53 protein-coding genes and 1 tRNA gene are annotated in these 56,456 nt (G+C 75.0%); 37 read left to right on the plus strand and 17 right to left on the minus strand.

Features of this window, described 5'->3' with window-relative positions:
* Positions 1-21: 21 nt before the first annotated feature.
* Positions 22-1,314 (minus strand): NDMA-dependent methanol dehydrogenase, encoded by a 1,293-nt coding sequence (gene mdo / locus ABD158_RS09275; RefSeq protein WP_344006384.1) that lies wholly within the window; start codon positions 1,312-1,314, stop codon positions 22-24.
* Positions 1,315-1,558: 244 nt separating this feature from the next.
* Between mdo and mftA the strand changes: the two genes are divergently transcribed.
* From mftA to ABD158_RS09305, 6 genes are read left to right on the plus strand one after another with little or no spacing between them, the layout of a single operon-like run.
* Positions 1,559-1,654, plus strand: coding sequence for a mycofactocin precursor MftA (mftA, locus tag ABD158_RS09280; RefSeq protein ID WP_344006386.1), 96 nt, complete (start codon positions 1,559-1,561; stop codon positions 1,652-1,654).
* Position 1,655: 1 nt separating this feature from the next.
* A complete protein-coding gene (gene mftB / locus ABD158_RS09285) occupies positions 1,656-1,958 on the plus strand; it encodes a mycofactocin biosynthesis chaperone MftB (RefSeq protein WP_344006388.1) in 303 nt (100 codons plus the stop codon).
* Positions 1,955-3,250, plus strand: coding sequence for a mycofactocin radical SAM maturase (gene mftC / locus ABD158_RS09290; protein ID WP_344006390.1), 1,296 nt, complete (start codon positions 1,955-1,957; stop codon positions 3,248-3,250). Before mftB ends, mftC begins: the two co-directional genes overlap by 4 nt.
* Positions 3,247-4,011: a mycofactocin biosynthesis peptidyl-dipeptidase MftE gene (gene mftE, locus ABD158_RS09295; protein ID WP_344006392.1), complete on the plus strand. Its 765-nt coding sequence runs from the start codon at positions 3,247-3,249 to the stop codon at positions 4,009-4,011. The genes mftC and mftE overlap by 4 nt, the downstream gene beginning before the upstream one ends.
* Positions 4,008-5,492, plus strand: coding sequence for a mycofactocin biosynthesis glycosyltransferase MftF (mftF, locus tag ABD158_RS09300; protein WP_344006394.1), 1,485 nt, complete (start codon positions 4,008-4,010; stop codon positions 5,490-5,492). The genes mftE and mftF overlap by 4 nt, the downstream gene beginning before the upstream one ends.
* Before the next feature lie 54 nt (positions 5,493-5,546).
* Entirely contained in the window at positions 5,547-6,065 is a 519-nt protein-coding gene (locus tag ABD158_RS09305) for a hypothetical protein (protein WP_344006395.1), read from the plus strand.
* 7 nt (positions 6,066-6,072) lie between these two features.
* On the opposite strand, the gene ABD158_RS09310 is transcribed toward ABD158_RS09305, so the two are convergent.
* Both ABD158_RS09310 and ABD158_RS09315 read right to left on the minus strand, forming a co-directional pair.
* On the minus strand, positions 6,073-6,444 hold the full coding sequence (locus ABD158_RS09310) for a YidH family protein (RefSeq protein ID WP_344006397.1): 372 nt from the start codon (positions 6,442-6,444) through the stop codon (positions 6,073-6,075).
* Between the two features lie 96 nt (positions 6,445-6,540).
* Positions 6,541-9,231: an esterase-like activity of phytase family protein gene (locus ABD158_RS09315; RefSeq protein ID WP_344006399.1), complete on the minus strand. Its 2,691-nt coding sequence runs from the start codon at positions 9,229-9,231 to the stop codon at positions 6,541-6,543.
* Between the two features lie 163 nt (positions 9,232-9,394).
* On the opposite strand from ABD158_RS09315, the gene ABD158_RS09320 reads away from it, so the two are divergent.
* The 12 genes from ABD158_RS09320 to ABD158_RS09375 all read left to right on the plus strand — a co-directional run bounded on the left by ABD158_RS09320 (position 9,395) and on the right by ABD158_RS09375 (position 20,725).
* Positions 9,395-12,349, plus strand: a complete 2,955-nt coding sequence (locus ABD158_RS09320; RefSeq protein ID WP_344006401.1) for a M14 family zinc carboxypeptidase — start codon at positions 9,395-9,397, stop codon at positions 12,347-12,349.
* A 328-nt stretch (positions 12,350-12,677) separates the two neighbouring features.
* Positions 12,678-13,955, plus strand: a complete 1,278-nt coding sequence (gene eno / locus ABD158_RS09325) for a phosphopyruvate hydratase (protein ID WP_344006403.1) — start codon at positions 12,678-12,680, stop codon at positions 13,953-13,955.
* Positions 13,956-14,043: 88 nt separating this feature from the next.
* Complete coding sequence (locus ABD158_RS09330; RefSeq protein WP_344006405.1) at positions 14,044-14,490, plus strand: FtsB family cell division protein; 447 nt, start codon at positions 14,044-14,046, stop codon at positions 14,488-14,490.
* Positions 14,487-15,020 carry a DUF501 domain-containing protein gene (locus ABD158_RS09335; RefSeq protein WP_344006407.1) on the plus strand — a complete coding sequence of 178 codons (534 nt, stop codon included), beginning with the start codon at positions 14,487-14,489 and terminating at the stop codon, positions 15,018-15,020. The genes ABD158_RS09330 and ABD158_RS09335 overlap by 4 nt, the downstream gene beginning before the upstream one ends.
* Positions 15,017-15,994 carry a Ppx/GppA phosphatase family protein gene (locus ABD158_RS09340; protein ID WP_344006409.1) on the plus strand — a complete coding sequence of 326 codons (978 nt, stop codon included), beginning with the start codon at positions 15,017-15,019 and terminating at the stop codon, positions 15,992-15,994. The genes ABD158_RS09335 and ABD158_RS09340 overlap by 4 nt, the downstream gene beginning before the upstream one ends.
* Positions 15,991-16,428 (plus strand): hypothetical protein, encoded by a 438-nt coding sequence (locus ABD158_RS09345; RefSeq protein ID WP_344006410.1) that lies wholly within the window; start codon positions 15,991-15,993, stop codon positions 16,426-16,428. The genes ABD158_RS09340 and ABD158_RS09345 overlap by 4 nt, the downstream gene beginning before the upstream one ends.
* Positions 16,425-17,285: a uracil-DNA glycosylase gene (locus ABD158_RS09350; protein WP_344007010.1), complete on the plus strand. Its 861-nt coding sequence runs from the start codon at positions 16,425-16,427 to the stop codon at positions 17,283-17,285. The genes ABD158_RS09345 and ABD158_RS09350 overlap by 4 nt, the downstream gene beginning before the upstream one ends.
* A gap of 36 nt (positions 17,286-17,321) precedes the next feature.
* Positions 17,322-18,260, plus strand: coding sequence for an ABC transporter ATP-binding protein (locus ABD158_RS09355; protein WP_344006412.1), 939 nt, complete (start codon positions 17,322-17,324; stop codon positions 18,258-18,260).
* Positions 18,257-19,021 (plus strand): ABC transporter permease, encoded by a 765-nt coding sequence (locus ABD158_RS09360; RefSeq protein WP_344006414.1) that lies wholly within the window; start codon positions 18,257-18,259, stop codon positions 19,019-19,021. The genes ABD158_RS09355 and ABD158_RS09360 overlap by 4 nt, the downstream gene beginning before the upstream one ends.
* Positions 19,022-19,105: 84 nt before the next feature.
* Positions 19,106-19,179: transfer RNA gene (locus tag ABD158_RS09365), tRNA-Leu, on the plus strand.
* 72 nt (positions 19,180-19,251) lie between these two features.
* On the plus strand, positions 19,252-19,752 hold the full coding sequence (locus tag ABD158_RS09370) for a MarR family winged helix-turn-helix transcriptional regulator (protein WP_344006416.1): 501 nt from the start codon (positions 19,252-19,254) through the stop codon (positions 19,750-19,752).
* A 124-nt stretch (positions 19,753-19,876) separates the two neighbouring features.
* Positions 19,877-20,725, plus strand: coding sequence for a Bax inhibitor-1/YccA family protein (locus tag ABD158_RS09375; RefSeq protein ID WP_344006418.1), 849 nt, complete (start codon positions 19,877-19,879; stop codon positions 20,723-20,725).
* 88 nt (positions 20,726-20,813) lie between these two features.
* Here ABD158_RS09375 and ABD158_RS09380 read toward each other — a convergent pair whose 3' ends face one another.
* Complete coding sequence (locus tag ABD158_RS09380) at positions 20,814-21,830, minus strand: SGNH/GDSL hydrolase family protein (RefSeq protein ID WP_344006420.1); 1,017 nt, start codon at positions 21,828-21,830, stop codon at positions 20,814-20,816.
* Positions 21,831-21,874: 44 nt separating this feature from the next.
* On the opposite strand from ABD158_RS09380, the gene ABD158_RS09385 reads away from it, so the two are divergent.
* Positions 21,875-23,296, plus strand: coding sequence for a cystathionine beta-synthase (locus tag ABD158_RS09385; protein ID WP_344006422.1), 1,422 nt, complete (start codon positions 21,875-21,877; stop codon positions 23,294-23,296).
* Positions 23,297-23,312: 16 nt separating this feature from the next.
* On the opposite strand, the gene ABD158_RS09390 is transcribed toward ABD158_RS09385, so the two are convergent.
* The gene (locus ABD158_RS09390) at positions 23,313-24,158 is read right to left on the minus strand and encodes an ABC transporter substrate-binding protein (RefSeq protein WP_344006424.1); all 846 of its coding nucleotides are present in this window, start codon (positions 24,156-24,158) and stop codon (positions 23,313-23,315) included.
* 70 nt (positions 24,159-24,228) lie between these two features.
* On the opposite strand from ABD158_RS09390, the gene ABD158_RS09395 reads away from it, so the two are divergent.
* Together ABD158_RS09395 and ABD158_RS09400 are read left to right on the plus strand one after the other, a co-directional pair.
* A complete protein-coding gene (locus ABD158_RS09395) occupies positions 24,229-25,023 on the plus strand; it encodes a TSUP family transporter (RefSeq protein ID WP_344006426.1) in 795 nt (264 codons plus the stop codon).
* A gap of 41 nt (positions 25,024-25,064) precedes the next feature.
* Positions 25,065-26,120 (plus strand): YihY/virulence factor BrkB family protein, encoded by a 1,056-nt coding sequence (locus tag ABD158_RS09400; protein WP_344006428.1) that lies wholly within the window; start codon positions 25,065-25,067, stop codon positions 26,118-26,120.
* Here the strand turns inward: ABD158_RS09400 and ABD158_RS09405 are convergent.
* From ABD158_RS09405 to ABD158_RS09420, 4 genes are read right to left on the minus strand one after another with little or no spacing between them, the layout of a single operon-like run.
* Positions 26,117-26,530: a YchJ family protein gene (locus ABD158_RS09405; protein WP_344006430.1), complete on the minus strand. Its 414-nt coding sequence runs from the start codon at positions 26,528-26,530 to the stop codon at positions 26,117-26,119. The genes ABD158_RS09400 and ABD158_RS09405 overlap by 4 nt on opposite strands.
* Before the next feature lie 17 nt (positions 26,531-26,547).
* Entirely contained in the window at positions 26,548-27,228 is a 681-nt protein-coding gene (locus ABD158_RS09410; RefSeq protein WP_344006432.1) for a VTT domain-containing protein, read from the minus strand.
* A complete protein-coding gene (locus ABD158_RS09415; protein WP_344006434.1) occupies positions 27,225-28,001 on the minus strand; it encodes an MBL fold metallo-hydrolase in 777 nt (258 codons plus the stop codon). The genes ABD158_RS09410 and ABD158_RS09415 overlap by 4 nt, the downstream gene beginning before the upstream one ends.
* On the minus strand, positions 27,998-30,139 hold the full coding sequence (locus tag ABD158_RS09420; protein WP_344006436.1) for a phage holin family protein: 2,142 nt from the start codon (positions 30,137-30,139) through the stop codon (positions 27,998-28,000). The genes ABD158_RS09415 and ABD158_RS09420 overlap by 4 nt, the downstream gene beginning before the upstream one ends.
* 179 nt (positions 30,140-30,318) lie before the next feature.
* Here ABD158_RS09420 and ABD158_RS09425 point away from each other — a divergent pair, with 179 nt between their 5' ends.
* The 6 genes from ABD158_RS09425 (at position 30,319) to ABD158_RS09450 (ending at position 36,959) form a co-directional block, all read left to right on the plus strand.
* On the plus strand, positions 30,319-31,737 hold the full coding sequence (locus tag ABD158_RS09425) for an MFS transporter (protein ID WP_344007012.1): 1,419 nt from the start codon (positions 30,319-30,321) through the stop codon (positions 31,735-31,737).
* A gap of 76 nt (positions 31,738-31,813) precedes the next feature.
* Positions 31,814-33,220 carry a MoxR family ATPase gene (locus ABD158_RS09430; RefSeq protein WP_344006438.1) on the plus strand — a complete coding sequence of 469 codons (1,407 nt, stop codon included), beginning with the start codon at positions 31,814-31,816 and terminating at the stop codon, positions 33,218-33,220.
* An 18-nt stretch (positions 33,221-33,238) separates the two neighbouring features.
* The gene (locus tag ABD158_RS09435; protein WP_344006440.1) at positions 33,239-35,281 is read left to right on the plus strand and encodes a vWA domain-containing protein; all 2,043 of its coding nucleotides are present in this window, start codon (positions 33,239-33,241) and stop codon (positions 35,279-35,281) included.
* Positions 35,282-35,326: 45 nt separating this feature from the next.
* A complete protein-coding gene (locus ABD158_RS09440; RefSeq protein WP_344006442.1) occupies positions 35,327-36,004 on the plus strand; it encodes an AzlC family ABC transporter permease in 678 nt (225 codons plus the stop codon).
* A complete protein-coding gene (locus tag ABD158_RS09445; RefSeq protein WP_344006444.1) occupies positions 36,001-36,321 on the plus strand; it encodes an AzlD domain-containing protein in 321 nt (106 codons plus the stop codon). Before ABD158_RS09440 ends, ABD158_RS09445 begins: the two co-directional genes overlap by 4 nt.
* Positions 36,318-36,959 (plus strand): IMPACT family protein, encoded by a 642-nt coding sequence (locus ABD158_RS09450; RefSeq protein WP_344006446.1) that lies wholly within the window; start codon positions 36,318-36,320, stop codon positions 36,957-36,959. Before ABD158_RS09445 ends, ABD158_RS09450 begins: the two co-directional genes overlap by 4 nt.
* Before the next feature lie 361 nt (positions 36,960-37,320).
* Here the strand turns inward: ABD158_RS09450 and ABD158_RS09455 are convergent, their stop codons facing one another.
* On the minus strand, positions 37,321-38,352 hold the full coding sequence (locus ABD158_RS09455) for an NAD(P)-dependent alcohol dehydrogenase (RefSeq protein ID WP_344006448.1): 1,032 nt from the start codon (positions 38,350-38,352) through the stop codon (positions 37,321-37,323).
* Positions 38,353-38,443: 91 nt separating this feature from the next.
* On the opposite strand from ABD158_RS09455, the gene ABD158_RS09460 reads away from it, so the two are divergent.
* Together ABD158_RS09460 and ABD158_RS09465 are read left to right on the plus strand one after the other, a co-directional pair.
* Positions 38,444-39,040: a TetR/AcrR family transcriptional regulator gene (locus ABD158_RS09460; protein ID WP_344006451.1), complete on the plus strand. Its 597-nt coding sequence runs from the start codon at positions 38,444-38,446 to the stop codon at positions 39,038-39,040.
* A 4-nt stretch (positions 39,041-39,044) separates the two neighbouring features.
* A complete protein-coding gene (locus ABD158_RS09465) occupies positions 39,045-39,440 on the plus strand; it encodes a pyridoxamine 5'-phosphate oxidase family protein (RefSeq protein ID WP_344006453.1) in 396 nt (131 codons plus the stop codon).
* A 9-nt stretch (positions 39,441-39,449) separates the two neighbouring features.
* On the opposite strand, the gene ABD158_RS09470 is transcribed toward ABD158_RS09465, so the two are convergent.
* Both ABD158_RS09470 and ABD158_RS09475 read right to left on the minus strand, forming a co-directional pair.
* Positions 39,450-40,802 carry an ABC1 kinase family protein gene (locus ABD158_RS09470; protein ID WP_344006455.1) on the minus strand — a complete coding sequence of 451 codons (1,353 nt, stop codon included), beginning with the start codon at positions 40,800-40,802 and terminating at the stop codon, positions 39,450-39,452.
* 75 nt (positions 40,803-40,877) lie between these two features.
* On the minus strand, positions 40,878-42,365 hold the full coding sequence (locus tag ABD158_RS09475) for a GAF domain-containing protein (RefSeq protein WP_344006457.1): 1,488 nt from the start codon (positions 42,363-42,365) through the stop codon (positions 40,878-40,880).
* A 157-nt stretch (positions 42,366-42,522) separates the two neighbouring features.
* On the opposite strand from ABD158_RS09475, the gene ABD158_RS09480 reads away from it, so the two are divergent.
* From ABD158_RS09480 to ABD158_RS09495, 4 genes are all read left to right on the plus strand, one after another.
* Complete coding sequence (locus ABD158_RS09480) at positions 42,523-43,572, plus strand: amidohydrolase family protein (protein WP_344006459.1); 1,050 nt, start codon at positions 42,523-42,525, stop codon at positions 43,570-43,572.
* A gap of 10 nt (positions 43,573-43,582) precedes the next feature.
* Positions 43,583-44,371: an iron-sulfur cluster assembly protein gene (locus ABD158_RS09485; protein ID WP_344006461.1), complete on the plus strand. Its 789-nt coding sequence runs from the start codon at positions 43,583-43,585 to the stop codon at positions 44,369-44,371.
* Entirely contained in the window at positions 44,368-45,402 is a 1,035-nt protein-coding gene (locus tag ABD158_RS09490) for an NAD(P)-dependent alcohol dehydrogenase (RefSeq protein WP_344006464.1), read from the plus strand. Before ABD158_RS09485 ends, ABD158_RS09490 begins: the two co-directional genes overlap by 4 nt.
* A 128-nt stretch (positions 45,403-45,530) precedes the next feature.
* Complete coding sequence (locus tag ABD158_RS09495; protein ID WP_344006466.1) at positions 45,531-46,229, plus strand: hypothetical protein; 699 nt, start codon at positions 45,531-45,533, stop codon at positions 46,227-46,229.
* A gap of 41 nt (positions 46,230-46,270) precedes the next feature.
* Here ABD158_RS09495 and msrA read toward each other — a convergent pair whose 3' ends face one another.
* The 3 genes from msrA to ABD158_RS09510 form a co-directional block, all read right to left on the minus strand.
* Complete coding sequence (gene msrA / locus ABD158_RS09500) at positions 46,271-46,918, minus strand: peptide-methionine (S)-S-oxide reductase MsrA (protein ID WP_344006468.1); 648 nt, start codon at positions 46,916-46,918, stop codon at positions 46,271-46,273.
* 67 nt (positions 46,919-46,985) lie between these two features.
* On the minus strand, positions 46,986-48,581 hold the full coding sequence (locus ABD158_RS09505) for an AbgT family transporter (RefSeq protein ID WP_344006470.1): 1,596 nt from the start codon (positions 48,579-48,581) through the stop codon (positions 46,986-46,988).
* A complete protein-coding gene (locus ABD158_RS09510) occupies positions 48,578-49,915 on the minus strand; it encodes an amidohydrolase (protein WP_344006472.1) in 1,338 nt (445 codons plus the stop codon). The genes ABD158_RS09505 and ABD158_RS09510 overlap by 4 nt, the downstream gene beginning before the upstream one ends.
* A 48-nt stretch (positions 49,916-49,963) precedes the next feature.
* Between ABD158_RS09510 and ABD158_RS09515 the strand changes: the two genes are divergently transcribed.
* From ABD158_RS09515 to ilvA, 4 genes are read left to right on the plus strand one after another with little or no spacing between them, the layout of a single operon-like run.
* Complete coding sequence (locus ABD158_RS09515) at positions 49,964-51,148, plus strand: cystathionine gamma-synthase (protein ID WP_344006473.1); 1,185 nt, start codon at positions 49,964-49,966, stop codon at positions 51,146-51,148.
* On the plus strand, positions 51,135-52,619 hold the full coding sequence (locus tag ABD158_RS09520; RefSeq protein WP_344006475.1) for a glutamate mutase L: 1,485 nt from the start codon (positions 51,135-51,137) through the stop codon (positions 52,617-52,619). The genes ABD158_RS09515 and ABD158_RS09520 overlap by 14 nt, the downstream gene beginning before the upstream one ends.
* Positions 52,620-52,628: 9 nt before the next feature.
* On the plus strand, positions 52,629-54,002 hold the full coding sequence (locus tag ABD158_RS09525) for an AI-2E family transporter (protein ID WP_344006477.1): 1,374 nt from the start codon (positions 52,629-52,631) through the stop codon (positions 54,000-54,002).
* Positions 53,999-55,246 (plus strand): threonine ammonia-lyase, encoded by a 1,248-nt coding sequence (ilvA, locus tag ABD158_RS09530; protein WP_344006479.1) that lies wholly within the window; start codon positions 53,999-54,001, stop codon positions 55,244-55,246. The genes ABD158_RS09525 and ilvA overlap by 4 nt, the downstream gene beginning before the upstream one ends.
* A gap of 41 nt (positions 55,247-55,287) precedes the next feature.
* Here the strand turns inward: ilvA and greA are convergent, their stop codons facing one another.
* Together greA and ABD158_RS09540 are read right to left on the minus strand one after the other, a co-directional pair.
* Positions 55,288-55,782, minus strand: coding sequence for a transcription elongation factor GreA (greA, locus tag ABD158_RS09535; protein ID WP_344006481.1), 495 nt, complete (start codon positions 55,780-55,782; stop codon positions 55,288-55,290).
* A gap of 173 nt (positions 55,783-55,955) precedes the next feature.
* Positions 55,956-56,372 carry a DUF4307 domain-containing protein gene (locus tag ABD158_RS09540; RefSeq protein ID WP_344006483.1) on the minus strand — a complete coding sequence of 139 codons (417 nt, stop codon included), beginning with the start codon at positions 56,370-56,372 and terminating at the stop codon, positions 55,956-55,958.
* Between the last annotated feature and the right edge of the window lie 84 nt (positions 56,373-56,456).

Genomic DNA, 56,456 nt, shown 5'->3' on the forward strand with positions numbered 1-56,456 from the left:
CCCCCGGCGGCGCGGTGAGGCTCAGGTGAGGAGGTCGTCCAGGTCGCCGTTCATGCAGTGGTCGACCACGGGGCGGACGGTCTCGAAGGTGCACTCCTTGGCGTTGCCCGGCGTGCAGGCGTCGCCGAGGACGTGGTGGGTGATGCGGTCCACGTCGGCGTCGTCGCCGGTGATCACCTTCTGGTCCTCGTAGAACTTCGTCGGACCCTCGCCGAGACGGTTCTTGGAGTAGGTGTCCTTCGTGACGTCCACGAAGCGCTCCGTGATCCCGACGTCGCGCAGCAGGCGGATCGACGCGGCCAGGGCGGCGTCCGCGGCCTGCACGGTCGTCATGCCGCCGACGTCGACGCCCATCGCCACGGCGATCTCCGCGAAGGCCTTGTAGCGGGCCGGCATGTTGAACGCCCAGACCCGCGGCAGCGCGATCGCGTTGTTGAGTCCGTGGTGGGTGTCGTAGAACGCCGAGACCGCGTGGCTGATGGAGTGGATGATCCCGAGCCCGCCGGAGTTGAAGGCCTGCGCGGCGATGTACTGGGCGTACATCATCCCCTCGCGGCCCTTCAGGTCCTGGCCGTTCCAGACGGCCTCGCGCAGGTTCTCGCTGGTCAGCTTGATGGCGCGGATCGCGTTGCCGAGGCTGGGCTCGAAGTTGAGTCGCGAGACGTACGGCTCGGAGGCGTGCGCGAGCACGTCGAAGCCGCACTGGGCGGTGTAGTCGACCGGGCAGTCGTAGTAGAGCACCGGGTCGTCGATCGCCAGGGTGGTCACCGAGGCGTCGTCGAAGGCGACGTACTTGTGGGGGTTGTCGGGGTCGGTGGTGGTGTCGGTGATGACGTAGGCCCACGAGGTCTCCGACCCGGTGCCGGCCGTCGTGGAGACCGCGATGTGGGGCGGGTTCTTCGGGTTCTCGGACATGTTGAAGCCCTCGAACTCGTTGACGTTGCGGCCGTCGTGGGCCACCGAGACGCGGGCGCCCTTGCACGCGTCGTGGGAGGAGCCGCCGCCGATGGAGACGAAGGAGTCGCACTGGTTCTCGGTGTACATCGCCACCGAGTCCATGACGTTGTAGTCCTTGGGGTTGGACTCGACCTTGTCGTACACGACGACCTCGAGGCCGTGGTACTTCATCGACTCCACGATCTTGTGGACGATGTCGGTCCCGCGCAGGCCCGAGGTCATGACCAGCGTCTTGCGGAACCCCAGCTTGAGGGCCTCGGGGCCGATCATCTCGTGGGCGCCGGGGCCCATCAGGGCCCGCGGGAACGGGTGGAACTCCTTGATCGGGAACGGCTTGAGCAGCTCGTCGACTTGCATGGGTGGGTCTCCTCCTGGGCTGCGCGACTCTGCGCGGTGGGGGCTGGTGGTGCTGCTCACGGACGCTAGGAGCGGCGGCGTCGTGGCAGTAGGAGGGGATCGACAAACGCACCCCACAGCCAGGCACGCACCTGCCCGACCGGGCAGGTACGGCCCTCGCGGCGGACGGTGCCGGCGGTGCCGGGGCTTCCTAGCGTGGTCGGTGAGCGGGGCCGACGGGGCGCCGCCGAGGCGAGGAGGGCACATGGAGCCGGAGCACACCGCGACCGACGGCGAGGCGCTGACCAGCGAGGAGCTGGTCGAGGAGGTCTCCATCGACGGCATGTGCGGGGTCTACTGAGATGACCGCGGGGACGCAGCTCGGCCGGGACCGACGCATCGGGGAGGCCGAGGCCTGGAGCCTGAGCGACTCGGTCGCGCTGCGTCCCGAGCCCTTCGGGGCCCTGCTGTACGACTTCCACACCCGCCAGCTGAGCTTCCTCAAGACGCCCACCCTCGTCGCCGTCGTGCGCGGCCTGGCCGGGGCGGGCTCGGTGGGCGACGCCCTCGACGCCGCCGCGGTCGTCCCGGCCGAGCGCCCGGCGTACCTCTCGGCCCTGGCCACCCTCGCCCGCACGGGCATCATCAAGGAGCGCGCCGCATGACCCTCGCCCCCGAACGCCCGGACGCCCTCGCCGACCCGGCGGCCCTCGAGCCGGTCCTGCCGGTGCGACCGGTGCCGGCGCGCAACCGGCTGGTCGACCAGTTCGAGCTCGGCCTGGACGCCCCGATCTGCCTGACCTGGGAGCTCACCTACGCCTGCAACCTCTCGTGCGTGCACTGCCTGTCGAGCTCCGGCCGTCGCGACCCCGACGAGCTGAGCACCGAGGAGTGCAAGGCGCTGATCGACACCTTCGAGCGGATGCAGATCTTCTACGTCAACATCGGCGGCGGCGAGCCGACCGTGCGCAGCGACTTCTGGGAGCTGCTCGACTACGCCGTCGAGCACCACGTCGGCGTGAAGTTCTCCACCAACGGCTTCCGGATCACCCCCGAGCGGGCGGCGAAGCTGGCGGCGACCGACTACGTCGACGTGCAGATCTCGATGGACGGCGCCACCGCGGAGGTCAACGACGCCGTGCGCGGCGCCGGCACCTACGACGCCGCGCTGCGGGCGATGGCCAACATGCAGGCCGCCGGCATGACGGACTTCAAGCTCTCGGTCGTGTGCACCCGCCACAACATCGGCCAGCTCGACGAGTTCAAGGCCATCGCCGACACCTACGGCGCCCAGCTGCGGCTGACGCGGCTGCGGCCCTCGGGCCGCGGCGCGGACGTATGGGACGAGCTGCACCCGCTGCCGGAGCAGCAGCGCGAGCTGTACGACTGGCTGGTCGCCAACGGCGACCGGGTGCTGACCGGGGACTCGTTCTTCCACCTGGCGGCCTACGGTGACGCGCTGCCCGGGCTCAACCTGTGCGGCGCGGGTCGCGTGGTCTGCCTGGTCGACCCGGTCGGCGACGTCTACGCCTGCCCGTTCGCGATCCACGACCGCTTCAAGGCCGGCAACGTCCGCCGCGGTCACGCCGACGCCCGCGGCACGCAGGTCGACGGGTTCCAGGGCGTCTGGCAGCACTCCGAGCTGTTCGCCGACCTGCGCAACCCGCAGACCGGGGGAGCCTGCACGCAGTGCTCGGCGTACGACGCGTGCCGGGGCGGGTGCATGGCCGCGAAGTTCTTCACGGGCCTGCCGCTGGACGGGCCGGACCCCGAGTGCGTCAAGGGCAACAGCACCGAGGCCCTGGCCGCCGTCGACCGCAGCGTGCTCCCGGGGCAGTCGCAGGACCACTCCCACACCGGCACGGTCCGCAACGCCCCCACCGGGGTGGTGCCGCTGACGCTGATGCGGCGCAAGCCCGCGAGCGCCTGCGACGAGAGTCCCGTGGCGGGGATGTGACGACCCCGCGCCACGTGCACCACGCGCTGGCGCAGCGACGGTGGCCGGGCCTGGAGCCGGACGGCGCCGGGACCCTGGTCCTGGTGCCGGTCGGCTCCACCGAGCAGCACGGCCCGCACCTGCCGCTCGGCACCGACACGATGATCGCCTCGGCGGTCTCCCGGGTCGTCGCCGAGCGGCTCGCGGCCGCGGGGCGGGCGGTGACGGTGGCGCCCGCGCTGTCCTACGGGGCGTCGGGGGAGCACGAGGACTTCCCCGGGACGGTCTCGATCGGTCACGAGGCGCTGTACGCCGTGCTGGTGGAGATCGGCCGCTCGGCCTGCCGGTGGGCGCAGGGCCTGGTGCTGGTCAACGGCCACGGTGGCAACGTCGCGGCCGTCCGCCGGGCCGTCGAGCTGCTCCGCCACGAGGGGCGACCGGTCGCCTGGACGGGGTGCGGCGTCCCGGGCGGCGACGCCCACGCCGGGCGGACCGAGACGTCCCTGCTGCGCCACCTCGCCCCCTGGTCGGTGCAGCTCGGCCTGGCCGAGCCGGGCGTGACGACGCCGGCCGCGGAGCTGATGCCGGAGCTGCGGGCGCGCGGGGTGCGGGCGGTCTCGCCCAACGGCGTGCTCGGCGACCCGACGGGGTCGAGCGCGGTGGAGGGTCGGGAGGCGTTCGACGCCGTCGTGGAGCGGGTCCTGGGCGAGCTGGTCGACGTCGACGTGGGCGACGACGGGCGGCTCCGGGCCCCGGCGGTCCGTGCGGGGACCGCGTCGTGACCCTGGCACCGGAGCGGGGGACCGAGCGGGCGGCGGGCGGGCCCGCGCCGGCGCCGCTGCCCGCCGGGTTCGCGGTCCGCGCGTCCCGCCGGACCCGGGTCGCGGCGACCGACGACGGCGGGCTGCTGCTGCTCGGGGGGACCGCGGGCACCGTGCTGCGCCTGTCCGCCGCCGCGGCCCGCCGGCTGCCCGACGGTCCTCGCCCGGGGCTGGTGGTGCGGGACCCGACCGACGCCCGGCTGGCCCGCGCCCTGCTCGACGCCGGGATGGCCGACCCCGACCTCCCCCCGATCCCGCGCGACCTGGCCGGGGTCACGGTGGTGGTCCCCGTGCACGAGGACGCCGCCGGGCTCGCGACGCTCCTCGCGGCGCTGCCCACTGCGGTGGCGGTCGTCGTGGTCGACGACGCCTCGGCCGACCCGGTGCGCGTCGCCGCGGTGGTCGCGGGCCGGCCGGGAGCGGTGCTGCTGCGCCACGAGGTCAACGCCGGACCCGCCGCGGCACGCAACACCGGCCTGCTCGCGGTGGGCACCCCGGTGGTCTGCTTCTGCGACGCCGACGTCGTGCCGGGTCCCGGCGCACAGTGGCTCGAGCGGCTGCTCGGTCACCTCGACGACCCGCAGGTCGGCCTCGTCGCGCCGCGCGTCACCGCGCTGCCACCCGCCCACCCGGCGCCGGAGCCGTGGGTCGCGGCGTACGAGCGGGCGCGGTCGTCGCTGGACCTCGGTGACCTGCCGGCCGCGGTGCGGCCCGGCGGGGCGGTGTCGTACCTGCCCAGCGCCTGCCTGCTGGCCCGCACCGCGGCCGTCGCCGACGGGTTCGCCACGGCGATGCGGGTGGCCGAGGACGTCGACCTGGTCTGGCGCTGCGTGGGCGCCGGCTGGCGCGCCCGCTACGAGCCCGCCGCCTCCGTCGGCCACCGGCACCGCACCGACCCGGTGGCGTGGCTGCGGCGCAAGGCCTTCTACGGCTCCGGCGCGGCGCTGCTCGCCGCCCGCCACGGCGACGCCGTCGCGCCCGCCGTCCTCGCGCCGTGGACGGCCGCGACGGCCGTCGCGGTCCTCGCGCAGCGTCGCTGGTCCGCCCCGGTCGCCCTCGGCGTCGCGGCCCTGACCACGCACCGCCTGGCCGGCCGGGTCCCGCACGCCGTCCACCCCCACCGCGTCGCGGCCCGCCTGGTGGGCTCCGGTCTGCTGGCCACCGCCCAGCAGACGGCCGGCCTGGCCCTGCGCCACCACTGGCCCCTCGCGCTCACCGCCTGCGTCGTGTCGCGTCGCGCGCGCCGGGCCCTCGTGGTGGCCGCGGTCGCGGAGGGCCTGGCCGACCGGCACCGGGTGGGCGCGACGACGGACCGCGTCGGCTACGTGGCGGCCCACCGCCTCGACGACCTGGCGTACGGCGCGGGCCTGTGGTGGGGCGCCGTCCGGGCGCGCTCGCCCCGGGCCCTGCTGCCGCGGTGGACCACGACCCGCCGGCGCTGACCGGCGGCCGGACGCCGATCGACGGACCGGGTCGCGCGGGGTGAGGATGGGCGTGTGATCGACGACGAGCTCGCGCGACGCGGGGAGCAGCTGCGCACCCAGGCGCCCGTGGTGGTCACCGACGGCGGGCTCCTCCTCGACGAGCCCGGTGCGCTGGCGTGGGTCGAGGTGCGTCTGCACGACCCGGGTGCCCTGGTCGTCGTGCACCTCGCGCACCGGCGTGGACCGGCCGACGACCGGCACGACCTGGTGGCGCTGTCGCGCTGGTACCCGGAGGACGAGGTCGACGTGGAGGTCGACTTCGTCGTCGACTTCGAGGCGGCCGGGCACGGACCCCAGACCCGCCCCGACACCGACACCACCGGTCGGGGGCTGCCGGTCCGCCTGCTGCACACGGGGGGCGGGTCGTCGGGCGGCAGGACCGAGGACAGCTGGTGGCTCCCGCGCCACCCGGAGCACGAGCTCCTCGTCCGGCTGCGCTGGGTCGACGGCTCCCGGGCCGGCGAGGTGCGTCTCGACACCACCGGGTGGCCGGCTCTCGCGACCCGGGTCCGGCGCCTCCGCACCGGCTGAGGTCGGCTCAGAGCGAGAGCAGGACGGTCACGGTGACGCCGACGATCAGCGACGCCACCCCGATGCCGAACGCGAGCCCCCCGCCGAACCCCGGCAGGTGGCCCGTCGTCCGCAGGGCCCGCTCGGTGCGGTGCCAGCGCCACCAGCCCTGGGCGACGCACGTCGCGGCGAGCACCAGGAGCCACAGCGAGAGCAGGGTGCCCGTCACCCGACCGAGCTCGAGCACGGGGGAGTGGACCGCGACGGCGCCGGCGATCAGCGCCATGCCCGTGCGGACCCACGCCAGGTAGGTCCGCTCGTTGGCCAGCGAGAACCGGACGTCGGGGTCGACCCCGTCGTCGTACACGCGGTGCGGCAGCCGCCGCGGTGCCTCGCTCACGGTCCCATCCTCGCGCACGCGGAGAGGGCCGCCGGACCCGAGCCGCCGGACCCGAGCCGGTGGACTCCCCGGCTCGGGCCCGGCGGCCCGGTGACGTCAGCCGCGCGGACGGAAGACGGTCACGGTGACGGGCTCGCTGGCGGAGCGCGGTGCGGCGTCGCCGCCCTGGAACACGGCGCGGTACGTCGTGGTGCCGGGACGCTGGCCGGGGAGGCGGAAGATCGCGGTCCCGTCGACGACCTCACCGCGACGCACCACGCGCCCGCCGGAGCGGAGGACGACCGGGCCGTCCACGTCGCCCGGGCCGACGACGACCCGCAGGGTGAGCGTGTTGCCGGCCCGCACCCGCCGCGCCGAGGGGCGCAGGACGGTGGTGGTCGCGAGCTCGTCGGCGAAGACGTCGCGGGCGGCGCCCAGGTCGCTGAGCACGGTCTCGCCGGTGGCGTCGTCGAGCCCGTCGTTGTCGGTCACCGCGAGCACGCGGCCGTCGACGACGGCGAGGCCCTCGAGCTTCTCCTGGGTCCAGCCGCGCGGCTCCTGCAGCACGGGGAGCACGTCCGCGGCGAGTCGCTTGGTCAGCGTGGCCGTGACGGCGTCGGACCCGTCGCCGGCGCCCGCGGGGACGTCGACGGCGTAGACCCGCTTGACGGCGGGGGCGTCGTCGGCGGCGGCGCCGACCAGGTCGTCGCGCTCGATGACGGCGAGGCTGTCGTCGTCGAGGGCGACCACCTCGCTGAGGCCGACGCGGGAGCCCTCGGCGGCGGGGGCCTCGAGGTCGTAGCCGTACCAGGTCCAGCTCCGCGCGGCGACGTCGTAGCGGCCGATCCGGGCCTGCGTCTCACCGGTCAGCGGGCTCTGCAGCGCGACGTACAGGGTCTCCTCGTCGCCGGTCCCGACGACCGTCACGCCCTCGAGGCCCCGGCTGCCGAGGCGGGCGCCGATCGTGGCGGGCAGGGAGACACGCTCCTGCACGACGCCGTCGTCGTCGACCCGGAGCAGCTGGTTCCCGGGCCCGGTCGCGCCCTCCGAGGCCAGCCAGAAGCCGCCCCGCGGCCGGGCCGCGATGCCCTCCAGGTCGAGCGCGGGCGCCTGACCGTCCTCGGTGACGACGTCGAGGTCGGTGATCAGCGCGGGGGACACGTCGGTGCGGACCGTGTAGATCCGCCCCTCGGTGTAGGCCGAGTCGCTGATCGCGTAGGCCGTCCCCGGCTCGTCGGGGTCGGCGGTGAGGCCGCTCAGGGCGCCCCAGCCGACGGGCGGGTCCGCGGGGGCGGGACCGGTGAACCCGGACACGATGCTCGGGAAGCGCGAGGGGCCCTCCCCACGCTCGTAGACCCCGACGGTGGCGCGGACGCCGGCCTCGGCGTCGTCGGTCTCGGAGGAGACGACCATCAGGTCGCGGTCGGGCACCGGCAGCAGGCCCTCGGGACCGTTGGTGGTGGGCAGCACCGCGACGAGGCGCGGGGTCCGGGGGTCCGTCATGTCGTAGGTCGCGACGACGTTGGACCGCTCGGAGCCGACGAACACGTAGGGGACCCCGTCGTAGACGTCGAAGGCCATGCCCTCGGGCTCGCTGCCCTTGTTGTCGGCGCGGGCCTCGTTGTGCAGGCCGTAGCGCACGGCGATCCGCTCGAAGGAGTTGCCCGCGTCCCAGACGACGTCGCCGGTGGCGGCGTCGAAGACGGTCCAGCCGCGCGACCCGCCGCGCAGGTCGCCCTCGTTGGCGGTGGCGAGCAGGCCGTCGCCGACCCACTGGACGGCGTCGGGCTCGCGCTCCTCGGTGATCGAGCCGGTCTGGTCGATCACGCCGTCGTCGGCGACGTCGATGCCGGGGACGGTCGCCTCGCCCGTGGAGAAGGCGCCGGTGACCTCGCGGGTGGCGAGGTCGAGCAGGACGACGCCGTTGTTCTCCTGCAGGCTGACGGCGGCGACGCCGTCGGCGATGTCGACGTACTCGGGCTCGGGGTCGCTCGGCGCGTACAGCCCGGCCTCGGCGATCACCGGCAGCGGGGCGCCGGTGCCGTCGACGAGGGGCACGTCGGTCGCGGTCCAGTCGGCGGGGTCGGCGGCGGAGAGGTCGATGGTCTGGATCGACCCGGGCGGGGCCTGGGGCAGGTCGCCCTCCTCCCCGCCACCGTCGGGCGTGCCCTCCTCGTCGCGCTGGTTCTCCATCGCGACGACGGCGGTGTCAGACGCCTCGTCGACGGCGATCGAGTCGGGCTGGCCGCCGAGGTCGAGGCTCGCGACCCGCTCGCGGCCCTCCAGCGCGACGACGTCGAGCCGTCCGGAGGGGGCGTCGAGGTCGGTCGTGGTGTCGACGACGACGAGCACGTGGTCGCCGACGACGGCCACCGAGGTGGGGGAGTCGGTGTCGGCGCCGAGACCGGTGAGGTCGATGCTGCCGTCGCCGACGGGGGCGGCGGGGTCGGTGATGTCGAGGAACCCGATCCGCTGCCCGGCGGCGTCGGTGTAGACCACCGTGGTGCCGTCGTCGGTCACGTCGGAGATCTCCGCGACGGTCTCGGCGTCCGGGTCGACGCCCTCCGGCACGTTGCGGAACACCGGGTACGTCGCGGTGCGCTCGAAGCCGACCTGCCCGGCGGCGCGCGCGTCGGCCCGCTGCTCGGCGGTGCGGGGGACGTCGCCCGGGCCGGGGTCGGGGTACGACGGGGCGGAGCCGGCCGTGGCGGTCGTGCTCAGGACGAGCGCGAGACCGGCGACGGCCGCCGCGGCCGGGCCACCGCGTCGGCGGCTCGGGAGGGAGGGGAGGGCTCGGGGCGTGGGCATGGCCGGGATCGTGTCGGCGCGAGGTGTCGACGGCCCCCCGCGGGCGATGACCGCTCGGTGAACAGGCGCGGTCGGGACCCGGACGAAAGCGTTATCGAACTGCGACCCGCCACGGCACAGGTTCCGCAAAGATCCACTCACCCACCCGAGAGGAACCAACCCTGTGAGCCGTATCAAGCCACTGGCGGGCGGCAGCCTCGCGCTGCTCCTCACCGGCACCCTCATCGCCGGCGCCACCAGCGCCGGCGCAGCCCCGGAGGACGGCGTCCGCGCGCCCGACGCCCGCAGCGCCGCGCCCGCCCCCGCGCGCGCCGTGCAGACCTCGCCGGAGGTGACCGCACGCAAGCTCGCCGCCGAGTCCGCCGTGCCGGCGCCGCCCGCGAGCTACCCCTTCCAGCCCCGGCTGAAGGTGTTCCCCGACAACCCGGCCGACGCCTCGATCGCGCGCGGCGCCTTCCCCTACGACGAGATCGCGCCGCGCCTGCAGCGGGTCATGCGCCGCACGGACGCGGTGTCGACCCAGGTCGTGGGCCAGTCGACCCAGGGCCGCGACATCTACCTGGTGACGCTCACCGCGCCGGAGACCGAGGAGCAGACCGCGCAGCAGACGGCGTGGCGCGAGGCGATCAAGGACGACGCCGCCGCGGCGGCCACGGACACGGCGCTCCAGGCCGGCTACAAGATGCCGATCTGGTTCAACGGCAACATCCACGGCAACGAGTGGGAGGGCGCCGACATGACGCTCGACTACATCGACCGGGTGGTCGCCGACTACGAGGCCGGCGACTCCGCGGCGCTCGACATGCTGCGCGGCAGCCGCATGTACTTCACGGTCACCAACAACCCCGACGGTCGCGTCAACGGCGTGCGCGCCACCGCGCTGGGTCTCGACCCCAACCGTGACTTCATCACCAACACCACGCCCGAGACGACGATCATCCGGGACCTCACCGACGACATCCAGCCGCTGTTCTTCTCGGACCTCCACGGCTACACCGGCAACCTCCAGGTCGAGCCCACGGGCCCGCCGCACGGGGAGAACTACGACTACGACCTCTTCATCCCGCACGCCTACGAGTCGGCGCTCGCGATCGAGGACGCCGTGGTCGACGCGAACATTGCGGGCAACCCGCTGACGCCGGCCGGCGGCATCCTGATCCCCTACCGCGACATCCCGTCCGGCTGGGACGACTGGCCGCCGATCTTCACCGCGCAGTACGTCGCCTTCCAGGGCGCCGTCTCCAGCACCGTCGAGCTGCCCCTGGGCCGCGGCACGGCGCCGGTGGGCGTCAGCCAGCCCGAGCGCACGCGCATCAACAAGGAGGTCGGCGCGGTGGTCATGGACACCACCGTCGACTACTTCGAGGCCAACGCCGACGCGCTGCTCGACAACCAGATCGAGACCTTCCGCCGCGGGGCGGCGGGCGAGCCGATCGAGCCGATCCTCGACCCCACGACCGTGCCCGGGCCCACGCAGTGGCAGTCCGAGTGGGACGCCGACGGGGGCGAGGCCTACGCCGCGGACCTGCCGCGCGCCTACGTCATCGGCACGGGCGCCACGCAGCGCTCGGAGTCCGACGCGGCCGCGCTGGTCGACTTCCTCCTCGCCCACGACGTCGAGGTGTCGCGCGCGACCTCGGAGTTCACCGTCGACGGCACGACGTACGCCGCCGGCTCCTACGTGGTCGACATGCACCAGCCGATGCGGGGGCTCGCGAACGCGCTGCTCGACGCCGGCACGGACATCTCCGACCGCGTCGCCGACATGTACGACGTCTCCGCCTGGGCGCCGGGCCTGATCTGGGGCGCCACCACCGCCCCGGTCGGCTCGACGACCGACGCCGACCTCCCGGTGGCCGTCGAGGCCGTCACGGAGTCCGCGCCGGTGGGGTCGACCCCGCCGACCGGCGAGTACCTGGGCCTCGAGCTGCTCGGCGGCGCCGAGCTGCGGGCGCTCAACGACGTGCTGGCCGCCGACGTCCCCGTGACCTGGCTGCCCAGCGGGGTCGCGGTGCTCGGTGACGACGCCGCGTCCTACGCCGCCGCCTCGGCCGCGGCCGCCGAGCACGACGTCGCCTTCACCGCCGTCGACCCGGCCGTCCTCGACACCGAGGGCGCGAAGGGTCTCGACGACCTGACGGTCGGCTACACCGGCACCGCCGACGACCGCCTGGCGCTCGGCGAGATGGGCTTCGACAGCCTGACGCTGCTCACGACGGCCGGCATCACGGACGGGTCCATCGACCTCGACACCATCGACGTGATGTACCTGGGCGGGTCGCTCTCCTTCAACCCCGCGACCCAGCAGGCCGGGATCGACGCCGTGCGGGCCTACCTGGCCGACGGCAAGGGCATGGCGGGCCGCGGCACCAACGCCGTGAACTTCGCCAACACCTTCGGGCTGCTCAGCGCGACGCCGGTCGCCGGCAGCGGCGCCGGCACGGGCATCGTCGACATCGACACCCCCGAGGGCAGCCTCCTCGAGCCCGTGGCCCAGCCCTACGCGTTCGTCGCGCCGGCCACGTGGTTCACGGCCCTCGGTGAGGGCACCACCGCCGAGGCCCGGTACGCCGAGGGCAACCCCCTCGTCGCCGGTCACTGGAACGCCACCCGTGGCCGCCCGGCCGCGGAGGCCGGTGGCCAGGCGTCGGTCGTCTCGGGCAGCACGGCCGAGGGCGCGAACGCGCTGGTGTTCGGCACCCTGCCGACCTACCGCACCTACACCAAGGGCGCGTACAGCCAGCTCGGCCACGGCCTGCTCTGGGGTGCCGACTCGGTCGAGGGCGTCCAGCCCCCGACCGACCCGGAGCCCCCGGTCGAGCCGACCACGCCGGAGATCGACATGACCCTGGCGCGCAACCCGATCGTCGTGGGCCAGCAGCCGCGGGCCCGCGTCGAGCTCGACCTCGGTGACGCCGACGTCGAGCAGGTCACGCTGCAGATCCGCAAGGCCGGCAAGGTCGTCACGACCCGCACGGTCAACCGGGACGGCTCGTTCCTGATCGGCTTCCCGAAGCAGCCGGCCGGCCAGCACCGCATCCGTGCGGTGGTCCTGCCCACCGAGACCACCACCCGCGCCGCGAGCGACGTGGAGGTCCTCCGGGTCCGTCGCGGCTGACCCGGCACCACCCGGCACCACCTGGCACCACCCGGACCGGGGCGGTCCGGTGCGCACCCCGCGCACCGGCCCGCCCCGTTCCACGTCCCGCGACGGACGCGGCCGACCAGCCCCCGTGGTCACGCTCCGGTGGTCGAGCAGTGACGAGCCCCTGGGCGAGGAGCGTCGGTCGAGACCTCCGTCGGTGTGTGGGGTGGTCTCGACGACGGGGGACGTCGTCGGCGCCCGGGCGCGGGGTGCGCCGTGGTGGGTGCGGACGCCGTTAGGCTGACGGCGCCCGTCCGGGCCCCCGGACGTCGGCGCCCATCCCGACCCCCAGGAGCAGCACGTGGCCTCGATCGCAGCCGTCGGAGCCCGCGAGATCCTCGACTCGCGCGGCAACCCCACCGTCGAGGTCGAGGTGCAGCTCGACGACGGCGCGTTCGGCCGCGCGGCGGTCCCGAGCGGCGCGTCGACCGGGGCGTTCGAGGCGGTGGAGCTGCGCGACGGCGGCGACCGCTACCTCGGCAAGGGCGTCCGTCAGGCCGTCGAGGGCGTCAACGAGACCCTCGCCGCCGCGGTCGAGGGCCTCGAGGCCGACGACCAGCGCCTGGTCGACCAGGCGATGATCCAGCTCGACGCGACGCCCAACAAGGCGACGTACGGCGCGAACGCCATCCTCGGCGTCTCGCTCGCCGTCGCGAAGGCGGCCGCCGAGTCGGCGCAGCTGCCCCTCTACCGCTACGTCGGCGGGCCCAACGCCCACGTGCTGCCGGTGCCGATGATGAACATCCTCAACGGCGGCGCCCACGCCGACACCAACGTCGACGTCCAGGAGTTCATGATCGCGCCCGTCGGCGCCGCGTCGTTCTCCGAGGCCGTCCAGCAGGGCGCCGAGGTGTACCACGCCCTGAAGTCGGTGCTGAAGAAGAAGGGCCTCGCCACCGGCGTCGGCGACGAGGGCGGCTTCGCCCCCGACCTGAAGTCCAACCGCGCCGCGCTCGACCTGATCGCCGACGCCGTGAAGGCCGCGGGCCTCACGCTCGGCACCGACGTCGCGCTGGCGCTCGACGTCGCCGCGACCGAGTTCTGCGAGAAGGGCAAGTACACCTTCGAGGGCAAGAAGCGCTCCGCGGACCAGATGACCGAGTACTACGCCGAGCTCGCCGCGGCCTACCCCATCGTCTCCATCGAGGACCCGCTCGACGAGGACGACTGGGAGGGCTGGAAGGCCATCACCGACCTCCTGGGCTCGAAGGTCCAGATCGTCGGTGACGACCTCTTCGTCACCAACCCCGAGCGCCTGCGCCGCGGCATCGAGGGCGGACAGGCCAACGCGCTGCTGGTGAAGGTCAACCAGATCGGCTCGCTCAGCGAGACCCTCGACGCGGTCGACCTCGCCCACCGGTCCGGCTACCGCTGCATGATGAGCCACCGCTCCGGCGAGACCGAGGACACCACCATCGCCGACCTCGCGGTGGCCACGAACTGCGGCCAGATCAAGTCCGGGGCGCCCGCCCGCTCCGACCGGGTCGCGAAGTACAACCAGCTGCTCCGCATCGAGGCCGAGCTCGACGACGCCGCGCGGTACGCCGGCGCCGCGGCGTTCCCGCGCGCGACGGCCTGAGCGACCCGTGGCCGGCACCCCGCGCCCCGCGACCCCCGGGAGGACCCCCCGGGGGTCCGCGCCGCGCCCGCGGCTCACCGGGCGCGGGATGATCCTGGTGCTGGTCCTCGCGGTGCTCCTCGTGTCCTACGCCAGCTCGCTGCGGGCCTACCTCGTGCAGCGCGAGCACATCGGTGACGTGAAGGCCGAGATCGTGGAGCGTCGCGAGTCCATCGACGCCCTCGAGCGCGAGCAGCGCCGCTGGGACGACCCGGCGTACCTGCGCAGCCAGGCCCGCGAGCGCCTCGGCTACCTGCTGCCCGGCGAGACGGGCTACCAGGTCCTCGACGAGGACGGCGAGCCGCTCGGCGCAGGCGGCACGCTGCCCGCGCAGGACGTGCCGCGCGAGCAGCCCACCGCCTGGTGGGAGTCGACCTGGGAGTCCGTCGAGCTCGCCGCCCGGCCGCCGCAGGTCGCCGAGAAGGAGCAGCCCGCCGAGCGGATCGGCCCGGCGCCGTCCGCCGGCCGGAAGGGCTCCGGGGGCTCGGGCCGGTGACCGCTCCCGACCCCGCCGACCTGGCCGCCGTCCGCCGCCAGCTCGGCCGGCCGCCGCGCGGCGTGCACGCCGTGGGGCACCGCTGCGGCTGCGGGCTGCCCGACGTCGTCACCACCGAGCCCCGCCTCGGCGACGGCACGCCCTTCCCCACGACGTACTACCTGACCTGCCCGCGCGTGGCGTCCCTCATCGGCACGCTGGAGGGCACCGGGGTGATGGCCGGGATGCAGCAGCGCCTCGGCGAGGACCCGGAGCTCGCCGCGGCGTACGCCTCCGCGCACGAGCGCTACCTCGCCGCGCGGGCCGAGATCGAGGCCGAGGTCGGCGAGGTCCCCGAGATCGCCGGCGTCTCGGCGGGGGGCATGCCCAGCCGGGTGAAGTGCCTGCACGCGTTGGCCGCGCAGTCGCTGGCGCAGGGACCGGGCGTGAACCCGCTGGGCGACGAGACCGTGGAGCGGCTGGGGGAGTGGTGGGCCGCCGGCCCCTGCGTCGCCGTCGACGACGCGGCCGGCGAGGCCGCCGGCGCGTGAGCGTCGCGGCGATCGACTGCGGCACCAACACGCTGCGGTTGCTGGTCCTCGCCGACGACGGCCGGGTGCTGCGGCGCGAGAGTCGCATCGTCCGCCTCGGTGAGGGCGTCGACGCCTCGGGGCACCTCGCGCCGGCGGCGCTCGAGCGGGCGTTCGCCGCCCTCGACGCGTACGCCGGGATGCTGGCGGGGCTCGACGTGCGGGCGGTCCGCTGCTGCGCGACGTCCGCGGTGCGGGACTCGGCGGACCGCGAGGCCTTCGCCGTCGGCGTCCGAGCCCGGGTCGGGACGGACCCCGAGGTGCTGACCGGCGCCCAGGAGGCGGCCCTCACCTACGCCGGCGCGGTGCGGGGGCTGCGGGCCGACGTCGGGGCACCGCTGCTCGTCGTCGACGTCGGCGGCGGCTCCACCGAGCTGGCGCTCGGCGCCCCCGGGGACCCCGCGCCGGGCGCCGCGCACAGCATGGACGTGGGCGCCGTGCGCCTCACCGAGCGCCACCTGCACGGGGACCCGCCCGGGCCGGACGAGGTCGCCGCGGCCACCGCCGACGTCGACGCCGCGCTGGACGGCGCCGTCGCCGCCGGGGTCGACCTGGCCGCGGTCGCGACCGTCGTCGGGGTCGCCGGGACCGCCCTGACCCTGGCGGCCGGCCTCACCGGCGCCCGCGAGCTCGCCGCCGTCGACCAGGCGGTGCTGGCACCCGCCGACGTGACGCGCCTGGTCGGCGAGCTGACCGCGATGCCCACCGCGGCCCGGGTGGCGACCGGATGGGTCGACCCCGGCCGGGCCGACGTGCTGCCCGCGGGCGGGCTGGTCCTCTCCCGGGTGCTGGCGCGGACCGGGGCCGCGAGGTTCGTGGCCTCGGTGGCCGATGTCCTCGACGGCATCGGGTACTCGCTCCTCACCGCCCCAGCGGCACCGGCACCACCCATCCCCTACTCTCCAGAGCACCACGACGAGAGGTACGACGAATGAGCAAGCTGACCCTGCTGGCCGCCTTCGGCGCCGGCTACGTGCTGGGCGCCAAGGCCGGCCGCGACCGCTACGACGAGATCGTGGCCGCGGCCGGGAAGGTCCGCAACAACCCGCAGGTGCAGCGCGCCGCGGAGCAGGCCACCGAGGCCGTCAAGGAGCACGCCCCGGTCGTCGCGGACACGGTGAAGGACGCCGCGGCCCAGGCCGCCGGGGCCGCGCAGTCGGCGGCCTCCGAGGCCGCCGACGCCACCCGCCGCAGCGACTCCTCGCTGTCCGACAAGGTCGAGGGCCACGTGGCCCAGGCCGCCGACGCCGTCTCCGACGCCGCCGGCACGGCCGCGGACAAGACCGCGGAGGCCGCCGACGCCGCGAAGGACAAGGCCCAGGAGACCGCCGAGCAGCAGCCTCCGGCCGGGCCCCCGCCGGTCTCCTGAGCGCCACCGCGGACGAGCCGCTCCCGCACCCGCTCACGGGGGAGCGGTTCGTCTCGCCGGTCCCGCCCGGCACCGGCTGGCCCGGTGACGGCGCCGGGCCCGACACCCCCGTGGCCCGCACCCCCGCCGCCGTGCGGCGGGTGGCCGCGGCCGCCCAGCGGGCCGGCGACCTCGCGGCCCTCGACGCCGCGTCCACCGTGTGCCGCGCCTGTCCGCGCCTCGTCGCCTGGCGCGAGGAGGTCGCCGTCACCAAGCGGGCGTCGTACGCGCAGGAGCCGTACTGGGGCCGACCGGCCAGCGGGATGGGCCCCGTCGACGCCCGGGTCGTCGTCGTCGGGCTGGCCCCGGCCGCCCAGGGCGGCAACCGGACCGGCCGGATCTTCACCGGCGACCGCTCCGCCGACTGGCTGCACGCCTCGATGCACCGCGTCGGGCTGGCCCGCCGGTCCACCAGCGTCCACGCCGGCGACGGCCAGGAGCTGCTCGGCGCCCGGATGACGATGGGCGTGCGCTGTGCGCCGCCGGCCAACAAGCCCACCCCCGCCGAGCGCGACACGTGCGCGCCGTGGATCGCGGCGGAGATGCGGCTGCTCACGTCGGTGCGCGCCGTCGTCGCGCTCGGGGCGTTCGGGTGGGGCGTCGCCCTGCGCACCCTCGCCGACCTCGGCCACGACGTGCCCCGCCCCCGACCCCGCTTCGGCCACGGGGCGGAGGTCGTCCTGGCGGCCCCCGCCGGCTCCGGCCGCAGCGACGTCACGCTCCTCGGCTGCTTCCACCCCAGCCAGCAGAACACCTTCACCGGCCGCCTCACCGAGCCGATGCTCGACGCGGTCCTGACCCGCGCCGCCTCGCTGTAGGCGACGCGTCGGGCGCGGAGGGTGCAGCATCGGGGGATGGACGGGGCAGCGGGAGCCGCGATCGAGCTGGTCGGGCTGGAGAAGACATTCCGCACGAAGGACGGTGAGGTCCGGGCCGTGCGCGGCGTCGACCTGCGCGTCGACGCCGGGGAGGTGGTGGCCCTGCTCGGCCCCAACGGCGCCGGCAAGACCACCACCCTGGACGTCGTGCTCGGGCTGACCGAGCCCAGTGCCGGCACCGCCCGGGTCTTCGGGCGGCGCCCGCGGGAGGCGGTGACGGCCGGCCGGGTCGCCGCGGTGCTGCAGACCGGCGGCCTGCTGCGCGACCTCACCGTCGCCGAGACGGTGCGGCTGGTCGCCTCGACGTACGACGGGCGGGGCGGGGCCGACGTCGTCGACGACGTCCTCGTCCGCGCGGGCGTCGCCCACCTCGCGGGCCGGCTGGTCTCGAGGTGCTCGGGCGGCGAGCAGCAGCGGCTGCGCTTCGCGCTGGCGCTCGTGCCGGACCCCGACCTGCTGGTCCTCGACGAGCCGACGGCCGGCATGGACGTGACGGCGCGCCGCGACTTCTGGGCCGCCATGCACGCCGAGGCGGCGCGCGGACGCACGGTCGTGTTCGCCACCCACTACCTCGCCGAGGCCGGCACGTCCGCGGACCGGATCGTCGTGGTGGCGGGAGGTCGGGTCGTCGCCGACGGCTCCGTCGACGAGGTCCGCAGCCGCGTCGCCGGCCGGAGCGTCAGCGTCGACCTCCCCGCGGACACCGGCCGGGGCGACCGCCTGGTCACGGCGGTCCGACGGCTGCCCGGGGTCGTCGGCGTCGTCGTCGAGGGCAGCCGGCTGCGGGTCAGCGCCCCCGACTCCGACGCCGTCGCCCGGGCCCTGCTCGTCGACCTCGGGGCCACCGGCCTCGAGGTCGTCGCGGGCTCCCTCGACGACGCGTTCGCGACCCTGACCGAGGGGGAGGCGCGGTGAACACGACGTACCTGCGCCTGGAGCTGCGGCGCTTCGCCCGCGACCGCGTGAACCTGTTCTTCGTGGCCGTCCTCCCGGCGTTCTTCTACCTGATCTTCGGGGCCACCCAGGACGTCGGCGACCGGTCCGCCGGCGACGGCAACGTGTCCCTGCTGATCCTCGTGTCCATGGCGGCGTACGGCGCGGTGACCGCCACGACGGGCGTGGGCGGGTCCGCGGCGGTCGAGCGGATGCAGGGCTGGGGCCGACAGCTCGGGCTCACCCCGCTGCGCGACAGCGGGTTCGTGGCGGTCAAGGCGACCCTGGCGGTGCTGGTCGCCGTCGTTCCGGTCGGCCTCATCACCGTGCTCGGCCTGCTCACCGGGGCCGAGGGGACGCCCCGGGCGTGGGTGCTCAGCCTCCTCGGAGTGCTGGCCGGCGCCTGGGTGTTCGCGCTCCTGGGCCTGGTGGTCGGCCTGGCCCTGCGCACCGAGGGCGCGGTGGGCGCCACCGGCGGGATCGTCGTGGTGCTCGGCTTCCTCGGCAACATCTTCGTGCCGCTGTCGGGGGTCCTCCTGGACATCGCCCGCTTCACCCCCCTCTACGGCTACGTCGCGCTCGCGCGCTACCCGATCACCGGCGGCGCCGTCCCGGACACCGGCGGCGCCGGCAGCAGCACGGGGGACCCGCTGTGGCTGCCGCTGGCCAACCTGGGCGCCTGGACGCTGGTCCTCGCCGTCCTCGCGGTCTGCCTCGTCCGGCGGGGCCGCGGTCGTCAGTGAGACCGTGGAGCCCCACCGTCCCGGGCCGCCCTGCGGTGCGGCCCTCCGGTGCAGCCCTACCGTGCAGCCCTACCGTGCAGCCACGCCCCCGTGCCCCAACCGGCAGAGGGAGTCGCCTTAAAAGCGACCAGTTCTGGGTTCGAGTCCCAGCGGGGGCACCCGTCCGGTCCCGTCCCGCTCCGTGGCCGACCGCTCCGCCGGAGACGGGTGGCGGCCCTACACTCCGCCGCGTGACGACCGGAGCCCACGACGACCCCGAGACCCTCGGGCGCGACGGCCTCGGCCTGCTGCTCCAGGTGACCACCCTGCTGAGCGCGGACATGGCCCGCGGCCTGCCCGCCCGCGGCCTCACCCAGGCGCGCGCCAGCCTGCTGTGGATCCTCGGCGAGCAGGGCCCGCAGACGCAGCGGGCCCTGGCCGACGAGCTCGGCGTGAGCGCGCGCAACGTCACCGGCCTCGTCGACGCCCTGGTCGAGACGGGCTTCGTGACCCGCGAGGCGCACCCGGCCGACGGCCGGGCGGTGCTGGTCACCCCCACCGCCCGTGGCACCTCGGAGCTCGCCGCCATGGCCGCCGAGTACGACGGGCTGGCCGCGCGCCTGTTCGGCGGCATGTCGCCGACCCGGCTCGCGGGGCTGGTCGAGGGTCTGGCGGACGTCGTCGGCGAGCTCCACGAGGCCCTCGACGTCGACATGCCGTTCCCGCCGGAGCCGCCCCGCGGCGACGCCTGACGACGCCCGCCACCGGGAACACCGGGCCCCCGTTCCTCGTTGTTTCCTGTGAAGCCCCGATACGATGGGGCCCAGGCGTGCCGCCACCGCAGGCGGCCACCATTTCGGCCTCGAGGAGAGACTGATGCGAAGCAACAACCCGGTGTTCAACCGTTCGCCCGAGTTCAACGGACAGCGCGGTGGACAGGGCGCCGGCGCCCCCTACGCCGCCTACGGGCAGCAGGGCTACTCCGACCCGTCCTCGTGGGACGTCGCCCAGGGCGGCGGCTACGGCGCCCCGCAGGCACCCATCTCCCGGATGACCGTCGACTCCGTCGTGCAGAAGACCGCGTTCACCGTCGGTCTCGCCGTCGTGGTCGCGTTCCTCACCTACGCCCTCACGCCCTCGCTGGAGGAGCCCAGCGGGTTCGCGCTCGCCGGCGCGGCCGCCACGATCGGCGGTCTGACCGCGTTCGGCCTGTCGATGGTCAACTCGTTCAAGCGCGAGGTCAGCCCCGCCCTGGTGCTGGCGTTCGCCGCGGTCGAGGGCCTGTTCCTCGGCGGCTTCACCAAGCTGATGACGGCGGTCGCGGACGGCATCATCGTCCCGGCCGTGTTCGGCACCTTCGCGGCCTTCGCCGCGACGCTGACCGTCTACCGCGTCTTCGACATCAAGGTCGGTGACAAGTTCCGCAAGGGCGTCATAGCGGTGATGTTCGGCATGGTCGCGCTGTCGCTGATGGAGTTCGTCCTCAGTTTCTTCGGCGCCCAGATCGGCCTGTTCGGCCTCGGCGGCCTCGGCTTGGTCACCGCCGTCGTCGGCCTGGTGCTCGGCGTGTTCATGCTGATCCTCGACTTCGACTTCGTGGAGAAGGGCATCGCCGCCGGCCTCCCGGAGCGCGAGTCGTGGCGCGCCGCGTTCGCGATGACCGTGAGCCTGGTGTGGATCTACACCAACCTGCTCCGCCTCCTGGCGATCCTCAACCAGGACTGAGCGACCCGCTCGACACGACGAGGCCCCGACCGCACCGCGGTCGGGGCCTCGTCGCACGTCCGGGTCCGCCCGGGGCGGGGGTGCGGCCTCAGGCCGACGCGTCCTCGCTCGGCTGGGGACCCTCGGCCTCGCCGTGGGGGTGGCGCCGCCGGTGGCGCAGCTCGACCCAGCGGCCCCGCACCCCGAGGCGGTGGCCGCGCACCTCGGTGCCGCCCAGCTCGGTGCCCGGCTGGCGCACGGCGGCGACCGCGGCGCGGGCGACCGGCATGACGCCCTCGCCGCGCAGGCCGTCGGCGTGCACCTCCGCCTCCGGGATCAGGCCCAGGGCCGCGAGCACCGAGGGCAGCAGCACCCCGACGAGCGAGCGGTAGCCGTCGGCGGAGGGGTGGAACTGGTCCGGGCCGAACAGCACCGCGGGCGCGGCCTCGAACTCGGGGCCCAGGATCGAGCCCAGGGACACCGTCCGCCCGCCCGCCTCGACCACCGCGATCGTCTGCGCCGCGGCGAGGCGGCGGGACCACGCCCGCGCCACCTGCTTCAGCGGGGGAGCGATCGGCTTGATGGTGCCGAGGTCGGGGCACGTGCCGACGACGACCTCGACGCCCGCGTCGCGCAGCCGTCGTACCTGCTCGACGAGGTGGCGCACCGACTGCGACGGCGGCACGGTGTGGGTGACGTCGTTGGCGCCGACGAGGATGACGGCGAGGTCCGGCTCGATCAGCAGCGCCGCGTCGACCTGGGCCGCGATCTGGCTGGTCTGGGCGCCGACCCGGGCGAAGGAGCGCAGGTAGACGCGGCGGTCGGCCTCCCGTGAGAGCCCGGAGGCCAGGAGGGCCCCCGGGGTGTCCTCGACCCGGTCGACGCCGTAGCCCGCCGCGCTGGAGTCGCCGATCACGGCCACGCGGTGCGCCGGGCCGGGCCTTGTGCGGCCGTACCAGCCGGTCGCGTCGGGCGGCGGCTCGTCGCGCGGGGTGCCGATCGTGCGGCGCGCGAGCGAGGCCTCGGCCTTCAGCACGCCCCACAGCCCGGCGCCGACGACGGACACGCCGCCGCCGCCGAACGCGGCGGCCGACGCGAGCTTCCGGGCGGCAGCGGCTTTCCCCACGGGCCACAGACTAGTGATGGCCCCGGAGCCCCTAGTCTCGCCTCATGCAGTACGTCGACTCCGTCCTCGACCTCATCGGCGACACCCCGCTGGTCCGGCTGCGCCACGTGCTGCACGACCCGGACGCCCCAGGCGCCGCGGACCCGACCGGGGGTCCCGCGCTGCCCCTGGTGCTGGCCAAGGTCGAGTACCTCAACCCGGGCGGCTCGGTGAAGGACCGCATCGCGACCCGCATGGTCGAGGCCGCCGAGGCGGAGGGCCTGCTCCGGCCCGGCGGGACGATCGTCGAGCCGACGTCCGGCAACACCGGCGTCGGCCTCGCGATGGTCGCCCAGGAGAAGGGCTACTCCTGCGTCTTCGTGTGCCCCGACAAGGTCAGCGAGGACAAGCGCAACGTGCTCCGCGCGTACGGCGCCGAGGTCGTGGTGTGCCCGACCGCGGTGGCCCCCGAGCACCCCGACTCCTACTACAACGTCTCCGACCGCCTCGCGGCCGAGCCGGGGGCCTGGAAGCCCGACCAGTACTCCAACCCCCACAACCCGCGCTCCCACTACGAGACCACGGGCCCGGAGATCTGGGCGCAGACCGAGGGCCGGATCACCCACTTCGTCGCGGGCGTCGGCACGGGCGGCACCATCTCGGGCGTCGGGCGCTACCTCAAGGAGCAGAACCCCGACGTCCAGGTCGTCGGCGCCGACCCCGTCGGGTCGGTCTACTCCGGCGGCAGCGGGCGCCCCTACCTGGTCGAGGGCGTCGGCGAGGACTTCTGGCCCGACACCTACGACCGCACCGTGGCCGACCGGATCATCGCGGTCTCCGACGCCGACTCCTTCGCGTTCACCCGCCGCATGGCCCGCGAGGAGGCGCTGCTGGTCGGCGGCTCGTGCGGGATGGCGGCGTACGCGGCGGTGCAGCTCGCCCACGAGCTGGCGGCGGAGGGCCGCGACGACGCGGTCGTCGTGGTGCTGCTGCCCGACTCCGGCAAGGGCTACCTCGGCAAGGTCTTCGACGAGGAGTGGCTGAGCCGCTACGGCTTCGCGACGGGCTCCGACGAGACCGCCGGTCGCACGGTCGAGGACGTGCTGCGCGGCAAGGACGGCCGCCTGCCCGACCTGGTCCACACCCACCCGGGGGAGACGATCGCGGAGGCCGTCGCGATCCTGCGCGAGTACGGCGTCTCGCAGATGCCGGTCGTGCGCGCCGAGCCGCCCGTGGTCGCCGCCGAGGTGGCGGGGTCGGTCTCGGACCGCGATCTGCTCGACGCCCTGTTCGCCGGCACCGCACGTCTCGCGGACCGGGTCGAGGACCACATGTCGCCGCCGCTGCCGACGATCGGGTCGACCGCCTCGGCCGACGAGGCCGTGGCCATGCTCGAGAGCGCCGACGCGTTGCTGGTGCAGGCCGACGGCAGCCCGATCGGCGTGCTCACCCGCCAGGACCTGCTGGGCCAGCTCGGCCTCTCCTGACCCGCCTCGGGGCGGCTCAGGGGTGCAGGGCCGCCGCCAGCTCCTCGACGCCGTCGACGAGCCGGGGGCCGGGGCGCACCCAGTGGGCGTCCGCGTCGACCGGGTGCAGCCGCGCGCCGGCGGGCACGAGCCCGGCGTCGCGCAGGTCCGCGGCCATCGCCGTGGTCGCCTCGAGCCCGTAGCCGCAGGCCGCGACGACGACCACCTCGGGCTCGCACGCGGCCAGCGCCTCCCACGTCGTCCGGCCCGAGCGGGCGCCGGCGGTGCCGAGCACGCTCAGCCCGCCGGCGGCGGTGACCATGTCGGGCACCCAGTGGCCCGGCGCGTACGGCGGGTCGGTCCACTCCAGCACCGCCACCCGGGGCCGGCGTCGGCCGGCGACCCGGGCGGCGACGGCGTCGAGCCGGGCCCGGAGCCCGGCGAGGACGGCGTCCGCCTCGGTCCGACGACCCAGCGCGGCGCCGACGGCGACGACGGAGGCGAGCACCTCCTCGAGGGTGTGGGGGTCCACGGTCAGCACGTCGGCGCGGCAGCCGAGGTGGCTCAGCGCGTCGTCGACGGTGCCGACGTCGACGGCGCACACGGCGCACAGGTCCTGGGTCAGCACCAGGTCCGCGTCCAGCCCGGCGAGCGCGTCGGCGTCGAGCCGGTAGAGGTCCTCGCCGCGCCCCGCGGCGGCCGCGACCCAGGCGTCGATCCCGGCCGGGTCGAGGCCCGCGGGCATCGTGGAGGTCGACACCACCCGCCGGTCGCGCGCCTCGGGCGGGAAGTCGCACTCGAAGGTGACGCCGACGAGGTCGTCGCCGGCGCCGAGGGCGAAGACGACCTCGGTCGTCGAGGGGAGCAGGGAGACGACGCGCACCCGCCCATCATGGCCGCCCGCGGGTGAGGCGGCGCCGGGCGCCTCCTCGCGGGGTGAGACCCTGCGGCACGTGACGTTGCTGGCCGGACCCGAGGTGCCGCTGTCGGTCCTGGGGCTGCTGGTCCTGGCCGCCGTGACCGCCGGCTTCATCGACTCCGTGGTCGGCGGCGGCGGGCTCGTGCAGCTGCCCGCGCTGCTCGTCGCGCTGCCGGGGGTCAGCCCGGTCGAGATCCTCGCCACCAACAAGCTGGCCTCCGCGATGGGCGTCACGGTCAGCTCGGCGACCTACTACCGCCGGGTCCGGCCCGACCCGCGGGTCTTCGGGCCCATGATGCTGATGGCCTTCGCGGGGGCGGCGGGCGGCGCGCTGGTGGCGTTCTGGATCCCGCGCTCGGCGTTCGACCCGATCGTGCTCGTGGTCCTGGTGCTCGTCGGCGCCTGGGTGCTGCTGAAGCCGTCGGTCGGCGTCGAGACCGAGCTGCGCCTCGAGGGTCGCCGCCACACCACGGCCGCGATGCTCGTCGGCCTCGTCATCGGCTTCTACGACGGGGTGCTGGGGCCGGGCACCGGGTCGTTCCTGGTGGTGGCGCTGGTCAGCCTGGGCTACAGCTTCCTCGACGCCTCGGCCAACGCGCGCCTGGCCAACTGGGCGACCAACGTCGCCGCGCTGGTGGTCTTCGTGCCGCAGGGCGCGGTGCTGTGGGGCGTCGGGCTGCTGATGGGGCTCGGCAACGTCCTCGGCGCCTACGTCGGGGCGCGGCTCGCGGTCTCGCGGGGGGCGGGCTTCGTGCGGGCGTTCTTCGTGGCGGTGGTGGCGGCGTTCGTCGTCCGCATCGGCGGCGACGTCCTCGGCGTCTGGGGCTGAGTCCGGCCGCGGCGGGGCGAGTGGGGCAGTACCGTTCTGCCGTGGCCAAGGTGGTGGACGTCCTGGACCGGGGACAGCGACGGTTCCCGCCCGTCTCCATGCCCCTGGCGACGGTCTACAAGTACTTCGACGACCAGGGCAGCTACCTCGCGGCCGTCATCACCTTCTACGCCTTCATCGCGATCTTCCCGATGCTGCTGCTGGCCACCTCGATCCTCGGCTTCGTGCTGCAGGGCAACCCCGGCCTCCAGGCCACGATCCTCGACTCGGCGCTCAGCAACTTCCCGATCGTCGGCGAGCAGCTCGGGCGCCCCGAGGGTCTCCAGGGGTCGTGGACCGCGGTGGTCGTGGGTCTGCTCGGCGCCCTCTACGGTGCGCTCGGGCTGGGCCAGGCCATCCAGAACGCGATGAACGTCGCGTGGTCGGTGCCGCGCAACAGCCGCCCCAACCCGTTCCTGCTGCGGCTCAAGAGCCTCGTGCTGCTCCTCACCGCCGGGATCGCGGTCCTGGCCGTCACCGTCGTCTCCGCGATCGGCAGCTCGACCGAGGTGTTCGGCGGCGCCGTCGACGGCGGGCTGGCCGTCCTGATCCGGGTCGCCACGGTGGTGGTGATCGGCCTGATGCTCACCGTGCTGTTCCGCCTCGCCGCCGCCCGCCAGCACAGCTTCCGCGCGGCCATGCCCGGGGCGTTCACGGTCGCCGTGCTCTGGCTCGGCCTGCAGTACGTCGGCACGGTCTACGCCACCCGCGTGCTCGGCGAGACCAGCAACATGAACCAGACGTTCGGCCTGGTGCTCGGTCTCTTCGGCATCATCTACATCGCCTCGATCGCCGCCGTGCTGGGCATCGAGGTCAACGTCGTGCTGGCCCGCCGGCTCTACCCCCGGGCACTGCTCACGCCGTTCACCGACGCCGTCGACCTCACCGAGGCCGACCGCCGCGCCTACACCGGCTACGCCCGCGCGCAGCGGCACAAGGGCTTCGAGCGGGTCGAGGTCGTCTTCGACGACGACGTCGAGACCGAGGTGCTCCCGACGCAGGAGGCCCGGCCGCCGCGCCTCTCCGCGGTGCCCGACCCCGGGCAGGACACGGCCTAGTCGGGCGGGGTGCCGTCGAGGTACACCCAGCGGCCGCCGCGCCGTACGAAGCGGCTGTGCTCGCGCAGCACCTCGGGCCCGGTCGGCCCGTCGTAGCGGGCGGTGAAGGTGACCGTGCCCTCGGTGTCCTCCGGGCCGTCGCCGCCGGTCGTGGCGTGGACCTCCAGCCCGCGCCAGGACAGCGCGTCGTGCGCGGTGACCCGCGCGGGGCGGGTGCGGGGGTGCCAGGTGCGCCAGAGGTGGTCGGTCTCGCCGAGCGCGTACGCCGAGTAGCGCGACCGCATCAGGGCCTCCGCCGTCGCCGCGGGCGCGCCGTGGTGCAGCGGACGGCAGCAGCCGCCGTACGTCGGGCCCCCGCAGGGGCAGGGGTCCTCGGCGCCCCGCGCGACCCGACCCAGTGCTCCCGACACGCCGACGATCCTGCCGCTCAGGCCGGGGTGCGGACCAGGCGGGTCCGGACCCGGTCGACGACGAGCCGCACGCCGCGCACGACCACCGTCAGCGCCAGGGCGCCGACGAGGGCGACCACGAGCGCGACGCGGTCGTCGGGCACGACGGCGCTGCCGAGCACGCCGACCGCGGCGTACACCGCCGACCACAGCGCGGCCGCGGCCACCGCGGCGCCGACGAACCGCTGCCACGGGTAGCCGGTGAGCGCGGCGACCATGAGCACGGGGATCCGGCCCCCGGGGACCAGTCGCGACACGAGCAGCGTGCGGACCTCGTGGCGCTCGATGCCCTCGCGCAGGCGCAGCAGCACGCCCTCGTCGTCCTCGTCAGCCTGGTCGTCCCCGTCGTCCCCCTCGTGGTCGGTCCCGGCCCGGTCCCCGCGTCCCGTCCCGTCCGCGACCTGGCGCCACCAGCCCATCCGGCGCGCGAAGGGCACGCCCGCCGTGGCGAGCACCCGGTAGACGACGACGTCGCCGGTCCAGGCCGCGACCGCCCCGACCGCGACCACCACCAGCACGAGCAGCGCCTGCTCGTGGCCGGCGAGGACGGCGGCGCTGCTCACCGCGGCGCCGGTGGGCAGGACGGGCACGACCGCCCCGAACGCGACGACGCCGTAGAGCACGAGCAGGGTGACCGGCGTGATCTCGGCGCTGCTCACGCCCGCACCGCCCGGGTCTCGCCGGGGGTCAGGAGCAGGCCGCGGGCACGGTCGCCCAGCGCGGCGACGAACCGCTCCCCGGGCGTGACGAACAGCCGGTGGTGGACGCCGGGGGCGACCCGCTCGAGCCCGGTGGGCCAGAACGTGCCCCAGTGCACGGGGACGGCGGCCGCGGCCAGGGCCGCGGCGACCGCGTCGGCGGCCTGGGCGGGGTCGAGGTGCTCGGGGCCGAGGCTGGGCCCCCAGCCGCCGACCGGCACCAGCGCCAGGTCGACGGGTCCGGCGGCGGCGAAGTCGGGCCCGGGCCCGGTGTCGCCGGGGAACCAGAACGACCGCCCGGCCCGGTCCACCCGGAACCCGAGGGCGGGGCCGCGCCGTCGCGACCACGGCAGGCGCCTCCCGTCGTGGTGGGCCTCCAGCACGCGCACGACGCAGCCGGCGACCTCGAGCACGTCGCCCGGGTCCACCTCGTGGACCTCGCGCCGCGGCGCGCCGGGTCCGCGCACGAGCGGGCCGGCGCCCCGGGGCACGACGACGGGCGCGGCGGCGTCGACACGGGCCAGCGAGGGCAGGTGGAGGTGGTCGGCGTGGAGGTGCGAGACCAGGACCAGGTCGGCCTCGCGGGCCGCCGGGGCCGGGGTGGGGGTGTGGCGGCGCAGGTGCGCCAGCCGGCCGACCAGCAGCGGGTCGGTGAGGACGCGGACGCCGGCGAGGTCGACGCTCGCGGTCGCGTGGCCCCACCACGTGACGCGCAGGCCGTCGGGTGCGCTCACGCGGGCAGCCTCGCGGACCGCTCGTCCCGGTCGTCACCGGTGCCTCCGGTCTCACCGGTGCCGCCGCCCGGGTCGGTGCGGCGCAGGCCGTGCTGCTCGAGGCGGGCGACCATCGCGCGGTGCACCTCCAGGCCGGTGAGCGCGCGACCGAGGGGCAGCGGCCAGCCGGTCGGGTGGACCACGAAGGCGGAGGTCTGCCAGCCCCCGAGCCCGCCGTGGGAGCCGACGAGCTCCTCGAAGGCGACGACCTCGTCGAGCGACGGGTCGCAGCGGCCGAGGAGCACCAGGTCGCCGACGTGGTGCTTCGTCTCCAGCTCCCGCAGGTCCGCGGCCGGGTCGCCGGCGTACGGCGCCAGCGGGTCGGCGCCGGCCCCGGCCGGCTCCTCGCCCGGGGTCAGGACGCGCCAGCCGTGGGGGCCGTCGACCCGCAGCACACCGGCGGCGTCACGGGTCAGGACGACGCCGACGCCGGGGTGCTCGGCGAGGGAGCGCACCAGGCCCGGGCACGCGCCCTCGACGGCGTCGCGGTCGAGGCGGCCGGGCAGGTCGGTGAGGTAGACGTGGGCCAGGCAGCCGGACGCCGCGACGACCAGCGACGCGGGGTCGGTCTCGGTGGCCGCCGGCGTCGCGAGGCGCGGCACCCCGCCGCTGCCGGAGGCGACCGTGCGCGCCGCCCGGCTCATCAGCCGCCCGTGGCCCCGGCCGCTCTCGAGCAGCAGCGTGGCGGGCCCCCACGGCTCGACGGGCCGCACGTCGGAGGTCGCGGAGGTGCTGCGGACCGCCAGCTCCTGCACGACCTCGGTCAGGGTGCGCCCGACCACCTGGGCGAAGGTCGGCCCCTGCGCCTGCCCGTGGTCGGAGACCACCGCGATCTCGTAGCGCCGCCCGACACGGGAGGCGACCTCCTCGAAGAACGCGAGCACCCGGTCGAGGCTCTCGAGGGTCCGCATCGACTCCGGGCGCGAGGGCCCGGCGTGGTGGGCGACCTCGTCGTAGTCGACGAAGTCCACGTAGACGACCGGGGCGCCGCGGGTCATCTGCTCGGCGACGACGCTGACGTTGAGGTCGCGCAGCACGACGGTGGTCAGGCCGCGCAGCAGCACGAAGGTGCCGCCGCGCCGCACCCGCGGCACCACGTCGCGGCGGCGCTGGCGCCGGCCCTGGTGGATCTCGGTCAGCATCTGGCCGGCGAAGAGCGTCAGCGAGCGCAGGAAGCCGGTCCGGGCGGTCGCGAAGCGGGCCATGCCGGGCTCGGAGCCCGGCAACCGGGCGCGGCTCATCGTCAGGTGGCAGGTGGGGGCGTCGCCGGAGAACAGGTTGGACACGCTGACCCCGCCGTCGGCGAGCAGGCCGCGTCCGTCGGTGAAGCCGCGCTCGACCTCCGCGGCGTCGGCGGGACGGTTGCAGACCAGCATCCGGCCCGCCTCCTTGTCCCACCAGCGGAACGACGGGACCGCCGCGACCTCCCCGTGCAGCAGCACCGCCTGCCCGGCCGGGGTCGTCGACGGCACACCGGTGTGCCAGCCGCGCAGCCGGTGGTCGCCGGAGCGCAGCCAGCGCGACAGGGTCGGCATCGCGCCGGAGGTGACGGCCTGGCGCAGCAGCGGCTCGCTGACGCCGTCGAGCTGCACCACCAGCAGGCCCGTGCCCTCGGAGCCCGGGGTGCGGGTCGAGCGGGCGGCGCGGCGCAGCAGCTGGCCGAGGAAGGCCTCGTCGCTGCTGGCGTCCACGAGCCAGTTGACCCCGGCGGCCGCGACCGCGGCGCCCCAGGACACGACCACGACCTCGAGCACGCTGAACGGCTGCACGGTCGGCACCAGCTCGAGGGCGAGCCACAGCACGAGGGCCTGGGCGAGCACGCCGGCCAGCAGCAGCCCGAAGACGCCGGTCAGCACCGTCAGCCGGGTCAGGAACGGACGCAGCAGCGCCCCCAGCGCGAGCACGCCCACGGCGAGGGCCGCGACCGACTCGGCGCCGCGGGTGACCTGCGTGCCGGGCAGCGCCCACAGCGCCACGGTCAGCGCGAGGAACGACACGGCGAAGGACCGCAGCACGCCCAGCGCCCACGACCAGGTCGACCTCAGGCCCCCCAGGGTGCGGCGCGCGGGACGCGGTCGGCGAGACGGCGTCGTACCCATCGCCACATCGTAGGAGCCCCCGGCGACGCCCGCCCCCGGGGAATACCGCGCGCGCCCGGCGCCTTGGACGCTAGGGCCCGCTCGCGTGTCCGTCCCGTCCGAGCACCACCCCCGTACGACGAGAAGGAGCCGATCCCATCCACGCGCGCGGAGACCACCGGATCACGTTCGCGGTGCTGATGGTGGCGGTGGCCTCGTTCACGCTGCTGCAGTCGATGGTGATCCCGGTGCTCGGCCAGCTGCAGGTCAGCTACGACACCGACCAGGCGACGGTCTCGTGGGTGCTCACGTCGTACCTGCTCGCGGCGTCGGTCGCGACCCCGCTGCTCGGCCGCCTCGGTGACGTGGTCGGCAAGCAGCGGATGATGGTCGTCACGCTCGCCGCGCTGTCGGTCGGCTCGCTGCTGGCGGCGCTCGCCCCGAGCGTCGGGTGGCTGATCGCCGCCCGGGTCGTGCAGGGCGCCGGCGGCGGGGTGCTCCCGCTGTCGTTCGGCATCATCCGCGACGAGTTCCCCCGCGCGAAGGTCAACGGGGCCCTGTCGATCATCGCGTCCCTGGCGGCGGTCGGCTTCGGCGTCGGGATCGTCATCGCCGGCCCGATCGTCGACACGCTCGGCTTCCACTGGCTGTTCTGGCTGCCCATGATCGTGACCGGTGTCGCCGCGGCCGCCACGCTCCTGTGGATCCCGCAGCAGCGGGTCCGTGGCTCGGGCCGCCTCCCGCTGGCGCCCGCGGTGCTGCTGGCGGTGTGGCTGGTCGCGATCCTGCTCGGCGTCAGCCAGGGCAACACCTGGGGCTGGACCTCGCCGGTCGTGATCGGTCTCCTGGTCGGCGGCGTCGCGCTGATGGGCGTGTGGATCTGGCTCGAGCACCGCGTCCGCGTGCCGCTGATCGACATGCACATGATGCGACGCCGCGGGGTGTGGACGACCAACGTCGTCTCCTGCTGCGTCGGCTTCGGGCTGTTCGCGTCGTTCGGGTTCCTGCCGCAGTTCCTGCAGACCCCGCCCGAGGCGGGCTACGGCTTCGACGCCTCGATCTCGGAGTCCGGCTGGTTCCTCGTGCCGTCGGCGATGGCGAGCTTCGCCATCGGCTTCGTCACCGCGCGCCTGGTGCGCGGTCTCGGGGCGCGCACCGTGGTCACCACGGGCGCCCTGCTCACCGGCGTCGCGTTCGGCCTGATCGCGCTGTGGCACGACCAGGCGTGGCAGATCTACGCCTGGACCACCCTGCAGGGCATCGGGTCGGGCCTGGTGTTCTCGAGCCTGGCCGGTGTCGTCATCGCCTCCGTGCCCGCCGGGCAGACCGGCGTCGCCAGCGGCATGAACGCCAACATCCGCACCATCGGCGGCTCCCTCGGCTCCGCGGTCATGACCGGCATCGTCGTCGGCCACGTCGGCGCCACCGGGCTCCCCAGCGAGGGCGGCTACACGATCGGCTTCCTCGTGCTCGCCGGCGCGATGATGCTCGCGGCCGTCGCCGCGGTGTTCATCCCCGACATCCACGACCAGCCCGACGACGGCCCCGAGGAGAGCCCGGGGGACCGGGACGCCGCGGGCGCCGACCCCGCGGACGTCGGGGGCCTGCGGGCGGCGTGACCGCGCCGGCCGTGAGGGGTCGCCGTCCCGGTCGTCGACCTCGACGCGTCTTGGCCGCCGACCTACGGTGGAACCTGTGAGCCTCGCAGCCGACCACCGCCCCGCCGACCTGCCCGCCACCGTGGGCCAGCTGCGTGCCGGCGGGCACGAGCAGAAGCCGCTGCGCACCGAGATCCGCGACAACCTCCTGGCCGCCCTGCGCGAGGGCCGCGACCCGTGGCCGGGGCTGCACGGGCTCGAGGACACGGTGATCCCGCAGCTCGAGCGCGCGCTGATCGCCGGGCACGACATCGTGCTGCTGGGCGAGCGCGGCCAGGGCAAGACCCGGCTGCTGCGCACGATGGTCGGGCTCCTCGACGAGTGGACGCCGGTGATCGCCGACTCCGAGCTGGGCGAGCACCCGTACGAGCCGATCACCGTCGGCTCGCGCCGTCGCGCCGCGGAGCTCGGGGACGAGCTGCCGGTCGCCTGGCGCCACCGCGATGAGCGGTACGCCGAGAAGCTCGCCACCCCGGACACCTCCGTGGCCGACCTGATCGGCGACGTCGACCCGATGAAGGTCGCCGAGGGGCGCTCGCTGGGCGACCCGGAGACCATCCACTTCGGGCTGATCCCGCGCAGCCACCGCGGGATCGTCGCGATCAACGAGCTGCCCGACCTCGCCGAGCGGATCCAGGTCGCGATGCTCAACGTGATGGAGGAGCGCGACATCCAGATCCGCGGCTACGTGCTGCGGCTGCCGCTGGACGTCCTCGTCGTCGCCAGCGCCAACCCGGAGGACTACACCAACCGCGGGCGGATCATCACCCCGCTCAAGGACCGGTTCGGCGCCGAGATCCGCACCCACTACCCGACCGAGTTGGGCGCCGAGGTGGCGGTCGTGCGCCAGGAGGCCGACCTCGTCGCCCGCGTGCCGGACCACCTCCTCGAGGTCCTGGCGCGCTTCACCCGCAACCTGCGCGCCTCGTCGTCGGTGGACCAGCGCTCGGGGGTGTCCGCCCGGTTCGCCATCGCCGGCGCCGAGACGATCGCCGCCGCCGCGCTGCACCGCGCGACCCGGCAGGGCGAGGAGGACGCCGTCGCCCGCGTGGTCGACCTCGAGACCGCCGTCGAGGTGCTCGGCGGCAAGATCGAGTTCGAGACCGGCGAGGAGGGCCGCGAGTCCGAGGTCCTCACCCACCTGCTCCGCACCGCGGTCGCCGAGGTGGTCCGCGCCCGGTTCCGGGGCATCGACTTCGCGCTCCTCGTCGACGCCATCGAGTCCGGTGCGATGGTCACCACCGGTGCCCAGGTCACCGCCCGCGACTTCCTCGCCGGGCTGCCCGTGCTCGGGGAGTCGGACCTCTACGACAAGGTCTGCGACGCGCTGGGGGCCGGCGACGACGGCGAGCGCGCCGGCGCGATCGAGCTGGCGCTGGAGGGGCTCTACCTCGCCCGCAAGGTCGGCAAGGACACCGACGGCACGGAGACGGTCTATGGCTGAGCGCGCGGGCGGCGCCGCATGAAGGACCGCACCCGTTTCCGCCGGTACGACGGCGGCGACCCGCTCGCCGCGCCCGTGGACCTGGCCGACGCCCTCGACGCCATCGGCGAGGACGTCATGGCCGGCTACAGCCCCGAGGCCGCGATGCGGGAGTTCCTGCGCCGTGGCTCGCCCGACCAGCAGGGTCTCGACGACCTGGCCCGGCGGGTGGCCGAGCGCCGCCGCGAGCTGCTGGACCGCCACGACCTCGACGGCACGCTGCGGGAGATCCGCGAGCTGCTGGACTCCGCGGTGCTGGAGGAGCGCAAGCAGCTCGCCCGCGACGCGTTCATGGACGACGACGACCGCTCGCTGCGCGAGATGACGCTGGAGAACCTGCCGGCCGACACCGCGGCCGCCGTCAGCGAGCTCGCGTCGTACGACTGGGCGAGCGACGAGGCGCGCCGGACCTACGAGGAGATCAAGGACCTGCTCGGCCGGGAGCTGCTGGAGCAGCGCTTCCAGGGCATGAAGCAGGCGCTCGAGGGCGCCACCGACGAGGACCGCCAGGCCATCCAGGACATGCTCGGCGACCTGAACCAGCTGCTGGAGAAGCGGCAGCAGGGCGAGGACACGCAGGCGGACTTCGAGGAGTTCATGGCCAAGCACGGCCAGTACTTCCCCGAGGATCCGAAGGACCTGGACGAGCTGCTCGACGCCATGGCCCAGCGGGCCGCGGCGGCGCAGCGGATGCTGAACTCGATGAGCCCCGAGCAGCGCCAGCAGCTGATGGAGCTGTCGCAGCAGGCGTTCGGCTCGCCCGCCCTCGACGAGGCGCTCGGCCGCCTCGACGCCAACTTGCAGTCACTGCGTCCCGGGGAGGACTGGGAGGGCGGCGAGCAGATGCGCGGCGAGGAGGGCCTGGGCCTCGGTGACGGCACCGGGGTCTTCCAGGACCTCGCCGAGCTGGACCGGCTCTCCGACCAGCTCTCGCAGATGCGGCCCGGGTCGCGGACCTCCGACCTCGACCTCGACGCCATGGCCCGCCAGCTCGGCCCGGAGGCCGCCGTCGACGCCCGCACGCTGCAGAAGCTCGAGCAGGCGCTGCGCGACGGCGGCACGCTGCGTCGCGGCTCGGACGGCCAGCTCAAGCTGACACCGAAGGCGATGCGCCAGCTCGGCAAGGCGCTGCTCAAGGACGTCGCGCAGCGGATCTCCGGGCGCGCCGGCACCCGGGACACCCGCACGGCGGGCGCGGCCGGCGAGCGCTCCGGTGCGACACGGGAGTGGGAGTTCGGCGACACCGAGCCCTGGGACCTGCCCCGCTCCCTGCTCAACGGCATGCAGCGCCGCGCCGCGGACGGCGCCGGGATGACCGGGGGCGCCGGCCCGATGCTGACGGTGGACGACGTCGAGGTGCAGGAGACCGAGGCGCGCACGCAGGCCTGCGTCGCCCTGCTCGTGGACACGTCGTTCTCGATGGCGATGGACGGGCGCTGGGTGCCGATGAAGCGCACGGCGCTGGCACTGCACACGCTGATCCGCTCGCGGTTCCGCGGCGACGCGCTCGAGCTGATCGCGTTCGGCCGCCACGCCGAGACCATGGACATCGAGCAGCTGACCGGCCTCGACGCCCGGTGGGACAAGGGGACCAACCTCCACCACGGGCTGCTGCTGGCCAACCGCCACTTCCGCAAGCACCCGGGCGCGCAGCCGGTGCTGCTCGTCGTCACCGACGGCGAGCCGACCGCGCACCTCGAGGCGGACGGCGAGGTGTTCTTCGACTACCCGCCGCACCCGCGGACCGTCTCGCTCGCCGTGAAGGAGCTCGACAACGCGCGCCGGCTCGGCGCGCAGACGACGTTCTTCCGGCTCGGCGAGGACCCGGGCCTGGCCCGGTTCATCGACCAGATGGCCGCGCGTGTGGACGGCCGCACGGTCGCGCCCGAGCTCGACGACCTCGGCGCCGCCGTGGTCGGCTCCTACCTCGGCTCCCGCCGCGCCGGCCGACCGGGCGGCGCGGCCGGCGGCCCGTCGTACGGCGACTGGTTCGGCGGCCGCGGCTTCTGGGTCGGGGAGTAGCGAGCCGCACACGGCGCCCGGGGCGGCGTCGGGAAGGATGACACCGTGCCCGGCGACCGCGACTCCCTCCGCCGCGGCCTGCGGCTCGGGGTGCCGATCAGTCTGGTGATCGGGCTCGTCGCGATCACCTTCGGCACGATCGGCGTCGACATGGGACTGACGCCGCTGCAGGCCCTCGTGATGTCGGCGCTGGTGTACGCCGCGTCGGGCCAGATCGCCGCGGTGACCGTCATCGGGAGCGGCGGCGGGCTGCTGCCGGCCGTGCTGGCGTCCGGGCTGATGAACTCGCGCTTCCTCGCCATGGGCCTGGCGCTCGCGCCGTCGCTGACCGGCGGGCGCCTGCGCAGGGCGGCCCAGGGCCAGGCGGTCGTGGACACGTCGTGGGCCATGGCCAACAACGGCGACGGCACGTTCGACCGCTGGCTGCTCTTCGGGTCCTCGGCCCCGCAGTACGTCGCCTGGGTGGGTGGGACCGCCCTCGGTGCGTACGGCGGCGGCCTGATCGGCGACGTGGACGCGCTCGGCCTGGACGCGGTGTTCCCCGTCTTCTTCCTCTCGCTGCTGATCGGCGAGCTGCGCGGCAACGGCTCGCGGGTGATCGCGCTCGCCGGCGGGGTCGTCGCGCTCGCGCTGGTGCCGCTGACGCCCCCCGGGGTCCCGGTCCTGGCCGCGTCGGCGGTGGCGCTGGTGGGCCTGCGGCGCCGGGGCGGGGGTGCGCGATGAGCGAGGCCGGTGTGTGGCTGGTGATCGTGGCGGTCGCCGTGCTGACCGCGCTGATCAAGGGCGCGGGTCCGCTGGTGCTCGGCTCGCGGCAGCTGCCGCCGCGGCTGGTGGGGGTGATCGTGCTGCTGCCCTCGGCGCTGCTGGCCGCGCTCGTCGTGACCACGGCCCTCGCCGACGGGCAGGCGATCCGGATCGGCGCGACGGCCGCGGGGGTGGCGACCGGTGGCGTCCTGCTGCTGGTGCGTGCCCCGCTCGTGGCCGCGGTCGTGGCGGCGGTGCTGGTGACCGCCGGCCTGCGGGCCCTGGGCGTGGCGTGAGGGACTCCTACCTCGTCCCGGCCCGCCGGGCGACCGCGGAGACCGAGGTCAGCCGGTCCCGCTTCATCGCCACGGTCGCGAGGGTCGAGGGCGAGAACGCCGCCCGCGCCGTCGTCGACGACCTCCGGCGCACCCACCACGACGCGCGGCACCACTGCTCGGCGTGGGTGCTGGGGCCCGAGGGTGCCCTCGAGCGCAGCCACGACGACGGCGAGCCCGCCGGCACGGCCGGGGCGCCGATCCTGGAGGTGGTCCGCGGCTCGGGGACCTCGGACGTGGTCGTGGTCGTCACCCGCTGGTTCGGCGGCACCCTGCTCGGCGCCGGTGGCCTGGTCCGTGCCTACGGCGACGCGGCGCGCGCCGGCCTCGACGCCGCGGGCACGCGCCGCCGTCGTCTGCTGCACGTGCTGGGCCTGGAGCTGCCCCACGCCGACGCGGGACGGGTCGAGGCCGCGCTGCGCGACGCCGGCGTCGGCGTGCTCGACGTGGCCTGGACCTCGGTCGTGACCCTGCGCCTCGGCGTACGCCCGGACGCGGTGGGCCCGACCCGCGCCCTCGTCGCCTCCCTGACCTCGGGAACGGGCACGCTCGCCGAGTCCGGCGAGCGCTGGGTCGACGCCCCCGACCCCCACCCCTGACCCGTCCCCGCGCCTCGTGCAGCCCGGGAGAGTGGCTCAGCAGGGCGAGCTCCGAGCCGGCGCGAGCTCGCGCCGGGAGGGGTGGTCGAGCTGCGAGGCCGTCCACGGCCGAGCCCCGAGACCCGGCGACCGTCCCGGCCCCACCGCAAGCCGACGACGATGCCGGCTCGGGTGTGGATCAATCGGGTCAGACCATGACCGACTCCCAACCCCTGTCCTGTACCGCCCACCGCGCCACGACCATCGCCGGCCACACCGTCAGCCCCGGCGAAGCCGACACCCTGCTCGGCACCACCGCAGGACACGACACCCTCGACGCCGCCCTGGACCGCATCCTCGACCGCACCCGGGCGGGTGCCGCTCAGAGGTCGGCGGTGTCCAGGACGAACCGGTAGCGCACGTCGTTGCGGGCCAGGCGGTCGAGGGCGGTCGCGACGTCGCGGGCGGGCAGGACCTCCACGTCGGCGACGACGCCGTGCTCACCGCAGAACTGGAGCAGCTCGGCGGTCCGGTCGACCCCGCCGCTGCCCGACGAGCTCACCCGCTTGCGCCCGCGCAGCAGCGACATGCTGTCGACCTGGAGCGGCCCGAGGTAGCCCACCGGGTACAGCACGCCCTCGACGTCGAGTGCGGCGAGGTACGGCGCGAGGTCGTGGTCCACCGCCACGGTGTCGACGACGAGGTCGAGGCTGTCACCCACGGCCGCCATCGCCGCGGCGTCCGAGGAGACGACGACCCGGCTCGCGCCGAGCCGCTCGGCGTCGGCGACCTTGCGCTCGGAGGTGGTGAAGGCGGTGACCTCGGCGCCCAGCGCCGCGGCCAGGCGTACGGCGAGGTGCCCCAGGCCGCCGATCCCGACCACGCCGACACGGGACCCGGGGCCGACGCCGGCGGTGCGCAGCGGCTCCCACACGGTGATCCCGGCGCACAGCAGGGGCGCGACGCCGGCGGGGTCGAGGTGGGCGGGGCGGTGGTGCGTGAAGCGCTCGCGGACGACGTACTCGCCGCTGTAGCCGCCCAGCGTCCGCCCGCCCTCGTGGTCCGGCCCGCCGTAGGTGAGGACGAACCGCTCGCACCAGTTCTCCTGGCCCTCGCGGCACCACCGGCAGGCCCCGCAGGAGCCGACGATGTTGCCGACCGCGACCGGGTCGCCGACCGCGAACCGCGTGACGGCGGCGCCGACCGCGGCGACCTCGCCGACGAACTCGTGCCCGGGCACCAGCGGGAACACGCCCGGGTCGGTGCTGCGGAGGTGGTGCAGGTCGGTGAAGCAGACCCCGCAGTGCGTCACGCGGACGGCGACGTCGTCGGGCCGCAGGTCGCGGCGCTCGATCGTGGTGGGGGACAGGGCGGCGCCCGGGGCGCCGGCGAGCAGGGCGGTGGTGCTGCGCATGTCGCGCTCCTAACAGACTGGTTGGTTTGTTCTGTCGACCGTAGCCCGCCGACGCGTCAGAAGCAACTGAACAGTTGGTTATGATGCGCCCATGAGCGAGCACGTGCCGGCCACCCCGAAGGGCGCGGCGACCCGCCGGCGCATCCTCGACGCGGCCCTGGCGGAGTTCGCGGCGCACGGCCTCGCCGGTGCGCGGGTGGACCGGATCGCGGAGCAGGCCAGCAGCAACAAGGCCCAGATCTACGCCTACGTCGGGGGCAAGGACCAGCTCTTCGACGCCGTGTTCTTCGAGTCCCTGCACCGGATCCTCGACGACGCCCCCATCGACGCCGACGACCTCGCGGACTGGGCCGTGCGCCTGTACGACGACTACCTGCGCCGCCCGGACCTGATCCGGCTCGCGACCTGGCACCGCCTCGAGCGTCGTCCCCACGGCCTCCTGGTCGACGACCAGGAGCGTCTCGACGCCGGCAAGATCGCCGCCATCGCGGCCGCCCAGGAGCAGGGCCGGGTGCGGGCGGGGGACCCCTTCGACGTCATGGCCCTCGTGATCGCGATGTCCGTGGCGTGGTCGCCCGTCAGCGGGGTCTGGGCGGCGACGGCCGACGAGCCGGAGGCCGTCCACGCGGCACGACGCGACCTGCTGCGCCGCGCCGTCGCGGCCGCCGTGGCCCCCGACGTACCGTGAGGCCATGAGCAAGCCGGTGCCCCTCGACGACCTCGCCGACGCGATCGCCGAGCACCCGCCCGGCTACCTCGTGACCGTCGGTGCCGACGGTCGCGTCAAGGCCGTGACCGTCGAGCCGCGCGTCGAGGACGGCGTGGTCGTCGTCGACGGCCCCGGGAAGGGCTCGACCGCCAACATCGCCGACCGGCCCGCGGTCACGCTGATCCTGCCCCCGGCGCAGCCGCGGGGCTTCACGCTGCTCGTCGACGGCACCGCCGAGGTCGTCGACGGCCCCGACGGTCGGGCGCTGATCACGCCGACGACGGCCGTGCTGCACCGTCCCGCCCGGCACGCCGACGGCGGCACGACGGGCGGTACGACGGGCGGCACGGACTGCGGCCACGACTGCACGCCCGTCTGAGCCGGCCCCTCAGTCCTCCGCGTCGGCGAAGCCGGGCAGCCACTCCGCCAGGATCGCGTGGAACGGCGCCTCCGCCTCCAGCTGGCACAGCACGCCGATGCCGCCGAGCCACGTGCGGTGGATCAGCAGGTACGACGGCGGCAGGTTCAGCTTCAGCGCCACGTTGAACGCCGGGTTGCGCGGGTCGTTGATGCGCTGGAACACCTCGCGCATCCAGGCTCGGCTGAAGCGGAAGCGCTCCACCTGCGTGGGCACGATGAACGGGCTCAGGTAGTCGAGCACGAGCGCGGGGTCGATCGTCACGCCGTCGCGAACGAAGCCCTCGCGCCGCAGGCCCTCGAGGAGCCCGACCTCGTCGTTCTGCCCGCCGATGCGGATCAGCGAGCCCATCGCGCGGGGCAGCCCCGCCTCCGGCAGCCGCGCCACGGCGCCGTAGTCGAGGACGCCCAGGCGACCGGGACCCCCGTCGGCGGCGGGGATCACCCGGTAGTTGCCGGGGTGCGGGTCGGCGTGCAGCATCCCGGTGCGGGAGGGACCGGAGAACAGGAAGCGGCTGAACAGCTCCCCGTAGTGGTCCCGCTCGTCCTGGGTGCCCTCGGCGATCGTCCTCGCCAGGGAGTGCGCGGAGTCCATCCACTCGGTGACCAGCACCGTCTCCCCGACCTCGACCACGTCGGGGACCACGATGTCCTCGTCGTCGCGGAACTCCTCGGCGAACACCCGCTGGGCCTCGGCCTCCAGGGCGTAGTCCAGCTCGTCGGTCGAGCGCTCCTGCAGCTCGGCGACGAGCGGCCCGAGCTCCATGCCGGGGAACAGGGGCCCGACGCTCTTCGCCAGCCGGGCCAGCGCCTTCAGGTCCGCGCGGAGGTTGGTCGCGGCGTCCGGGTACTGCACCTTCACCGCCACCTCGCGGCCGTCGTGCCAGGTCCCGCGGTGCACCTGTCCGATCGACGCGGCCGCGGCGGGCGCGCCGTCGAGCCGCACCAGCCGGTCCTGCCAGTCGGCGCCGAGCTCGCGGGCGAGGATCTCCCGGACGGTCCGCGTCGCCATCGGGGGAGCGGCGTCCTGCAGCTTGGTCAGCTCGTCGCGGTACGGCGCGGCCGCGTCCTCGGGCAGCGCGGCCTCGAGGACCGACAGCATCTGGCCCATCTTCATCGCCCCGCCCTTGAGGGTGCCGAGCGTGCGGAAGACCTGCTCCGCGGTGCGCTGCTGCACCTCGCTCATCACCGCCTCGGCCGGGCGGCCCCCGAGGCGCTTGCCGAACCCCACGGCCCGACGCCCCGCGTAGGCGGCGGGCAGGGCGGCGAGCCGCGCCGTGCGGGCCGCAGCCTTGCGTGAGAGGTCGCGCGGCGAGTCAGCCATGTCCCCAGTGTGCCCAGCGACACCTATCCGTACGCCGACCGGCGCGCGGGCGGCGTACGGACGAGCGGGCACCGCTCACCGGTGCGGCAGCCGGATGCCGTAGCGGGAGACCTTCCGGTAGACCGTCGCCCGCGACATGCCGAGCTCGTCGGCGGCCTCCTGCATCGACGTGCCGGCTCGCGAGAGGACCCGCACGAGCTCGTCACGCTCGAAGGACTCGATCCGCGAGAGCCGCGGCCCGCTCGGCGTGAGCACCGAGGTCGGCAGGTGCCGCACGTCGACGAGGTCGGTGCGGGTCGCGGCGGTGCGCACCGCCGCCACCAGCTCCGTGACGTTGCCCGGCCAGCCGTGGTCGGCCAGCGCCCGCTCGGCGGCGGGGGAGAAGGCGACCTCCCGGCCGCGCGCCCGCAGCGCGTGGTGTCGTGCCAGCGGCAGCACGTCACCGGCCCGCTCCCGCAGCGGCGGCAGCTCCAGCAGCGTCTCCACGAGCCCGGTCAGCGGTGCCGGCACGTCCTCGAAGCGCTCCGCCGTCATCGACAGCGCGACCCCGGGGCGTCCGTCGGAGCGGGCCGTGGCCCGCGCCGCCAGCACGAGGTCGCGCAGCCGCTCGGCCGCCCACACCGGCAGCGTGTCGACCCCGCACACCACGATCGAGGTGTGCGGCTTCGCCAGCTCGGGGCTCCACAGGTCCAGCCACGCCTCGGCGTCGGCCGGGGCGGGGGCGCTCGCGGCCAGGATCCGACCCCGCGGGAACAGCTGGCGCTCGGCCTGGGCCAGGAGCGTGGCCCGGCCCACGCCCGGCTCGCCGACGGCCAGGACGATCCGCCCCTCGCGCAGCGCGGTCACCGCCCGTGCGGAGACCTCCGACCACGTCCCGCCCAGGTCGGCCAGCGTGCCCGCACCGGGCTCGAGGCGGGGCGCGGTGACCCGGAACAGCGGTGAGCGCGACGCCGACCGCTGCTGCTCGCTGCCCGCCCGCGCCAGCATCAGCGCCGACGTGGTCGCCGCCGCGGACTGCGACAGGGCCAGCAGCAGGTCGCTGCGCTCGCGCGACCACGTCGTCAGGTTCACCGCGCCGAGCAGGTGCCCCGTGCGCGGGTCCTGCACCGGCGTCGCCGCACAGGTGTACGCCGCGAGGCTGTGCGAGTAGTGCTCCTCCGCCCGCACCACCGTCGGCAGGCGGTCGGCCAGGGCCAGCCCGAGGCCGTTGGTGCCGGCCTCCCGCTCGGCGTAGGAGAACCCGGGGGCGAGGTGGACGGCGTCGAGCTCGCGCAGGAGCGCGTCGTCCCCGGAGCGGCGGTCGAGCACGACCCCGTCGGCGTCGACGAGCATCAGGCTCACCGGCTCCGCGCCCAGGGTGCGGTGCAGGTCGGCGAGCACCTCCGCGCCGCAGCGGTGGAACAGGGAGGTCTCCTCGACCCGCCCCGAGAACACGGGCTGCACCTCGTCGGCGGGGACGCCGTACTCCTCGCTGCGGAGCCAGGAGGCGCGCAGCCGGGCGGGCACCTCCTCGCCGCAGGAGCAGTCCACCGGTGTGTGCCGGGTGAGGTGGTCGTGGCTCATCGGTCCCCCAGGGGCCCGCGGGGTCCGACCCGCGGCTGTGACCGAGGTTACGTCTCAGAGTGAGACAGCACGAGACCTCGACCGGCCCTCGAGCAGACGTAGCGTCCGTCACGTCACCGCGTGACAGCCGTCACGCGCGTTTTCCCCTGGAGGTCACATGTACACCAAGGACGGCGAGAAGTACTTCATCGTCGACGCCCACATCGCCCTGTGGGACGCGCGGCCGGAGAACCAGAAGAACATCCACGGCAAGCAGTTCATCGACTGCTTCTACGACTACCACCGCAACCTCTCGCCCGAGTCCGAGGTGTGGTCCTACGAGGAGTACCTCTACCAGGGCGGCGAGCGCCTGATGAAGGACATCTTCACCGACGGCCACGTCGACCACGCGATCTTCCAGCCGGCGTACCTCCACGAGTTCTACGAGTCCGGCTTCGGGCAGTCGCAGGAGGCCTCCGCGCTCGCGGCGAAGCACCCCGACAAGCTCACCTACAACCACAACTTCGACCCGCGCAACGGCGAGGCCGGCCTCGACCAGCTGCGCGCCGACGCGGAGAAGTACGGCCTGAAGGGCGTCAAGCTCTACACGGCCGAGTGGCACGGCGACTCCCGCGGCTGGAAGCTCGACGACCCGTGGGCCTACCGCTACTTCGAGGCCTGCCGCGAGCTCGGCATCCGCAACATCCACGTCCACAAGGGCCCCACCATCCGCCCGCTGGACCGCGACGCCTTCGACGTCGCCGACATCGACCACGTCGCCAGCGACTTCACCGACCTCAACTTCATCGTCGAGCACGTCGGCCTGCCGCGGCTCGAGGACTTCTGCTGGATCGCCACCCAGGAGCCCAACGTGCACGGTGGCCTCGCGGTCGCGATGCCGTTCATCCACACCCGCCCGCGCTACTTCGCGCAGATCATGGGCGAGCTCCTCTACTGGATCGGCGAGGACCGCATCCAGTTCTCCTCGGACTACGCGATCTGGACCCCGAAGTGGCTCGTCGAGCGCTTCGTCGACTTCCAGATCCCCGAGGACATGAGCGAGTACGCCCCGATCACGACGGCGCAGAAGAAGAAGATCCTCGGCCTCAACGCCGCCAAGATGTACGACATCCACGTGCCCGAGGAGCTCCGGCTGCCCGAGGACGGCGCCACCGACACGGGCCCCCGCGACACCGCCGCGGTCGACCCCGACCTGCAGCCCGCCTGAGGAGGAGCACGTGACCAGCACCCTGACCCCCGAGACCGGCACGCGCCCGAGCCGGGCCGAGGTGATGTCCGCGCTGGACGTCGTCCTCGACCCGGAGCTGGACGAGCCGATCACCGACCTCGGCTTCGTGCAGTCGGTGGAGGTCCGCGACGACGCCCTCGAGGTGCACCTGCGCCTGCCGACGTCATTCTGCTCGCCGAGCTTCGCCTACCTCATGGTCTCCGACGCCAAGGACGTCCTGACCGCGCTGCCCGGGTACGACGCCCCGGGCCGGGTGGTGGTCGAGCTCGACGACCACCACGACTCCGACCGGATCAACGCCGGCCTCGCGGCCGACGCGGGCTACCGGGGCACCTTCGGCCACGAGGCCGAGGACAGCCTGGAGGAGCTGCGGGCGATCTTCCGTCGCAAGGCCCACACGGCGGCGATGGAGCGGTGCCTCACGGCGCTGCTGCGCGCCGACGAGGACCTCGCGGAGGCCGACCTCGGCACCGTCGTGCTCGGCGACCTGCCCGACGACCACGCGACGGGCGCGCTCCTGCGTCGTCGCGAGGCGCTCGGCCTGCCGCTGGGCCCCGACGCCGTGGTCATGGTCGACGCCGACGGCACGACGTACGCGCCGGAGCAGGTGCCGATGGCCCTGCGCCGGGCCCGCTCGACGCGCATCTCCATCGACGGCAACGCGCACTTCTGCCGCGGCCTGCTGGCCACCCGGTACCCGGGCTCCGACGCCGACCAGGCGCCCCGCGAGCCCGAGACCTTCTTCCCCCTCACCACCCTCAAGGAGCAGCTCCGATGAGCACCATGCGCGCCGTCCGCGTCGTCGGCTACCACCAGGACCTCCGGATGGAGGAGGTCCCGGTGCCGGAGGTCTCCGGCCCGATGGACGTGGTGGTGAGGATCGGCGCGGCGGGCGTGTGCCGCACCGACCTCCACATCCTCGAGGGGCAGTGGGAGGAGAAGTCCGGCGTCACGCTGCCCTACACGATCGGTCACGAGAACGCGGGCTGGGTGCACGCCGTCGGCTCCGGGGTCACCAACGTCGCCGAGGGCGACAAGGTGATCCTGCACCCGCTCGTCACCTGCGGCCTGTGCCGCGCGTGCCGCTCGGGCGACGACGTGCACTGCGAGGGCAACCGCTTCCCGGGCATCGACTCCGACGGCGGGTACGCCGAGTACCTGCTCACGACCGCCCGGTCCGTGGTCAAGCTCGATGACTCCCTCGAGCCCGCGGACGTCGCGGCCCTCGCCGACGCCGGCCTCACGGCCTACCACGCGGCGGCGAAGGCGGCGAAGCGGCTGACCCCGCGCGACAGGTGCGTCGTCGTCGGCGCCGGGGGGCTCGGCCACATCGGGATCCAGGTCCTGCGGGCCCTGACCCCGGCCGAGCTGATCGTGGTCGACCGCAACCCCGACGCGCTCAAGCTCGCGCTCGACATCGGCGCCGACCACGGCGTGGTCTCCGACGGCACCCACATCGACCAGGTGCTGGAGCTGACCGGTGGGTTGGGCGGCGAGGTGCTCGTGGACTTCGTCGGCGAGGGCGGGGCGACCAAGGAGAACGTGCAGATGCTCCGCCGGGCCGGCGACTACCACGTGGTCGGCTACGGCGAGAACATCGACATCCCGACCATCGACATCGTCTCCACCGAGATCAACATCGTCGGCAACCTCGTCGGGTCCTACAACGACCTGTGCGACCTGATGGCCCTGACGGCGCGGGGTGCGGTGACGCTCCACACCCAGAAGTACGCGCTCGACGACTTCCAGACCGCCATCACCGACCTCGACAACGGTCGCGTCCGCGGCCGGGCGATCCTGGAGCCCTGAGGACCGCGTCCCGGCCACGACCGAGCGCCCCGACCTCCCGCGGGTCGGGGCGCTCGGTGCGTCTGCGGCAGCGCGTCGACGCTTCGCGACGCCCGATCCTCCCGCGGGAGCCGGGCTACCGTGGCGGGATGCGCCTCGCCGACGCCGCCCTCGCGGGATCCTGCGCCGCCTTCGTCCTCATGCCCACGGTCGGGCAGCGTCTGAGCGAGGGCGAGGGGTACGGCGAGGGGCCGCGGAGCCCCCTCCAGCCGCCGGGCTTCGCCTTCGGGATCTGGTTCCCGATCTTCGCCCTGGCCGCGACGGACACCGTGGCGCGCCTCCGTGACCCCCGCCCGGACGACGAGGCGACACGGTGGCCGCTCGCGTCGGCGTACGCCGGCAACGCGGTGTGGGCGCTGCTCGCGCAGACGGGTCGCCACCGCGTCACGCCGGTCGCCCTCACCGCGGCCGCGACGTCCGCCGCGGTCGCCGTGCGTCGGCTGGCCGGCGGGGGTGCGGGTCGCGGGACGACCTCCCGGACGGCGGGCCTCCTGCTGGGCTGGACGACGCTGGCCAGCGCGATCAACGTCAGCGCCGAGGCCCGTCGTGACTCCGCGCACGAGGACGGCACCCGTGCGACCGCCCTGGACGTCGCCTCGCTGACCACGGCGGGTGCGGCGCTGGGGGCGCTGCTGCGCGACCAGCCGCCCGGCGGTGCCGCGGCGACGACGGCCGCGACCTGGGGTGTGGCGACCACGGCGCTGACCCCGAGCCGCCCGAGGCTCGTGCGGGTCGTCGCCGGTGCCCTCGGCGCGACGCTGGTGGGGCTCGCCGCGCGTCGCCGCTGAGGCAGGGGCACCGGGTCCGTCCGGGCGGTCGGGGTCCGGCGTCAGGCGGTCGCCGGGAAGCGCACGCCGGTGTTGGCGTGGCAGCGGTAGCCGAACGGGTTCTTCGCGAGGTACTGCTGGTGCTCGTCCTCGGCGTAGTAGTACTCGCCCGCCGGGGCGATCTCCGTCGTCACGTCACCGAGGCGCTGACGGGTGAGCTCCTCGTCGTAGACCGCGGTCAGCTCGCGGGCGACCCGCTCCTGCTCGGGCGTCGTGAAGTAGATCGCCGAGCGGTACTGGCTGCCCACGTCGTTGCCCTGCCGCATGCCCTGGGTCGGGTCGTGGATCTCGAAGAACCGCTTCACGAGGTCGGCGTAGGAGACGACCGACGGGTCGAAGACCAGGCGCACGGCCTCGGTGTGGCCGGTCCGGCCGGTGCAGACCTCGCGGTATGACGGGTACGGCGTGTAGCCACCGGCGTAGCCGACCGAGGTCGACCAGACGCCCGGGATCGCCCAGTAGATCTCCTCCGCCCCCCAGAAGCAGCCGAGGCCGAAGATGGCGACCTCGTGGCCGTCGGGCACCTCGTCGGTGCGGATCGGGGCGTCGAGGACGGCGTGCTTCGGCGCGAGGTGGACCCACTCGCGCTCCTGGCCCTTCAGGGCGTCCTCGGGGGCGACCATCGTGCTCTTGTTGCCGAGACCGAACATCGGCGCTCACTCCTTCACGTCGGGGGACCTGCACCCGGCACAACGCCCGGAGGGGGCGAAAGCATCCCTACTCGACGGGGGAGTCGAGGTAGGTGCCGTTGCCCGGACCCAGCGGCCAGTCGAGGCCGACGAAGACCAGCAGCACCAGCGACCAGGCGACCCAGAACGGCACGACGAACGGCAGCATCCGCGCGATCAGGGTGCCCAGACCCGCCTCGGGCTCGTAGCGGCGCACGAACGTCAGCAGCACCAGCATGTAGGGGTTCAGCGGGGTGATGATCTGCGTGGCGGAGTCACCGATCCGGAACGCCGCCTGCACGAACGCGGGCTCGTAGCCGAGGATCCCGAACAGCGGCACGAACACCGCCGCCATGAGGGTCCACATCGAGGACCCCGAGAAGATGAACAGGTTCAGCAGCGAGCACAGCAGCACGAAGGCGAAGATCACGACCAGCCCGGTCAGCCCGACCGACTCGAGCGCGTCCGCCCCGGCCACGGCCAGCGCCGACCCCACGCCGGACCAGTCGAACAGCGCGATGAACTGGCCCATCACGAACGCCAGCACCAGGAACGGCGTCATGTCGCGGATCGAGTCGCCCATCAGGCGCGGCACGTCCCCGAAGCCCGCCACGGTCCCCGCGACGCGGCCGTAGACGTAGCCGCCGAGGGCGAAGTAGGCGAACACCACGAAGACGATCGAGTCGAGCAGCGGCGAGGCGGGCAGGAACCCTCCCGCCGCGTTGCGCCACGGCGAGGCCGGCACCAGGACCGCCACGAGGACCACCGCCGTCAGCACCCCCAGCGCCAGGAGCGCGCGCCGCAGGCCGCGCCGCTCGGCGTCGTCGAGGGTCGTGGAGCGGGCGTGCTCGTGGTCGTGGTCGCCGTCGAGGTCGCCCGCGTCGCGGTGCTCCTCGGTCGGCACCCCCTGGCGGACCAGCCGCGGCTCGACGACGCGGTCGATGACGAAGCCCGCGACGAGCGTCAGCACCACGGAGGACACGAGGTTGAAGAAGTAGTTCGACAGCGGGGTCACCGGCGCGGCGACCCGCTCGAGCGCGGGCACGGCGGGCACGACGGCGTTGGTGATCCCGGCGAACAGGGCGTCGAGCGAGGTCGGCACGAAGCTGGTCGAGTAGCCCGCCCCGGCCGCGGCGAAGCCACCGACCAGTCCCGCGACGGGGTGACGCCCGGCCGCGGCGAAGGCCAGCGCCGCCAGCGGGGGCACCACGATGAAGATCGAGTCGGACATCACCGAGCCGCCGACCCCGAGGAGCCCCACCGCGTACGGCAGCGCCCAGCGGGGCGCCGCGCCCATCGTCGAGCGGATGCCCGCCGCCAGGAAGCCGCTGCGCTCCGCGATCCCGATCGCCAGCAGGATCGTCACGACCGTGACCAGCGGCGGGAAGTTGATGAAGTTGGGCCCGAGGTTGGCGGTGAACCACGTCAGGCCCTCCCCGGTGAAGAAGCCGCGGACCGCGGTCGGCTCCTCAGCGCCCGGCACCTCGACGGTCACGTCGGCCAGCGCGAGCCCGCTCGAGACCACGGCCAGGACGCCGAACAGGATCAGGAACAGGTTGAACGGCTGCGGCAGGCGGTTGCCGGCCCGCTCGACCCCCGTCAGCAGCCGGTCCCCCCAGCCGTGCGCGGCCGTCCGCCCGCTCACCCGAAGAACCCCGCCACGTCGAGGGCGCCGCCCGCGGCCTCGAAGTCCTCGCGCACGGCCGCGGCCAGCTCGTCGTCGGCGAGCAGGTCCAGCGCGACCGCGGCCAGGCCGTAGGCGCCGTCGACGGCGGCCCGGGCGGCGGCGGGGGAGCGCGAGGCCGCGGCGAACTCCACGGTGTGCAGCGCGGCGTCGAGGTCGGCGATGCCGATCAGCGGGTGGATGCCGGGCAGCCGGTAGCTGACGTTGCCGAAGTCGGTGGAGGCCGCGAACGTCTCCGAGACCACCCCCGGCGGGTACGGCGAGCGGCCCCGCCGCTGCTGGGCCACCGACCACCGGCCCGTCAGCGGCCCGTTGGCCCGCACCGGCAGCGACGGCGGGTGGGTGTCCCACGCGACGTCGACCTCCACCCCGGCCATGCGGGCGGCGCCGTGCAGCACGTCGTCGACGCGGCGCGACAGGTCGGCGAGGGTCTCGGGGAAGGGGGAGCGGACGTAGAGGTCCATCCGGGCGCGCGACGGGATCACCGAGGCCCGGTCGCCGCCGTCGACGATCACGGCGTGCACCCGGTCGACCGGCGGCGTCTGCTGCCGCAGCAGCCCGATGCCCTGGTAGGCCAGGGACGCCGCGTCGAGCGCGTTGCGGCCGGCGAACGGGCTGGCCGACGCGTGCGCCGAGGCCCCGGTCCAGGTGGCGCTCAGCACCCGACGACCCAGCCAGACCTGGTCCGCGACGTCCGCGCCGTAGGGGTGGACCATGACGGCGGCGTCGAGCCCGTCGAGGGCGCCGGCGCGCGCGAGGTACTCCTTGCCGGTGTGGCCCTCCTCCGCCGGGCAGCCGAGGAGGACGACCCGCCCCTCGACCCCCGCGGCCGGCAGCGTGGCCCGCAGACCGAGCACGGCGCCCACCGCGGTGGCGGCGATGACGTTGTGGCCGCACGCGTGCCCCAGGCCCGGCAGGGCGTCGTACTCGGCCAGGACGGCGACGGTGCGGTGGCGAGCGGGGTCGAAGCCGGGCGTGACCACCTCGGCGCGGACCGCGGTCGCCAGGCCGTGGACCCCCACCTCGGCCGCCAGCCCGTGGCGCCGCAGCAGACCGGCCACGGCGCCGGCCGAGCGGACCTCCGCGAAGGCCAGCTCGGGGTGGTCGTGCAGGTCGGTCGCCAGGGCGACCAGGTCGTCGCCGAGCCCGTCGACGTGACCGGCCAGCGCGGCGTGCGCCGCCTCCGGCGCCCCGGCGTACGCCGAGTCGAGGGGCCGGGCGGTCGCCGCGCGCCGCGCCGTCTGGGCGGCGAGGACGTCGAGGTAGGCGTTCGGGACGGCGGAGGAGTCGGCCACGGGGGTCACCGTACGGCCGCGCGGACGGGGCGGCGATAGCCTCGCGTGGTGACCGGACAGGCGAACGAGCAGGCGAGCGGACCCCAGCACGACAAGGCCGGCTTCGAGACCCGTGCGATCCACGCCGGGTGGGAGCCCGACGCGGCGACGGGCTCGGTGATCCCGCCGATCTTCGCGACGTCGACCTACCGCCAGGACGGCGTCGGCGGGCTGCGCGGCGGCTACGAGTACAGCCGCTCCGCCAACCCCACCCGGACGGCGCTCGAGACCACGATGGCCGCCCTGGAGCAGGGCGAGCGCGGCTTCGCGTTCGCCTCCGGCCTGGCCGCCGAGGACACCCTCGTGCGCGCGACCTGCGCGCCGGGCGACCACGTCGTCCTGCCCGACGACGCCTACGGCGGCACGTTCCGCCTCTTCGACTCCGTCGAGCGGGCCTGGGGGCTGGCCCACACCGCGGTCGCGGTCGCCGACGTCGACGCCGTCGCGGCCGCGATCGAGCCCGGCCGCACCCGGCTGGTCTGGCTCGAGACCCCGACCAACCCCGTCCTCGGGATCGGCGACATCGAGGCCCTCGCCGCCGTCGCCCACGACGCGGGCGCGCTGCTCGTCGTCGACAACACCTTCGCCTCGCCGTACCTGCAGCAGCCGCTGACCCTCGGCGCCGACGTCGTCGTGCACTCGACGACCAAGTACGCCGGCGGCCACTCCGACGTCGTCGGGGGCGCCCTGGTCGTGCGCGACGCCGGGCTCGCCGAGCGCATCGCGTTCCACCAGAACGCGATCGGCGCGGTCGCCGGCCCCTTCGACTCCTGGCTGGTGCTGCGCGGGCTGAAGACCCTCGCCGTGCGGATGGAGCGCCACTGCGACAACGCGGAGCGGGTGGTGGAGTTCCTCTCCGGCGACCCCCGGGTCGCGGAGGTCATCTACCCCGGGCTGCCCTCGCACCCGGGCCACGAGGTCGCCGCGCGCCAGATGAGCCGCTTCGGCGGGATCGTCTCCTTCCGCCACGCCGGCGGCGAGCAGGCCGCGCTCGACACCTGCGCCCGCGCCGAGGTGTTCACCCTCGCCGAGTCCCTCGGGGGGATCGAGTCGCTCATCGAGCACCCGGGCCGCATGACGCACGCCTCGGTCGCGGGCACCGACCTCGAGGTGCCGGCGGACCTGATCCGGCTCTCGGTCGGCATCGAGACCGCCGACGACCTGATCGCCGACCTCGACCGTGCCCTCGGCTGAGGCGGGACCCGCCGGGGGCGGGCCCGGGGTCGTCGTCTGCGTCGACCTCGGCTCGACCTTCACCAAGGGCCTGCTGGTCGACCTCGCCACCGGCGACGTGGCCGCGGTGGCCAGCAGCCGGACGACGGTCGGGACCGACGTGATGGACGGCTTCGACGCCGTCGTCGACGCGCTGGCCGCGGCGGACCCACGCACCTCGCGGGCGCTGCGCTCCGGCGCGGTCCGGGCCTGCTCGTCGGCGGGCGGGGGGCTGAGGATCGCGGTCGTCGGCAACGAGGCGCTGGTGACCGCCGAGGCGGGCCGCCGGGTCGCGCTGTCCAGCGGCGGCAAGGTGGTCGCGGTGCTCGCGCTCTCCGAGGACGCCCGCGGGGAGGACCTGGCGGACGCCCGCCCCGACGTGGTCCTCCTCGTCGGGGGGACCGACGGCGGCAACCCCGCGGCGCTGCGCCAGGGGGCGGCGCTCGTCGCCGGCGCCGCCTGGGAGGGGCCGGTCGTCGTCGCCGGCAACGTCGAGGTCCGCGACGAGGTCGTCGCCGGGCTCACCGCCGCCGGCCACGCCTGCGTGGCGGCCGACAACGTCGTGCCCCGCATCGGCGTGCTCGCCCCGACCGGCGCGCGCACCGCGGTGCGCGAGGTGTTCCTCGCCCACGTCATCGGCGGCAAGGGCCTGTCGAGCCGGCCCGACTTCACCGCGCTGGTCCGCGGCGCGACCCCCGACGTCGTCCTCACGGGCGTCGAGCTCGCGGCCCGCGGGACCGCCGAGGACGCGGGGGCCGGGGACCTGGTCGTCGTCGACGTCGGCGGCGCGACCACCGACGTCCACAGCGTCGTCGAGATCGACCCCGACAGCACCGGCGGCGGGGAGGCCAACGGCGGTCTGTCCCGCGAGGTCGTCGCCCCCACGCCCCTCACCCGGACCGTGGAGGGTGACCTGGGGATGCGCTGGTCGGCGCCGGACACCGTGGTCGCGGCCGGCCTGGCCGACGACGCCGGTCTCGTGGCCGCGGCCGCGGCGCGGCGCTCCGAGCCCGGCCTGCTGCCCGCCGAGGGCCCCGCCGGGGAGTCCGAGCGTGCCGTCGACGAGCGGCTCGCCGCCGCGGCGGCGGGCCTGGCGCTGCGCCGCCACGCCGGCCGGTCCCGGGTCTTCACCGGCCCCGACGGCCGGGTGGTCGAGCGCTCCGGCACCGACCTGCGCGAGGTCCGGGTCCTCGTGGCCTCCGGCGGGGTGTTCCGCCACGGCCGCCCGGGCGTCGAGACCCGGGTGCTGGCGGACAGCACCGGGGAGGCCGGCGCCGAGGGCGGCTGGCAGCTGCCGCAGCGCCCGCGGGTCGTCGTCGACTCCGACAGCCGGCTCGCGGCCGTCGGCCTCCTCGCGGCCGACCACCCCGCCGCGGCCCTGCGCCTGGCGCGTGGCCTGGTGGGCCCCCCGCCCGGGAGCGCGGGTGCGGGGGACCGGCCGGATCGTGAGTAGCCTGAACCGGTGACGAGTGTCGGCAACGACCTCCCCCGGGGAGGAGCCGCCGCGGACGAGGTCCGCGACGCAGGGGTCGACGAGCCCGGAGCCGACGGGCCCGACGGGCCCGACACCGCCGAAGAGCGCCGCCGTACGGCGTGGCGGCGGCGCGGCCGCGAGGCCGAGCGCGGCGAGCGGCTGGCCCAGCAGTTCGTGCAGCAGTGGACCGCGATGCGGGCGGAGCGGCGCGCGGAGCCCGCACCGGTGCGGGGCGGGGAGACCGACACCCGCCCGGCCGAGGTCCCCTGGGCCCTCGACGTGGCGGCCGCCTGGGCGTGGCGTCTGCTGCTGATCGCGGGTGCCGGGTTCCTGGTGCTGTGGCTGCTCGCCTACTTCGCGGTGGTCACCCTGCCGCTCGCGATCTCCCTGCTCATCGCCGCCCTGGCCAGCCCCCTGGTCCACCTGCTCCAGCGGGCGCGGGTGCCGGCCGCGGTCGGCGCGGCGGTCGCCGTCGTGCTCGGGCTGGGCTTCGTCGCGCTGCTCCTGACGTTCGTGAGCCGCCAGATCGCGGAGGGCGCCGCCGACCTGGGCGCCCAGGTGGCCGCCGGCCTCGGACAGGTCCGCGACTGGCTGAAGACCGGGCCGCTCAACGCGAGCGACAGCCAGATCAACGACTGGCTGGGCCAGGCCCAGTCCACGCTGACCGAGAACTCCCAGGACGCGCAGATCGTGGCCCGCCTCAGCGAGGTCGGGGCGGCGCTGGGCCACGTCCTCGCCGGGTTGTTCATCACGCTGTTCGCGACCTTCTTCTTCCTCGCCGACGGTCGCCGGATCTGGTCCTGGGTGGTCCGGCTGGCCCCCCGCGCGGCCCGTGAGCGCTTCGACGAGTCCGGCCACGTCGCCTGGGTCTCGCTGACCCAGTTCGTGCGCGCCACCGTCGTCGTGGCCCTGGTCGACGCCATCGGGATCATGATCTGGGCCGCCGTCCTGGGCGTGCCGTTCGTCGCCGCCATCGGCGTGCTGGTCTTCCTGGGCGCCTTCGTGCCCCTGATCGGCGCCACCGTCGCGGGCAGCGTCGCGGTCCTCGTCGCGCTCGTCGACCAGGGGCCGGTCACGGCGCTGCTCATGCTGCTGGGCGTCATCGTTGTCCAGCAGATCGAGGGCCACATCCTCCAGCCGTTCCTCATGGGCCGCTTCGTGTCGGTCCACCCGCTCGGCGTGATCGTCGCCATCGGCTGCGGCGTCCTGGTCGCCGGCGTCGCCGGCGCCCTGATCGCCGTGCCGCTCGTGGCCGCGCTCAACGCGGTCGTCCAGCACCTGGCCGCCGCCACACCGGTCGGCGGTGATCCCGAGGAGCTCGCCGACGACGAGCTCGCGACCCCTGCCGTGGAGGCGCCGTGACCGCGACCGAGCCGACGGCGACCGACCCGACCGCGGGGGTCGGCCTGGCCGACGTCCGCGCCGCCCGCGAGGTCCTCGCCGGCGTCGCCACGCTGACCCCGATGGAGGAGTCGCGCTGGCTCTCCGACCTGGCCGGGGGGCCGGTGCGGCTGAAGGCGGAGAACCTCCAGCGGTGCGGCTCGTTCAAGATCCGGGGCGCCTACCTGCGGATGTCGCGGCTCACCGAGGCCGAGCGCGCGAACGGCGTCGTCGCGGCCTCCGCCGGCAACCACGCCCAGGGGGTGGCGCTGGCCGCCCAGATGCTCGGGATCAAGGCGACCGTGGTCATGCCCGTCGGGGCGCCGATCCCGAAGGAGAAGGCCACCCGCGGGTACGGCGCCGACGTGCTGTTCCACGGCCGCAGCGTCGACGAGGCGCTCGAGCTGGCCCGCGAGCACGCCGAGCTGACGGGCGCGGTGCTGATCCACCCGTTCGACCACGTCGACATCGTCGCCGGGCAGGGCACGCTCGGGCTCGAGGTGCTCGAGCAGGCCCCCGAGACCCGCACCGTGCTGGTCCCGACCGGCGGCGGCGGCCTGCTGGCGGGCGTCGCGGTGGCGATCAAGGCGCTGGACCCGACGGTGCGCGTCGTCGGCGTCCAGGCCGAGGGCGCCGCGGCGTACCCGGGCTCGCTGGAGGCAGGGGCGCCGGTGCCGCTCACGGCCATGGCGACGATGGCCGACGGCATCGCCGTCGGCCGCCCCGGCGACGTGCCGTTCGCGGCGGTGCGCGAGCACGTCGACGAGGTCGTGACCGTCGGCGAGGAGTCGATGTCCCGGGCCCTGCTGGCGCTGCTCGAGCGGGCCAAGATGGTCGTGGAGCCCGCGGGTGCCGCCGCGGTCGCGGCGCTGCTGGACCACCCGCACCGGTGGCAGACGCCGGCGGTCGCGGTGCTGTCCGGCGGCAACATCGACCCCCTGCTGCTCGGCAAGGTGATCCGTCACGGCATGGCCGCCGCGGGCCGCTTCCTCTACCTGCGCGTGTGCGTCCCCGACCGTCCCGGCGGTCTCGCCCAGCTGCTGGTCGACGTCGCCGGGGCCGGGGCCAACGTGCTCGAGGTCGGCCACGAGCGGCTCTCGCCGCAGCTGCGGATCGACGAGGTGGAGGTGCGCATCCACGCGGAGACCCGCGGCGAGGCGCACGCCGCCGAGGTCACCGCACGGCTGCGCGAGAGCGGGTACCGCGTGGAGGCCCAGCCGGTGTAGCGACCGGACCGGCCGTGCGGTCCGGCCGGCCGGTCCGGAGGTCAGCCCGTGTAGGGCGTGGCCTCGACGACCTCGACCTGCAGCTTCTTGCCGTTGGGGGCCTCGTAGGTGACGGTGTCGCCGACCTTGGCGCCGACGATCGCCGAGCCGAGCGGCGACTGGGGCGAGAACACGTCGAGGGAGTCGTCCTCGATCTCGCGGGCGCCGAGCAGGAAGGTCTCGGTGTCGTCGTCGCCGACGAAGCGGTAGGTGACCTTCATGCCGGGGGAGACGGTGCCGTCGTCGGAGGGGGTCTCGCCCACCTCGGCGCGCCGCAGCATGTCCTCGAGCTGCAGGATGCGGCCCTCGACCTTGCCCTGCTCCTCGCGGGCGGCGTGGTAGCCGCCGTTCTCCTTGAGGTCGCCCTCGTCGCGGGCGGCGCTGATCCGGTCGACGATCTCCTGGCGCACGGGACCCTTGAGGTTCTCGAGCTCGGCCGAGAGCTTGTCGTAGGCCTCCTGGGTCAGCCAGACGGTGTCCTGCTCGGACTGGGTCATCGCGTGCTCCTGGGTGTGAGAATGATCGTGCCGGTGCGTCTGTCGACGTCACCGGCTCGTGAGGGGGACTCGGTCCGCCGCGTTCTCCGCGCGGGCGGCGCCCGACGGACGGGGCCCGGCAGGCGGATGGACGACCATAGCAAGGGCCCCGCCGTCGCGGGCAAGCCCGTGCCTCAGCGGGGGCGGGGCTGGCCCGGGGTGGTGCAGCCGAGGGACTCCAGCGCCGTCGCCCGCCGCTCCGTGCGGACGACCTGCTCGATCCGGCCGGTGCCGTCGAAGTCGTCGCCGTCGAGCTCGAACCCGACCTCGCCGACCACGGAGTGGTCCTCGGAGACCGCCCGGACCCGGCAGGTGGCCACCACGCCGGGGTCGATCGACACGTTCAGCACCGCGGTGGCCGTGCGGTCGTCGGCGATGTCCCAGCCGACCAGCTTGGAGCGCACGTCGGGCGCGGAGTAGGCCAGCGTCACCCACGCGAGCCAGACGGCGGCGACCACGCCGACGGCGACGAGCGCCGAGACGCCGACGCGGCGGGCGCTGAGACGCGGTGCGCCGTACCTCTCCTGCAGCCGGGTGTCCGAGGTGTCCACGCCACCATCGTCCCACCCGGCCCGAACCGGGGCGAAAACTCGGGCGTCGGCGGCCCGCCATAGTCTGGAGGCATGCACGAGGAC

The sequence above is a fragment of the Nocardioides lentus genome, assembly GCF_039529515.1.
Taxonomy (GTDB): domain Bacteria; phylum Actinomycetota; class Actinomycetes; order Propionibacteriales; family Nocardioidaceae; genus Nocardioides; species Nocardioides lentus.

Excerpts from the sequence above, each read along its gene's own strand:
- ABD158_RS09315 (WP_344006399.1), bottom strand. The coding sequence starts at position 9,231 with ATGCCCACGCCCCGAGCCCTCCCCTCCCTCCCGAGCCGCCGACGCGGT.
- ABD158_RS09460 (WP_344006451.1), top strand. The coding sequence starts at position 38,444 with ATGAGCGAGCACGTGCCGGCCACCCCGAAGGGCGCGGCGACCCGCCGG.
- ABD158_RS09470 (WP_344006455.1), bottom strand. The coding sequence starts at position 40,802 with ATGGCTGACTCGCCGCGCGACCTCTCACGCAAGGCTGCGGCCCGCACG.
- greA (WP_344006481.1), bottom strand. The coding sequence starts at position 55,782 with ATGACCCAGTCCGAGCAGGACACCGTCTGGCTGACCCAGGAGGCCTAC.
- ABD158_RS09375 (WP_344006418.1), top strand. The coding sequence starts at position 19,877 with ATGCGAAGCAACAACCCGGTGTTCAACCGTTCGCCCGAGTTCAACGGA.
- ABD158_RS09355 (WP_344006412.1), top strand. The coding sequence starts at position 17,322 with ATGGACGGGGCAGCGGGAGCCGCGATCGAGCTGGTCGGGCTGGAGAAG.
- ABD158_RS09455 (WP_344006448.1), bottom strand. The coding sequence starts at position 38,352 with ATGCGCAGCACCACCGCCCTGCTCGCCGGCGCCCCGGGCGCCGCCCTG.
- ABD158_RS09420 (WP_344006436.1), bottom strand. The coding sequence starts at position 30,139 with ATGGGTACGACGCCGTCTCGCCGACCGCGTCCCGCGCGCCGCACCCTG.
- ABD158_RS09385 (WP_344006422.1), top strand. The coding sequence starts at position 21,875 with ATGCAGTACGTCGACTCCGTCCTCGACCTCATCGGCGACACCCCGCTG.
- ABD158_RS09495 (WP_344006466.1), top strand. The coding sequence starts at position 45,531 with ATGCGCCTCGCCGACGCCGCCCTCGCGGGATCCTGCGCCGCCTTCGTC.
- msrA (WP_344006468.1), bottom strand. The coding sequence starts at position 46,918 with ATGTTCGGTCTCGGCAACAAGAGCACGATGGTCGCCCCCGAGGACGCC.
- ABD158_RS09445 (WP_344006444.1), top strand. The coding sequence starts at position 36,001 with ATGAGCGAGGCCGGTGTGTGGCTGGTGATCGTGGCGGTCGCCGTGCTG.
- ABD158_RS09475 (WP_344006457.1), bottom strand. The coding sequence starts at position 42,365 with ATGAGCCACGACCACCTCACCCGGCACACACCGGTGGACTGCTCCTGC.
- ABD158_RS09425 (WP_344007012.1), top strand. The coding sequence starts at position 30,319 with ATGGTGGCGGTGGCCTCGTTCACGCTGCTGCAGTCGATGGTGATCCCG.
- mftA (WP_344006386.1), top strand. The coding sequence starts at position 1,559 with ATGGAGCCGGAGCACACCGCGACCGACGGCGAGGCGCTGACCAGCGAG.
- mftC (WP_344006390.1), top strand. The coding sequence starts at position 1,955 with ATGACCCTCGCCCCCGAACGCCCGGACGCCCTCGCCGACCCGGCGGCC.
- ABD158_RS09480 (WP_344006459.1), top strand. The coding sequence starts at position 42,523 with ATGTACACCAAGGACGGCGAGAAGTACTTCATCGTCGACGCCCACATC.
- ABD158_RS09345 (WP_344006410.1), top strand. The coding sequence starts at position 15,991 with ATGAGCAAGCTGACCCTGCTGGCCGCCTTCGGCGCCGGCTACGTGCTG.
- ABD158_RS09435 (WP_344006440.1), top strand. The coding sequence starts at position 33,239 with ATGAAGGACCGCACCCGTTTCCGCCGGTACGACGGCGGCGACCCGCTC.
- ABD158_RS09330 (WP_344006405.1), top strand. The coding sequence starts at position 14,044 with ATGATCCTGGTGCTGGTCCTCGCGGTGCTCCTCGTGTCCTACGCCAGC.
- mdo (WP_344006384.1), bottom strand. The coding sequence starts at position 1,314 with ATGCAAGTCGACGAGCTGCTCAAGCCGTTCCCGATCAAGGAGTTCCAC.
- ABD158_RS09490 (WP_344006464.1), top strand. The coding sequence starts at position 44,368 with ATGAGCACCATGCGCGCCGTCCGCGTCGTCGGCTACCACCAGGACCTC.
- ABD158_RS09465 (WP_344006453.1), top strand. The coding sequence starts at position 39,045 with ATGAGCAAGCCGGTGCCCCTCGACGACCTCGCCGACGCGATCGCCGAG.
- mftB (WP_344006388.1), top strand. The coding sequence starts at position 1,656 with ATGACCGCGGGGACGCAGCTCGGCCGGGACCGACGCATCGGGGAGGCC.